A 57,671-nucleotide genomic window follows, 5' to 3' on the forward strand; every position below is an offset into this window, starting at 1 on the left:
GCATATTACAAAGATACAATGACTAAACATTCCCCCCAACTTTTGAGACTGATCCCTTATATATCATCAACAATAAAAACAATGCTGTTTTAATAAATAGTATTACTATTATAATTGTAGTATTTTATACAATGGTATAAGTTTTGCTTATTTTCATTATAGTTTTATATTTGTATTCATAATAATTACTACAATGGAATTTCAGTTAAAATTTAAAGTCAACGAAAATCTTTATCTTAAAGATCCTGAAAATAGCGAAATAGGTAAAGCTATTGTAAAAAATGCTATTGAGCTGATTTATGAAACAGGGTTTGAGAGCTTCACATTTAAAAAACTGGCACAGAAAATCAATTCTACAGAAGCTACCGTTTATCGTTATTTTTCATCAAAGCATAAACTTCTTACCTACATTCTCAACTGGTATTGGTCTTACCTGGAGCTGATATCCAAGTTTCGCTTGCTAGAAATAAAAGATCCTAAAGAAAAAATAGATAAACTGTTAAACATTATTACACATCAGGATCACGCCAATACAATGATAGAAGATTATGACTTGGTAAAACTGCATACAATAGTCATTGCAGAAAGCAGCAAAGCTTATTTGGTAAAAGAAGTAGATGAAATTAATAAAGAAATGGTTTTCAGTCCTTTGAAAAGTCTTTGTGCTTTTTTTGGAGAAGTCATTTCTGAAGCCAAACCGGATTTTCCTTACCCCAAATCATTTGCAAGTACACTTTTGGAAACAGCGCACGATCAGCATTTTTTTAGTGAACATCTTCCAAAGCTTACAGATAATCATACCCAAAAAAAGGATCATAAAAATTTTGTGCTGGATTATCTGCGTTTCATAACCACCAATCTTTTAAAATAAACCGATCGATGGACAATTCTCCAAAAAAATACAGCAGACAACTGTTTCAGTATATTACCAAGGACAAAAAAGATGTTACCAATATCTACTTTTACGCTATCCTCAATGGTTTGGTGATGCTGAGCATACCTTTGGGTATACAATCTATTGTCAGTTTTGTGATGGGAGCAACGATGGCAACTTCTATCTATATTCTGATCGCTTTTGTAGTTTTAGGAACTTGGCTGAGTGGTTTTTTCCGGCTGAAAGTAATGCAGATCATTGAGAAGATACAGCAGAAAATTTTTGTTGAATTTTCTCTTGCCTTTGCTGAAAAACTTCCTAAAGTAGATTTATCACAAACGAGAAAATATTATTTACCAGAACTTGTGAACCGTTTTTTTGATACCCAGAATCTACAGAAAGGAATTTCAAAAATCTTACTGGAAATTCCTACAGCTCTGATCCAGATTTTATTTGGAATTCTGCTTCTTTCCTTTTACCATCCCTGGTTTTTGGTTTTTGGGGCTTTAGTGGTGATCTGCGTGGTCATTATTTTCAGATTTACAATGGAAAGCGGGATTAAATCCAGTATTGAAGAAAGTGATAAAAAATATGAAGTGGCTTCCTGGATTGAAGATATTGCTGCATCTGTAAAAACATTCAAATTCAATTCTAAGAAACAGATTCATCTTGCAGAAACTGATAATAGAGTAGTACAGTATCTGGATCATCGTACGGAACATTTCAAGGTTTTGGTTTTTCAATATAAAACGATCATTGCATTTAAAGTAATCATTACATTGGTAATGCTGGTGATTGGAACTTATCTTTTAGTAAACCAGCAATTGAACATTGGTGCATTCATTGCCACCGAAATTGTAGTGTTAAGTATTATGACAGCTGTGGAAAAACTGATCAAAAGTCTTGAAAGTTATTATGATGTAATTGCTGCGTTGGCAAAACTGAATAAAATTACCAATCTGCCCGAAGAAAAATTAGGCACTATAGATTTTGAATCTCAAAAAGGAGGTTTTGAAATAGAATGCAAAGAAGTACATTTTTCTTTTAACGATTATCAGAAAATTTTTGAAAATGTCAATTTTAAAATTAAAAAAAATTCGCTTACAGTCATTTCAGGTAAGTTGGGAGCAGGAAAATCTATGCTCCTGAATATGATCAGCGGTTTTTATGAACCCACTTCAGGGAGTATTTTTTTTGATAAAATACCGCTTAAAAATATCGATAAATCTTCACTCAGAAACCTGATTGGTTTGTATCTAAAAGATATGACGATAATAAAAGAAACCGTTTATGAAAATATTGTTCTGGGTCACAATGAAACTACAGTTGAGCAAATTCTGAAATTATCTGAAGAAATAGGGGTTGAAGACCTTTCCAGCCAGTTCAGCAACGGTTTTTTAACCCGGATTAGCGAAACGGATACTGAAGTATCCTTTAGCATCAAAAAGAAAATATTGCTGCTCAGAACATTAGTGGGCGCCAAAAAATTATTGATACTGGAAGACCCTTTTGAAGGAATGGATGATACTTTTAAAACTAAAATGAAAGAGTATCTTATAAAACTGAAACAGGTTTCTACAATCATTGTAGTATCAGAAAATGAAAACCTAATCAACGATGCAGATCAAAGGCTGCTGGTAGAAGATGGAACAGTGAAAACTTTATTTAACAAAAACTAAAAAAGATGGAATTGCAGTCAGTCAATAAAATATATCACATCCACAAAAAATCAAGGGTTAAAATATGGTTTCTTTTCATATTGATTGGAGGCATCATTGTACTGTTTTTGCCGTGGACCCAAAACATCAAGGTAATGGGAAATGTGAGTACGCTTTATCAGGAACAGCGTCCGCAGCAACTCAATTCACCAATTCCGGGCAGAATCATCAAATGGTATGTGAAAAACGGTGATTATGTAAAAAAAGGCGACACTCTTCTTCAGCTTTCTGAAGTAAAAGAAGATTACCTGGATCCGCTTTTGGTAAAAAGAACCGAAATGCAGGTGGAAGCCAAAAAGGGCGTGAGAGATTATTACGAAGCCAAAGTTGGAACCACCAACAGCCAGATCCGGGCTATGAATTCCGCAAGAGATTTAAAACTGAATCAGCTTACAGTAAAAATCAGTCAGCTCAACAATAAATTAGCAGGAGAAGAAGCAGAACTGGAAGCTGCTAAAAACGAACTGAGAATGACTTCCGACCAATACGAAAGACAGAAGAAAATGTATGATGAAGGTTTGGTTTCGCTAACCCAATTTCAGCAGAGAAGTGTTTCTTACCAAAATGCTTTGGCTAAAAAAACAGCAGCCGAAAATAAATTAGCCCAAACCAGACAGGAAATTGTGAATGTAAGCATCGAACAGAATGCAGTTATTCAGGATTATAATGAAAAACTGAGCAAAACCGAGGGCGACCGTTTCCAGAGTATGGGACAGATTGAAGGAAGTGACGGCGATATTGCCAAACTCGAAAATCAGGTTGCCAATTACAAAGCAAGACAAGGTTTGTATTTCGTGATTGCTTCTCAGGACGGACAGGTTGTACAGATCAATAAAGCCGGAATTGGAGAAATTCTGAAAGATGGTGAAAGTATCGGAATCATTGTTCCTGAGAAAGTAGATTACGCCGTAGAAGTTTACATTAAACCTGTCGATTTGCCTTTGGTAAAAGAAGGACAGCGGGTGATGTGTATTTTCGATGGTTTTCCGGCGATTGTTTTTTCAGGTTGGCCGAATTCCAGCTACGGAACTTTTGCAGGAAAAGTGATTGCGGTAGAAAACAACATCAGTGCAAACGGAATGTTCAAAGCATTGGTGATTCAGGATAAAAATGAAAAACAATGGCCTCCGAAGATCAAAATGGGAACCGGAGTTCAGGGTATTGCCATTCTTAATGATGTTCCTATCTGGTACGAATTGTGGCGAAATATCAACGGATTCCCACCGGATTATTATGAAGTAAAAACCGAAAAATCTTCAAAAGATGAAAAGTCTAAAAAATAAATTTTCAGCGCTTCTCGTTCTGGTTTGTATTCAGTTTTCTTTTGCGCAGGATTCTCTGAAACTCTCTCATCAGGAATTTCTGAATATTGTGAAAAATTATCATCCGCTGGCTTTCAGATATCAGCTTCAGAATAAAATTGCCAATGCTGAAATTACCAAAGCAAAAGGAAATTTTGATCCGGTGATTGCAGGAAAACTGGGAGAAAAAAATATTGACGGAACAAAATATTACGAACAGAAAAATGTAGAACTCGGAATTCCTACTTGGTACGGAATCGACATTACCGGAAGTTACAATTATCTGGATGGAGAAAAACTGAACAGCAGCGAAACAAAAGGAGGTTTGTATCAGTTTGGGGTTACGGTGCCTTTGGCAAAAAATCTTTTGTATGATAAAAGAAGAGCAATGCTTGATCAGGCAAAATTCGGATTGAAAATGACGGAAGCAGAGCAGACCGTTCTTACCAACGAGCTTCTTCTTGATGCAGAAAATACGTATTGGGAATGGGTGAAAACCTATGAAATCTACAAATTACAGAAATCGGCTGTAGAAATTAACAGAGAACGCCTTGAGCTTACAAAAAAAACATATCAGTACGGTGAAAGACCAGCAATTGATACGGTGGAAGCTGCTTCTCAATTACAAAGTTTTGAGCTTCAGGAAAGGGATGCTTATCTTGGTTTTGTAAAGAGTACTCAGGAGCTTCAGATGTATCTTTGGAAAGAAAATCAGGATTTTTATGAAATTTCAACGCTTATTTTTCCGTCTTCCAATCTCGATCAGCATTCCGGATATACCGATTATGATTTTCTGGTACAGAATTTAGAATCAAAACAGCTTCAGAATCATGCTTCACTGGAATATTATTTTCAAAAACAGAATATTCTGGAAAGTGAAAAAAGACTGAAATGGCAGAGTTTTCTTCCAAAACTGGATTTTACCTATAATTTCTTCAATAAAGAAAATTACAAATCTGAATTTCTGCCTTTATTTGATAATAATTTCCAGTACGGACTGAAACTGGAGATTCCCATTTTCATGAGACAGGCAAGAGCAGATTATGAAATCGCCAAGCTGAAGATTTCTCAAAACCAGCTGGATTCTCAGCTTAAAACCCGTGAACTGGAAACCAAAATTGAAACCTATAAAAACGAAGTGAGTAATTATTTTATGCAGATTGATATTTCCACCAGGAATCTGAATAATTACCGCCGGCTTCTGAATGCTGAGGAAACAAGGTTCAGCAATGGGGAAAGTTCTTTATTCCTGATTAATTCCAGAGAAAATAAATTACTGGATGCCCGAGAAAAAAACATTGAACTGAAGGCCAAATTCCTGAAAAGCTATAACAAACTGAAATGGCTGAATGAGAATTTTTTGAGGTAAATAGTCTTACGGATATTTCTGGGAATTAAATGCAGGTAAGCTTGAGATTTTCTGGATGAGTTTATACTGAAGAAGTTCCCAGAAGCCGTTAAAAACTATTGGGCAGGGAAAATGTAAAAATAACGGATTCTCAGGAGGTTAATACTCTATTTCATTTCCGTAATAAAAATCCTATAATTTATATTATGTTAAATTGAATATTATTTTGGATTCAAAGATCTACACCACATGTTGAATTTTATTATTTTACCCTCTTGATTGAGGTATCAGATTTTCAAGTAATATTCAACTCCATCTAAGTTGTTCTAATAGCTTCTAAGTATATCAATCTCATCTGCATGCAAATTATTTTAGAAATGGCGGATTAAGGAATTTCTACTAAGTCCTAAATCCGCCATTTTGTAAACTGCTTGTGATCAGAAGTTTTTTTATTGATTTAATTCTTCTTATTTAATTTTTCTAATTCAGGTAAATCTTTTTTGTACTTTTCAACGTCCCAAGCTAAATTCCAGTTTTTAACGTAGTCAGAGATTGAACCCAAGCCAACTTCTGTTCTTCTTTTATCTACATTATCCGGATCTAGTAAAGGTAAAACATAGTAAGTATTATTACTTTGATTGATTCCTATCTGGCTTCCGTATATTTGTTTTCTGCCTTCCCGGATTTCTATTCTGTCAATTAACAACGCTAAAGAACCGGCACTTGCATTTCCTTTTGTGACAGCTTCTTTCATCATCGGTAGATATTTTTTCTGCGTTTCCAGATCTGAATGCTGAATCACAAGAAATAAGGCACTATTGGCCTGTGCGCCTACTTTGTCTTTACCCACCCAGCCTTTTTCATCTAATATTTTTTTTACTTTTAACAGGTTAAGCGAGTCTTTCTGCATTGTTTTTTTCCAAAGGTCATTCATTTCCTTAGATTGCGGACCAAATTTTTTTTGCGTTTCATCCATTTGCATTCTATATTTTTGATCTTCCTCAAGAATTGCCAATAATTCTGCCTGCAATGGTTTGTCATAATTGGCTTCTATCGCTGCTATTTTTTTTTCTAACTTTTCAATGGTTTCCCCCCACTCTTTTTTTGAATGTAGATTATCCAAATCGGTATCAGATTTTAAGTGCTTCAGATTGGTCCAGCCTTTATCTATGGATAGGTTTAGCCATTTGAATGCTTGTTTTGTATTTCCTGCCAAGGAAGATGAGCATGCCCCATTATATAAGTGACTTGGATTTTCATTTTCGATTTTAAAAGCCTTACCATATACATCAGTAGACATTTTATAATCTTTTGACCTGTATAATTGATCAGCTTCAATTATTAATTTTGAGTATTCCTGAGCATTAGCGCCTGTGAATAAAAATAATAACAACAAAGCATAAATAGTGTTTCTCATTTTTTCTGTATTTAATTCTTAAATTTTAGATGGTTACGTTTTGTTTTCAGGCTCAATTTAATTGATATAATTTTTACAAAGCCATTTATGCTACGAATATAAAATTTATTTTGATGATGGGATTGTTAAGAAATCACAAAAAAAATCATCCTAAGTTTTGGATGATTTGATGAATCTTTTGTTTTTAGATAAAATGTCAGAATTTTTTAAATTGAACATCATCTTAAAAATATTTTTAAAAATTTAAATGAGTTATTTTAGCTTGCTTCTCTCTTCTTCCCAGAATCTGTCCATAATTGCCTTAGATTCTCCCTGGCTTTTCAGCATTTTATGTCCCCATTGTCATCAATTCTATAATGTCCTTTAAAAGCATCCGGCATGGTCTCGTATTGTATGTTTACTTTTTCTAAAATTTCTTTAAATCCTTCAATAATGGATAATTAAAATCATATAGCAATTTCAATATTTTATTGCGAATATCTAATTGTTTTGCTGAGTTGTATATAGTAATCAGATGTTCTACATTGTCATTGCTGATAATGCTTTTGTCTAAATTAAATAGTGCATTTCGAAATTCAGGCTTCTTTTCATTATCTTTTTTATTCGTTAAAATATCCGGAAAGTTGCTCACCATACTATCAATATAAGTGTAATTCTTAGTTATTATTGTTAATAATCGGAGCAAGTTCTTTTTTCAATTCTTCAAACTTCTCCTTGCTCATCATATCAATTTCCACGAGTTCTTTTGCTTCTTTTAATTTTGCAATCGCTTCTTCCCTGGTCACTTTTCTATTTTTTAAAAGAATTTCACCAGACTCAATCCCTAACTCCGTATCCATCACGCTTAAATATTTATTGATTCCAAAAGCTCTGTCATTTATTTCTCCCAAAACCATAACTACATACAGAGGCTTATTTTTGCTGCCTCTGTGATAAGTCTTTATTTCTCTGACAATCACTTTAGTATTTTTTAAGCTGATATCTGCCATATTCTGTGCTTCACCACCCATAGCAGACATAATACTTCCAAATCCAGCCGGCCTTCCCATTTGTACAAATTCATAAGTCTTTTTGGAAGTACTTCTTGATTGTGAAATCCCACCTCTTGCTTTGTTCCCGTAACTTCCTGAATAAGTCCTTGTATTCAGTTCTTCAGAGGTTGGAGATCCTAATATTAAAGTATCACCTACCTTCACACTATTTTTACTCGTTGTTATATATTCCTTAACCTGGGCACCGTTTTTAATAGTGTTGAAGAAATTAATATCCTGTGTGTTTTCGTAGGTCAATAAATCAATATTTTCCTGAGCCTGAATATTCACTATCGATAAGAGAATAGTAAAAAAAGTAATTGTTTTTTTCATAATTGTTATTTTGTATATTGGAATTCAATTCTTAGTTTGCAGTTGGTTATTCTATTTTACACAAATATAATACAGTTATTTATATATAAAATGAGGAAAACCATAAAGCTCCAAAGTACTAAGACTTTGGAGCTGAGTTTAAATAGCTAACCTTTCAGCTGTTCTACTATTGCTTGGTGATTTTATTGAAAAAAGTATCTCCTTTAAAGATATAGTCTCCTGAAGGATATTCAGTCAGATCGATGGTATTTTTCCCTTTTCTAAACAATATATTTTTAATGAGGTTACCGTTATTATCATATAAATAAACATTTTCATCTGCTGACGATTCCACGTTGATCACTCCTGTCGTTGGATTAGGATAAGCGGAAGTTTTTGTTTTTGGAGAAGCCTCTCTTGTTGACAGAAAGCAACCGGAAATATAGGAATCTCCAATAATATTAAACCCTTTACTGATCAGCTGTGCTCTGGCCAGCATCGCTTGCGGTGTAGAATAAACCAATCCTGTTGCATCTATAGTTCCGGACGTTATTGTTGAGTTCGCCCAGGTAGGATTATTATTCAGAGCGATGAGAAAATTGCTGTAATTCGTACATGATAAGCCTGCATTTTTAAATCCGAAATAGATTGTATTCCAGCTGAAGTTTTGAAGCTTGATATTCCACGAAGAAATATCCTGGTCAAAATGTGAAGCACCTGCCAACATATTAAATCCGGCGAAATAATCAGCCTTACTTACATCCCAGTTTCCGATGGGCTGATTGAACGATACTGCATTTTCAAACATATGCTCAAAATCTGTCACTTTACCTGTATTCCAGTTATCAAGAGGCTGATTAAATGCTCCCGCATTATAGAATGTATAGCGGAAATTAGTCGCATTTTCTGTATTCCATGAATTTAATGGCTGGTTAAAAGCTGTGGCATCTGCAAACATGGAGGAGAAATCAGTTCCGGATATCGTATTCCAGGCAGAAATATCCTGATTGAAGGAAGAAGCAGAAGAAAACATGCTGCTGAAATTGGTTACTTTTGCTGTATCCCAGTTTCCGATATTCTGATTAAACAGCGTCGCTCCGCTGAACATACCGCTCATGTCCGTAATACGGAATGGATTCCAGTAAGAAAATGAAGTATGGCCTGTCAAAGATGAACAGTTAAGGAACATTTGTGATAAACTGGTTATCTGTGTCAAATCAGGAGTATCTGCAGCCGTTACGTTAAGATTGGGACAGTTGGCGAATGCTCTGTCGAATTGCTGAAGCCATGTCGTATTTCCCCACTGGCTGAGTTCTATGAGTTCCTGATTTCCACCAGGAGGCATGATCTCGGCATTGGCCCTGAACCCGTAAAATAATCCGTTACCGCTGGATACTTTTAATTCGTAAGTGGCCTGCAGAGGATCTGGATGGAATGATGGCCCAAAATATATGAGTAAAGGCTCATTGCTGCTAGAGGTTACATAATCAAACATCCCGTTATGCTCAGGATATCCTACTTCTTGCCAGTAAATGGTGTAATCGGTTCCTGTGCCGCCGAATCTTATTGAATGATCAATAATGCCGTTTGCATTGGGTTTCCAGATGGTAGTAAATTCATTTTGCGCATAGGAAATGCAAAATAAAAGAAGAAAAATGATTATTAGTTGTTTTTTACACATAATTTAAAAAAGTTGTTTTAAGGTTAAAATTGGTTTGGGTAAGACAATTAATTTCCCGGGATTCTTTATCTTATCTCTGATACAAAGGTACTGGCGCACAGCGACAAAACTCGTCGTATTATAATTTAATAGCCTTTTTTTTAGTTTTTTTTGATGAAAATTATACGATAAAAACATTGGTGAAATCAGACCAACAGAATAGCTATAACAATTAATAACCATGTAAAAAAAGCAGCTGTCATTTGAAATAACAGCTGCAGAAAAATAGGGTTTTTATATGGTTATTTTCACACCGGCGGAAATACTAATTCCGGGAAGCGGACTGAGAAATTTTAACTGAGAGTTCTGAAGTCTGGCCTCAGCATTCAGCAGATTGTTTCCTATGATATAATATTCGAGATCACCTAAACCCAGACTGCTGTCCTTACAGGAAATACGGGCATTCAGCAGTGAAAATGCAGGCATCGGAAGTTCAGGATTAATATTTTTACCCGGTTTCCGCTTAAACTTCTGATAACCGGAGATCCGGAATTCGAGTAGAGAAAAAAATATACAAACTCTAAAAAAAACCTGGAAGGAAGCACTCCTGATGATGTACTGAGAGCTGAAATATTAAAAGTTATAAAAAATAAGGTTTTCTTAAAACTGAGTTCTCATTTTTCTGATGAAATAATGGAATGTGAAATGGTTAAGATAAAAATAATCACGAAATTGTAAGCATTCCGGATTTTGTCTCTATATTTAAAATTTTCTCATAAAAAAGAGACTACCTTAAAAAGGCAGTCTCGTGATTTTAATGTCAATGCTTACTTATTAGCAAGTAGAACCGCATTCAAGTAATTTGATGTGAACTACACCATTTACAACACATTGTGTCTGGCATAAAGCATTAGTTACAACAGTGCTTACACCGCCAACTACTCCACCTACTGTAGAACCAACGCCGGTAACTACTCCACCAACGATAGTACCTACACCGCCAACTACACCGCCAACTACTCCTCCTAGTCCACCTAGAAGACCGCCGATTGGATCTAGTAATCCATTACCTGAAATAGCTTTTAATTCGTTTCTGTCTAATTTTTTTAAGTTTTTCATAACTATAATTTTTATATGATTATTACATCACGAATATATGAATAATTAATCCTTAATTGCAAATTATTTTCAATAAATTAATTATACGTTATTATTGTTTAATATTTTATTAATATTAATATGTTTTTATTAAAATATTAATTTTGCTTATATGTAATTGATTTTCTAAAAGTTAAAATTAATAATTCAATTTGTGGAATTTTGAGTTATTATTTTTGTACTAAATATCATTTATCGCTATCTATTTTTTAATATGTCTGAAATTTTATATATTTATTTGTAGCTAGACCTTCAGTAAGATAAAAACTGATCTTTGAAGCATTTAAATTGATTCATTTTGGAAAAAAGATAAGAGTAGAATAAAATTTATGTTCTTCTTGTAGTAAAAACCGTTCTGTTTATTGATAACGGAATCAAATTTTGTATTTTTGCTGACATACTTATATCAATGTCAGTTTTTTCAAATAATATACGCTTTTTAAGAGCCAGGAGAAAGCTCTCCCAACAAAATGTGGCCGATGAATTATTGATTTCAAGAGTTCGGTATTCAAAATATGAAAACGGAATTTCTGAACCTCCTATCGAACTGTTGATAAAAATCTCAAAATATTTCCATGTAAGTATTGATCTTATGCTGTCTGTAGATATTGAGAAACATCCGATAGATGAAATGCTAAAGCTTCCGGATAACAGAATTGTTCTTCCGGTAGCCGTAGATAATCATGGAAATGATACCATAGAAATTATTCCCCAGAAGGCTTCAATGGGTTATCTGGAAGGTTATAGCGATATCGAATATATCGAAAGTCTTCAGCGTATTGCTCTTCCTTTTCTTACCAATGGAAAATACAGAGCTTTTCCTGCGGATGGCGATTCTATGCCTCCGTTCAGAAACGGATCTTATATTGTCGGAAAATACGTAGAGGGAATCAATGAACTGAAAGAAGGTAAAACCTATGTTTTTGTCACCTTAAATGACGGGATTACCTACAAGCGTTTTAAAGAAAGAAAAGAAAATGCGATCTGCGTAAGTGCTGACAATTCATTTTATGAACCTTATGATATTCCTTTTGAAGAAGTAGTGGAAATCTGGCAGTATGCTTCAGGAATTTTCCCTGAAGATTTTGAGCCGGGTGATTATGAAAGCTACAATTTTAAAGAGATGTTCCGTGAACTGAGACAGGACATCAGGGATCTTGATAAAAAGGTTTCAGGCCGTCGCCGCAAGCAATCTTAATATTTAAAATACTTATTATATAATATACTCCTGGTTTTTACACCGGGAGTATTTTTAAACTCTCTGGTTTTAAGGGATTCAATAGCGTCCTTCTGTTTCAGGCCAGGATTACTTCGTTTCCTTCTTTTAGTAATTTGTGTTCAATCGTTTTAGAATTAGTTTGTCGTCTTCGGCGATTAGAATCAGCATAATTTCAGATTTTTAAATAATTGTAATCCTGTTGTTATTTCCCGGATCACTTCTTTTTCCATGATACCAAAGTCCATGTTGGGCTCTGCTTTATTTTCCCAGCTGGCAGTAAGTTCTGTAAGTCTTACCAATCCTGCTGTTCCTGCTGTTCCTTTAAGCTTGTGAAGGATCAATTTCAGATTGGTGCTGTCTTTTTCAGCAGTGCTTTTTTTTATGTCTTCTTCAGCCTGAGTAAGTTGTTCTATTACAAGATCTAAAAATACTTTTCTGAAATCTTCATCGTCATCGCCTATTTGTTTATTCAGAAGATTTATATCCAGATAATTTTCTTTATTTGAGGGAAGATTATTTTCATTAGGAATGTATTTCTTCAGCATTTCCAGCAGATCATTTTGTCTTAAAGGTTTAGGAAGGAAGTCATTCATCCCGGAATCCAGACATTTTTCTTTTTCACCCAGTACATTTCCAGCAGTAACGCCAATAATCGGAACATGGGAATATTGCGGGAGTAAACGGATTTTTTTGGTTGCTTCAATACCATCCATTACCGGCATCTGAACATCCATTAAAATAATATTGAATATTTTTTCTTTACACTGCCGAACTGCCTGCAGCCCATCCGTGGCTTCTGTAAGCAGAGCATCGGGAATAAGTGAGCGCATCATTTTATGATTAAGAACCATGTTCACCGGGTTGTCATCTACGAGTAAGACCTGTGGCGACTGCATCAGTATGGAGGTTGCGGCTTCCGGCTGTGTGCTGTTGGTTATTTCTTTTTCAGTATTCTTTACAGCACGTCTCAATGTTTTGTAAAGCTCTTCGGACTTGATAGGCTTCAGCAGGAAGTAAGAATTGTTTTCCTGACGGAAAGAATTGATAACATCGTGTTCCTCAGAAGACGTATGGAGAATAATCAGAGGAGATGATTCATTCTGTTCCTCAAATAGTTCTTTGATTTTTTCTATGGTTTCCAGCCCGGAAATAACAGGCATATGATAATCCATCAGAATAACATCAAAACGTTCTCCTGCCAGCAGTATCTGAAGTGCTTCCATTCCGTTGGCAGCAAGCTTGGAATCTATATTTTTATACGCAAGCATGTGCTGAATAATAATCCTGTTGGTTTCATTATCATCTACAATAAGGACCTTGTTTATATTCAGCTCTTCATCTTCATGGCTGTAGCACATTTCATAGGGAACCTCTATATCAAAATAGAAAACAGAACCTTCCTGAAGTTCGCTCACCAGTGATAGGCTGCTTCCCATGTATTTCAGAATATTATTGGAAATGGTAAGTCCGAGACCTGTTCCTCCATACCTTTTGCTGATAGAGCTGTTTTCCTGGGTAAAGGCATTGAAAATATGCTGTTGTTTTTCTTTAGGAATACCAATTCCGGTATCTCTTACTGAAAATCTGAGTGTGATATTTTTGTTGTCTAAATTCAGTTTTTCTACTTTAAGTTCTATTTCTCCCTTTTCCGTAAATTTCACGGCATTGCCAAGAAGGTTGATCAGAATTTGCTTCAGCCTTGATTCATCCAGCCAGATGGTTTCAGGAAGTCCCTGCTCTATATTCAGCAGTAATTCTATATTTTTTTTCTGTGACTGGTAAAGGATAACATTAATTACCTGACCTACCATGTCATAAATATTGGACTTTTCAACGATGAGATCCATTTTTCCGGATTCTACCTTGGAAAAATCAAGGATATCGTTGATGATATTCAATAAATTTTCTCCTGATTCATTGATATAATTAAGATATTGAGTCTGTATTTCGTTTAACGGAGTTTTTAAAAGGAGGTCGGAAAAACCGATCACACCGTTCAGTGGAGTTCGGATTTCATGGCTCATATTGGCCAGGAATTCAGATTTTGCTTTGCTGGCAATATCTGCCATTTTCTTGGCATTTTTCAGTTCTCTGTTGATTTTTACAGATCCTGTAATATTTTGTGCAGAAACAATAATTCCCCCGATAACATTATTGGAAAGATACCATGGGGTGACTTCTACGCTGTAATGCTGAATAATTCCCTTACCTGGAACTTCTATTGCCATGTCTTCATTCTTGTAAGCCTTTCCCGCCAGTGCATCCTGATATATTTTTAATCTTTCATCTGGTACATTGGGAGAGATTTTAAACATGTTTTCGCCAATAAGCCTGATGTCGTTCAGCTGGAACTCATCTTTCCAGCTTCTGCTTACAGAAACATAATTAAGATCTTTGTCAAACATCGCTACTGTAGAAGGTACATACGTAACAAAAGACTGCAGCATAGCCTCTTTTTTGGCCAGCTCAAGGTAGATTTTTTTGAATGTATCAATATTCTGAATGATTCCGTAGACTCTGGTGCATACTCCGTCTTCAAATTCAGGTATACCTTTTACTCTTACCCAGATCATCACACCGCCATTCTGTACAAGCTGTAATTCTTCATCGTAGGGTACGCCTTCTTTTATAGCTCTTTCCAATAAGAATTCCAGTCTTTCCCGGCTTCTTTCACTGTAAAAGCCCAGTGCATTTTCAAAATCCGGCTTAAAATTTTTATCTATTTTATGGATTTCTCTTGTAGACTGTGACCAGATTACGGTATTATTTTTCAGATTCACTTCCCATCCTCCCACCTGAGCAACAGCACTTGTCTGTTCCAGCATCTTTTTGGTATGCACCAGATCTTTTTCCAAAGTCACTCTTTCAGTAACATTCAGTGCGGTGCTTATAACGTAGGGATTTCCTTCTTTATTGATTTCAACAAGATTGTGGTACATCCAGATCATTTCTTCACCTCCTTTGGTTTTCAGGATCATGGTTCCGAAATCTTCATGATTTTTGTTGATCCGTTCGAGATATTGCTCAAGAAGAGGCCAGTTTTTTTGGGGAACAAGATCTTTTAAATTCAATCCTTCTACTTCTTCGGCAGAATATTGCAGGATTTCTCTCCCTTTTTCGTTGACAGCAATGATATTCCCTTCCATATCATGCATACTCATCAATCCTATGGCATTTTCAAAGAAGCTTCTGAAGCGGCGCTCAGAGCTTTCCAGTTTAAGTTTTTCTTCGATGCGTTGGGTGATATTGATTCCGAAACAAAAAATCTCTGAATGGTTTTGATTGAGCTTTAAATACCATTCAATAATGATAGTTTGATTACCATTTACATTGGTTGAAGTAGTAAATGTTACTTCTTCATCCGTATTGGGTAGGTTTTCCGAAAGCAATTGGAGTTGAGAATTATGATTTCCTATCAGGTCCAGGAAATTCTGATTGAGAATCTGACCTTTATCTCTTTGAAAAGTATTTTCAAAAGCCGGGTTAGCCTCTTTCAGTAAGAAGTCTTTATTCAGAACACAGATCAGGTTATTGGAAATAGTAAAGGTCTGTTGAAAATACTCCGCCTGGATGTTTTTTCTTTTTCCCATAAGGACTTTTGTAATGGCCTCTGCTATTTTTTTCAGCGTTGAAACCTGATCGTCTGTAATTGTTTTAGGTTTATAATCGATCACACAGATTGTCCCTAATACGAATCCTTCATCATCAATCAAAGGTACTCCTGCATAAAACCGGATTTCGCCTTCAAGAATAATTGGATTATCAAAAGATCTTTCATCTGACAAAGTATCATTGATGACTACTATGTCCCCACTTGCAATAGAATACTGGCATAAGGTGCTTTTCCTGTCTACAAGATCCAGAGCAATTCCCACACAGCTTTGAATGTTCTGGGTTTCGCTTTCCATCATGGAAATAAGCGCTGCAGGACAGCCTGTCACCAGGCATGCTGTTTCTGCAAAAATGTCTAACTGGGGATCTTTTTCAAGATTTAAAAGATCAAAATACTCCAGTTTCTTCATTCTCTCTTCTTCATTCGCAGGAATTGGATACTTCTTCATATGTTATATCAACAATTAGAGATTTTTCTTTTTTCATTATTAAAAAATGATAATCAAGACCTTAAAGTTAATATTTTAAATATTTTAAGGCTATTCAAATTATTATTTTAATAGGTAAACCAAAGTACGAAATAATTTTGTATTCTATTGCAGTAAATATGTTAATAAAGCTATATGTATATTTATTTCAGATTAATTGAGGTAAATGTTACGTTCTGAAAGAAATAACACGCATTATGAAAATGAAAAGTACTATATGTGAAGTATGGTACTTAATGGATGAACCGGGATCAATATAAGTATTGATTATGTATTTTCTTAAGGTCTGACGATTGGTGGTTTAGAAAAAGTCCATTCCCGAAAATTCGGAAATGGACTCACCACTTATCATCATCCAAATCACAACTAAACTATGAACAGTGAAGCAATAGTTTGTGCATCGCTGCCACTTAAGATTTCGTCATAAGCTGCAGAACCTGCTGCAGCACCAAAAAGAGCGCCTGTATTATAACCAGCCTGATTGGTATTGTCTTCTCCGGCATAAACAGGATTGGTGGCTGAAGGCATATTTCCTCCGTTTGCAAGCTCAATCCATCCTTTGTTGGCTCTCATTCTTCTTACCTGTGAGGCATGCCTTGCTTCAACGGAGTGAATCTGTAATGCTGCCTGAAGTACCACTTTGTTGGACATCACATTTCCGGCCTGTCCTTTATAAGCCCTTACTCCGGTATCTTCAAAGGCCTGAGCAAGGATAAGAAATTGGTTATAATCTGTAAAAGGCATGAAATTTCCGCCGGCTGTAAAATCAAAAGTAGGTTTATTTCCGGGAGTTGTTCCTAAAGAAGTCAGCGTGCTTTTCAGAAAGCTTACGTGAGCGGATTCATGTTTTGAAATCTGCATGAAAACGGTTCTGTCTCCATTGGGGATCAGTCCGGGGGTTGACAATCCTATGCTGTAGTATTCATTTTCGAGATATTCCAGTACCAATGCCAGTTGTAAAGCATCTGTAAGGGTACTTTTTAAAGCAGTACCTGTTAATGCCGTTTTTGTAGTTTCTGCTTTGGCAGGAGTAGCCATCATCGCCCCCAATCCAAGAGGTATTGCTGCTGTAGCTGCTTTTTTTCCGAATAAAGAAATATTCGTAATGGTTTCCAGTCTTGAAGCTTCTGTAGTGAAAAATTTATCATCAGAAAGCTTATCCAGTAATCTAAGAATATTCATAATGTGAGTTTTAAGGTGAATGATTAGTTGATTCCTCTTTCTTTCCAGGTAAAAGGTGTTTTGATAAATGCTCCGGCAGCCATTACAATATCTTTAGGCTCCTTGGCAAGGTCAAGTCCATTGGCATCTATCACATCATCTCCTGAAAAATCTGCTGATCCGGGATTAATTAGATTTCGGATGGCAGAGGCATGTCTGGCTTCTACGGAAACTATCTTACCGGCAATCACAAGGTAAGCAGGATTGGAAATATATTTCCCTGCTCCATTGTAAGCTGCAACACCGGTATCTTCTAATGCTTTGGCTGTTGCTAGTACTGAATTCCGATCATTAAAATTCACATTCGGATACTGGAATTCAAGTTTAGGAAGCACATGATCTGTGGCACCGCTGATTGCAACTTTGAAGAAATCACGGTGAATAACTTCGTGGTGATAAAGATCTGTAAAAACTTCTTTTTCAATACTGGAAATTCCCGTATAAAAATTGTTGACCACTTTCGTATAAAAATCTGCTTCCAACTGTTCCAAAGCATAGGCATAATTAAGTACACCTACATCTCCTGTTCCAAGATCGTACTTGGATTCTTCTATAATCTGGAAGTCATCATCATCATTACATCCAATGATGGTAAGACCTGCGATGGCTAATCCTACTCCACCTAATTTTAAAAAGTTTCTTCTACTGGTATCAAGGGTAGCGCCCTGATTAGAAACCTGAATTGTTTTTTTCATATTATTAATTTTTAGTGTTGGACACATAAGAGGAAGAAAAACAGCATAATGGATATGCTGTTTGAAATCTTAGAATTTATTATGGCATCAATACCGTGTCTATTACATGAATTACCCCATTAGATTGGTTCACATCGGCAATCGTTACTTTTGCGCTGTTTCCTTTTGCATCTTTTATGTAAAGATCTTTACCTTTTGTCCAGAATGTAAGGTCTTCACCCTGCACTGTTTTCATCATGCTTTTTCCGTTTCCTGATTTTACGGCTGCCCAAATTTCTTTGGCACTGTATCTTCCTGGAAGAACATGATAGGTTAAAATAGAAGTAAGCATTGCGTTGTTTTCAGGCTTTACAAGGTTTTCTACTGTTCCTTTCGGAAGCTTTGCAAAGGCAGCATCTGTGGGAGCCAATACCGTAAAAGGCCCTTCACCTTGTAATGTTTCTACCAGGCCGGCAGCTTTTACCGCAGCTACAAGGGTTTTGTGATCCTTGGAGTTGACAGCGTTTTCAATAATGTTTTTGGAAGGATACATAGGAGCTCCTCCTACCATTACTGTTTTTTCTTTCATCGTTTGTGCAGTTACCTTTCCGCTGAAAGCAAATGATAATGCTACCATTGCTAAAACTGTGATTTTTGAATGTGTGTTCATTGTGTTGATTTTTTAATTAATTATATTTAATTGTGCTTTTAATGTCATTTACGAGGTAGGTTTTATTTTAGATTTAAAAAAAATAAAATTTATTTTAACTAATTGATTTGTAGTGTTTTATTTTTTATCCGGAACAAATTCAAGACAGATCGAATTCATGCAGAAACGTTTTCCTGTAGGTTTTGGACCGTCATCAAAAACATGACCAAGGTGAGAATCACATCTTCCACATCGTACTTCAGTACGCTCCATATGATAAGAGGTGTCTTTTCTGTACTTCACACTGTTTTTATGGATGGGCTGATAAAAAGAAGGCCAGCCACAGGTGGTGGCAAACTTAGAGGTTGAAATAAAAAGAGAATTTCCACATACTGCACAATAATAAGTGCCTTTTTCATCAAATTCATAATATTTCCCTGTAAAAGCAGTTTCTGTGGCACCTTCTCTTGCAACCTGATAAAGCTCTGGCTTTAAAATCTTTTTCCATTCGCTATTGCTTACTTTCAGAATGTTTTCTGAGGTGTGAGAATAATAGGGATTTTTAGCTTTGAAAAGTGTGCTTTGTGCTTTATAACCTTCTAAACATAAGGCAAAGCAAAAAGCAAGTATTGTTTTTGAAACGAATGTTTTCATATTGATTTTTTTTAATTATTTTCTTAAAATCATTTACGAAATAAAAGTTTACTGAGATTTTGTTGGGAATTTATTTTATTTTATTACATTTGGATAGAAAAATAAAAGCTATTAAAACAACCTATTCTGAAGAGCAACTTATCGTTTTACTAAAAGAAAAAAACGAAAATGGTTTTCATTATCTATACGAGCACTATTCCGGTGCGCTGTATGGGATTATTCTTCGAATCGTTCAGTCTAAAGAATATACCGAAGAAGTTATTCAGGATGTTTTTGTTAAAATATGGAACTCTATCCATCAGTATGATACTTCCAAAGGCAGATTTTACACTTGGATGATCAATATAGCACGGAATACCGCTATCGATTATTTAAAATCGAAAGCTTTCCAAAATGAACTTAAAAACCAATCACTTCCGGATTTCGTATATAATACTGCAGAGCTTTCAACCACTAATAATTCTTCCGATTATATTGGATTTAATAATGTGCTTGAAGGTCTGGAAGCAGACAAGCAGGAGCTTATAGACCTTGCTTATTATCAGGGATATACCCAAAACGAAATATCCGAGAAACTGAAGATACCGCTGGGAACGGTAAAAACAAAAATGAGAAATGCACTGATGAAATTAAAAGATTTGCTAAAAGATTATCAATAAATTGAACACTAAAGAATACATATCATCCGGAATTATAGAATCTTATATTCTAGGCCATGCTTCTCCTGAAGAAGCAGGGATTTTGGAGTGTGTGATGAAGAATAATGCTGAAGTAAAAACAGCTTTTGAAGAAGCACAAAAAACTTTGGAAGATCTGGCGACAGCTCAGGCTGTAACACCTCCAAGTGATTTGAAATCAAAGATCTGGAATAAGATTCAGCAGGAACAGACTGTTGAAGAAGTATCTCCTTCCCTTCCTGCAGATCTCCCTGAAGTAAAAGGACGGACAGAAAATAATACAGACATAAAGGAGTATCAGAAAAATACGCCCTGGAAAACATATGCTATAGCGGCATCAGTATTATTCCTGGTAAGTGTTGGAGGAAATCTATTCTGGATGAATACTCAATCTGCCAATCAAAAAGAAATGGCTTTAATGATAGCGGATAAAAAGCAGCAGGATCAGGCTATGGAAAAAATGAACCGGAAGATTGATATGTTTTCCAATCCAGATATGCAGATGGTTATGCTGAAAGGGGTAGAAAAACATGCAGAGGCCAAAGCAATGGTTTTCTGGGATAAAAAAACAAAAGAAGTTTATCTGAATGCGGAAAAACTTCCTAAAGCCCCTGAAGGAATGCAGTATCAGCTTTGGGCAATAGAGGATGGGAAACCGGTGAATGCAGGAATGTACACCGAAGATAAAGACAGCAGGACTGCTTTGGCCAGTATTCCTAATGCGCAGGCTTTTGCCATTACACTTGAAAAAGCAGGTGGAAGTAATGTTCCTACTATGGAAAATATGTTTGTAATGGGGAAAATTTAGCCCCGTTTACACAAAAAAACAAGGCGGACACAATCAATCCGCCTCGTATCTCCCAAATAATTGAATATGAAAAAATATGAATGTCTATACCAGACAGGCCTTCAGCATCAGATCGTGAAGGTCTGTATTTTTAATAAACGGCTGTAAAAGTTCGTTTCCTGGACCATACGCAGCTACTTCCACATAATCTCCGGAATGATCCATGCTGATCCATCCTACAGAATTCCTGCTTTTCTGAATTTCTGAATATAATTTAAAAGGCAGTTTCTTATAATTATACAGTCCTTCTTCTTTTTCAAGACCATTGTAGAAGCTTAGCATATGCCTGGCCTCATCGTCATTCAGAGTAATCCTGTTGCTCTCATAGATCCAGTCTTTAATATCTTTTACCGAATAATCTTTGTGAATCCTGTTCAGAATGTATTCATTGGTGTATTTGTAATCGGAAATGCTGTTAAATTGCCTGGTTGCATCCGCTCCGTAAATAGTGCCCGGATTAGCATTCCCATGGTCTGTTGTGATAATCACTAGAGTATTTCCGTCTTTTTCAGCGAAATCCATAACTGTTTTTACTGCTTCATCAAATGCCAGCTGATCATGGATGAGCGCTGCCACATCATTGGCATGAGCAGACCAGTCTACTTTTCCGGCTTCTACCTGAAGGACAAAACCTTCGGGATGATCTTTCATCTGATTGATGGCTGTGTGGGTCATTTCAGCAAGAGTTGGCGTATTTTTATACTCCTGAAGATTCGCTCTGTCAACACTATATGGTAATGCTCCTGTACTGAAAATGCCTAATAATTTCTCTCCTTTTTTGATTTCTTTCAGATCATTTTGTGTTTTCAGAATCCGGTATCCTTTTTTGCTGTAAACAGAATAGAGATCTTTTTTATCGTCTCTTTTTGCAGGGTTGAAAAATTCGTCTCCACCTCCTAACAGTACATCGAGTTCAAGCCCGGCATACATTTCTGCAATTTGGGGTTCAGCATTTCTTTGGGAAGAATTTACACAAAATCCTGCGGGAGTAGCATGAGTAATGGTTACAGTAGTTACACAACCGGCTTTCTTTCCTGCTTTTTTATATTTTTGCCATATGGGAAGGTGTTTCTCTCCGTTAGCTCCCATATTCAACGTCCCGTTTTTTACTCTGATTCCGCCTCCAAAAGCTGAACTTGCCGCTGCAGAATCTGTAACAATAGAACTTGCTGAAGCGGTGTCCATCAAAGCACGGGTTACTTTTTGGTCATGATACAGATTAAGCCAGTTACTCCCTTTTCCTAAAATATTCCGTGAATACAGGTCTGCCATTGAAAGTGTTCCGAGGCTCATCCCATCACTTACCATAAAGATGATATTCTTCGCTTTTCCTTTATGGCGAAGTTCGGTATTCTTCCCGAAGCTCCAGAGATCAGATGGTGATAAGGTCAATAACCCTGAAAGCAGTGCAGATCCTTTTAGAAATTTTCTTCTGTCCATATTGTTTTTGAAATAATGCTGAAAGGTATTGTATTTAATTTTTTATCGTAACGTTGTTGCATTAATTAAAGGTTAATTTTAAATATGCTTTGGAAACGGATCCTCAAAGCTTAGTTTCTTATCGAATTGTTCCTTTTCTCTTTCATTAACAAGACATAGCTGAAGGTCTGCCAGCATTTGATCTTTATCCAGATTCTGCCCGATAAACACCAGTTCATTGATTCTGTCGCCCCAGTTTTTATCCCATCTGCTTTCTATAAACTTTTGGTTGTCTACAAATGAAGAATACTGCACCCTGTGATTCATAGGCATACTACTCCACCAAACTCCTGCTTTTTCAAGTCTGAAAGAACCTCCTGCCTGAGAAAAATTTAAAGCATCGTCAGGTCTTGAGGCCAGCCAGAACAAACCTTTAGCTCTGATGGCTCCTTCAGGATAATGATGATTCAGATATTCCCAAAGTCTCAAAGGATGGAAAGGCTTTTTATCTCTGAAAACCAATGAGCTTATCCCATACTCTTCAGTTTCCGGTGTGTGATGATCGGATTGTAATTCTTTTTGCCAGCCTGCTGAAGACTGTGCTTTGTCAAAATCAAAAAGCTTTGTATTTAAGATCTTTTGAGGATCAATTTTTCCAAATTCTGAATGGAGAAGAACAGCCTCCGGATTCAGTTTCTTTATGGCTGCTGTTAAAAAACCAAGGGTTTCAGTATTGATAAGATCTGTTTTGTTTAAGATAATCACGTTGGCAAATTCAATCTGGTCGGTCAGAAGATTGACAATCGTTCTGTAATCGCCTTCCATATCGGTAAGATCGCGATCCAGCAACATTTCATCAGAGCCAAAATCATTCATGAAATTGAAACAATCAACCACTGTCACCATTGTATCCACATAACTGAAACGGGACAGATCTATTCCACTTTCTTCATCAATATAAGTGAATGTTTGGGCAACAGGAATAGGTTCGCTGATTCCCGTACTTTCTATAAGGAGATAATCAAAACGGTTTTCATTCGCCAAACGTTCTACTTCTACCATAAGATCTTCACGAAGTGTACAGCAGATGCATCCGTTACTCATTTCAACAAGCTTTTCTTCTGTTCTGGAGAGGGTATTTTGATTTTCAATAAGTCTTGCATCAATATTAATTTCGCTCATATCATTCACTATGACCGCTACTTTTAAGCCTTGTTTATTGTGAAGAATATGATTCAGTAATGTTGTCTTTCCAGCTCCCAGAAAGCCGCTGAGTACCGTTACAGGAAGTTTCCTAGTCATGATTTTAATGTTTATGATTTTTAAAATTGATAAGATGGCCTGTAATCAAACCGGCAGCTCCCATATAGATCAGAGGAAGATGTACTTCAAACAGAAAATCTGCCAGTATAGAAATAAAAATAAGAGCCAGTGATACCCAGAATAGAAACTTCAGCCATTGCTTTTCTATTTTCTTCGTTATTCTGAATACTACAACAGCTCCAATGAAAAGGAAAACCAGATCAATATAAGGGTTATGGGATATTCCCAAGGGAACAATCAGTAATAATGGAAAGACGATACAATGAATCAGGCATAAAACAGCAGCGGAGATTCCTACAGCATCAAGAATTTTTGATTTCATAATAGTATGGATTAATTTTCTTATCGTAACTTTGTTGCAAAAGTAAAGATAAAAATTTAAATACCGCAACTTTGTTGCATTAAAAAATGAAACAAGTCAGAAATACTCACGCCAAAACTGAAATTTTAAACCTGATTAATGGTTCAGAGGTAGCCCTTACCCACTCTGATATTCAGAAGAAACTTGGAGATCTGTGCAATAGAGTAACCATTTACAGAGTTCTGGAAAGGCTTGAAAACGAAGGTGCTATACACAAGATCGTCAATATTGACGGTGTGGTGAATTTTGCAAAATGCAGTGGGAAATGTACCCATGAACAACATTTTCACAATCATGTTCATTTTAACTGTAAAGAATGTCATTCCGTTACGTGTATTGAAAACGCTATTCCGGAAATCAGTTTGCCGGAACATTTTATCGCACAGGAATATAATTTTATTATCAGCGGGATATGTCCTAAATGTGCTGATGCTTAAAAGTAAAAAGGCAGAAAAGCGAATATGCTGATCTGCCTTTTTTATGGAAATAGAAATTCTTTTATAAAGAAGAAATATAGACTTCTATTTTGGTTCCATCATAATTGAAGGTTCCGTCAGAATTCATTTTACCCAATACCCATTTCATATCCACAGGTACTGTCCATGCAGATCCTAATGAAAATCCATTAACAGATCTGATTTCGTTTCCGTTTCCCGTGGTAATCGCTGAATGAAAGAATGTCTTATCAATAAGTCTGTAAAAACCAATAGCTTTTCCTGCCGGAATGGGTGTATATCCATCCCATTTTTCTCCCGCCGGATAATTGAATAAGGTTAACCATTTCTGTCCTGCCGATTCTGCAAGCTGGGTAGGGCTTATCCTGGCACCACGCATATACAATGCATAGGCTACCACATCATGACATACTCCACTGTTGTATTTCGAAATGTTCTCTTCCCCTGAGAGAACCGCATGAGCAACAGGTGTTCTTTCAGATAGGGATAACTGAGCCTTCCTAGCTCCTTCCGGTGTTATAAATGACATATTATACTATTTTGTTTGGTGAAGTAAAGGTACGGCTTTAAAATTTAATCACTCCTGTTGGAAAATTGGTCTTTATTTTTTTATATTTTAAGTTTCGGCTGAAGCCATTCACAGGGTAAAATAATAAATAAGCGGTTTTTTAACTAGTCGTGGCCGGTAGTATTTCCGGCCACGACTAGGCCTGAGCCTATTTTAATAAAGATGTCTAACAATAATACATGCATTCATAGCTGAAAAGTTTCCCATCTTTAAAAGTAAAAATAAAAATCCCTGCATCTCCATTCTGAATATGATATTCGTGAGGAGAAGAAATCCAGCGTGTTGAAAGCAGATCACCAAAATGGTTAACAAAATCCTTTTCATTATAGTTGGAATCCATATGTTCATTTCCCAAAACTACAGCTTCACCGTTGTTGAAGGACATTTTGTATATACTTCCGGAGACTTTTCCTTTATATTCCTCAAAGGCTACAATCATATCAGATGTTCTGTAAAAATATTGAGGCTCCCAGCCGCATTCAGGGGTATCCGGAATGTCTTTAACCTTCTGCATCTCCAGCTTTTTCATCTGTGTCTCTGTGATTTTCCCATCAAAAAGTTCAGAATTCTTCCATAAGAAATGCATATTCAGGTCTTTTAGCTTTTTCTCATAAGCTTCTGTTCCGGTTTTTTTTGCAAATTGATCTGCCAGAAGAAGTTCAAAATCAATATCTATTTTTGTATTTTCTATCCCTGAATGAGATTCTTTCCAGTAGAGCAATGCCTGTTTAAGGTTTTTATCTTCAAGCCATGCAATTTCACGTAACCTTCCCACCTGAGCCAGTTCTTTTTCCTTATTTTTACCTTTCACTGCAAGATAATCTTTCAGAATTTTGTCGTAGGTAAGTTCATTACCCAGATATTTCATTTGAATATATTCAGGATTTTCATGAAAATGGTCACCAATATAGATCCATCCATCCTCATATAAAGGAACATAATCTATACAGACAAGTTCATTTAAAGCAGCTCTTCTTACCGGGACGCTTTCTGTAGTAGGGCCTTTTCGTACACGCAGTTCAGATACCTGTATATAAAAATGCGGACATTGATATCCTTCTGTTCCTCTATAAAAATACTGAGCAGGTTCACCAGCTGACTTTTTCCCATGCATGCTTTTTTGTAATGGCTGGCGGTCAATAAAACCAATATCACCGTTGCTTACCTGTACTTTGTATTGCGTTTGGGTAGAATCCAGAACGTAAACCGGAGCTTCAGTAGAAAATATTCCTAAAAGATCTTTATTTTTTCCACTTTCACGAAAGAGATGTCCCCATTCAGAAGTGTAAACAGGGCGTTGGCCGGGGCTTTGTGCCATGGTATTGTAAAAGCAGCACTGAATCATGCCGGCTGCCAGTAGTATCTTATTCAACATATTGTAATTGATATCCGTAAAAGCTTTAATGTCTTTTGCAGATAGGTTTATAATGACTTCTATGATTATTCCTTCAAAAATAATGAAAATTGAGGGTTTGTCCTAAAGTTGTTGTTATTCAGAATGGGTATAAATTCCATCCTATTCATCTGTTTTCATTGGGTAGCGTAAATAAAAATACTATTTTTATCGCCCAAAAAAGTAAAGATTAATTATGCCGACTGATGCTTCTCTCAAGCTGATTCCGATGACAACTTTCGTGCTGGAGTATTATTCACATGAAGGATATGCCGATCTTCAGATTTTGAATCTGATGAATAATTATGCCAATTTCTTAAAGAAGCGTTTGACTCTTGGAATGTTTGTCCCTGTAGACCGTAAAGGAAATATCCTGAAAGAACCTAAAAATTATACGGCATGGAAATCTCTTGACCATAATGATGGGAAAAGAACGGATGTTGCAGGTTTTGAAGAATATGCTGAATACCAGAAGGCTGAACAGAATTGTATGTTTGAAGGCTTTAAGGTAGATTATAATGGATATTCAAAAGTAAGAATCATTGCTTCATACGACCCTTCTATTGAATTGTCTTTTAATAAAAATGACCTGCTTCCTACAGGATTCAATGATGTAGAATCACTGACTGTTTTTGATGATATCTTTTTAACATCCAGTGCTTTAAAAGCGATTGGAATAAAATGGTAAAATATTATATAATGAAAACCACTTATCAGCGCTGATAAAGTTTTTTTTAAAATGTTATTGATTTTTTAATATATTTTCAAGTTCTGTTATAAAACCTTTCTGTGCAGCATTGATCCGTTTTTGTGCTTCTTCTGAAGAAAACCATTCCCATTGATCTACTTCCGGAACTTCTATTATTTTACCCGATTTGGGTGGCCATTCTAATGAAAAGGTATTGCTGTAAAGGTCAGAAGTCTCAATATCTCTTTTAAAGCCCAGGCATAAACGGTTTTTCCGCCTTTTTGTTGAACAGGTGATAATCCGATGAATTTTCCTTCTATTGTTTTACCCGTTTCTTCCTTAAATTCCTTCAATGCATGCTCCAACGGATCTTCATCAGGAAGAAACTCTCCTTTAGGAATAGACCATACCCCAAGATCTTTATTTCGCCAGAAAGGACCGCCGGGATGAACCAGAAAGTAATACAGACTGTATTTTTCTTTTTTAAACAGCAAAATCCCGGCACTCGTTTTCATAAGCTTAAAGGTTTCATTATTAAAGGTATGAAAATATATAAACCCGATGATCAATACGATAAACCTTTCTTTTTAAACTCAGAAGGTGACGTTTGCTTGTACGCTTTGAATATTTTATTGAAGTGGCTGGCATCATTGAAACCCAGCCTGTCAGCAATTTCACTGATGTTATAATGGCTTTGCAGTAAAAGCTTTTCAGCAGTTTTTATTTTATGCTGTATAATATGCTGTTGTATAGAGAAACCTGTCTGTTTTTTTATATAAATGCTGATGTAATTGGGAGAAAGCATAAATTCTTCAGCCAGGTTCTCAATTTTCATTTTATCAGCATCCAGAGCATTGACATTGATATAATACAGGATTCTCTCAATTCTGCTCACATTATGAGTGATCCAGCTCTTTGTAGTAGCATTTTGTATTGTATTTCGGATAAGAATAGTAATAATACTGCAAAAGAGGTCAGTAGTAATCTCTTTGGTATAGGTGTTTTTGTGACTGAACTCATACAGTAGAATCCTGGCAAGTTGTAACAGATGAATCCTATCTGTTTTACCTTTAATCACCGATTCATACACAAAAGAATGATCTTCCATGAGGAGCTGTACAACTTTCTGAAGTTCATTCTTTTTAGCAGACAGCAGGTTTTCCCAGATATACTGTTCTGTAAATTTTATATAAATGAATTTTGTTTTGCTTTTAATTGAAAATTCATGGCCATCACTTGGTCTGAGAAGAAAGACATCTCCCTTTTTATAAGAAAAAGTAATGTTATTGAGGTGATGAAATCCTTTTCCACTTTCTATAATGATCAGTTCATAAAAATTATGATTGTGATATTCAACGTCCCAGCTTTCCTTTTCAATGCTGAAAACATTAAAAGAGTTGAAATTAACGATTCGTTTCATAGCAGAATGGATTTTTACAAATTTACCATTAATTTTTACAATATATACTGATGGATTATTGATGAATTTTGCCTTATCAATACATTCAAAATGAAACATATAAAACAATCAGTATTGCTGCTTGCATCCACAATTGTTCTGATGTCCTTTTCTGATCATCATGATAGGGACACAACAGAAAAAAAGGAACAGCATGAAAAACAGACTCTGGCAAAAAAATACTGGCCGAATGAGGCTCAATTGGTTATTTCCATTTCTATGCAGTTTGAAACCGGCGGACAGCCGGAAGGCGCAGAAAGCCCTTTTAGTGGAACACCGTTACCAAAAGGACAGCCGGATCTTCCTGCAGAAAGCTGGTACCGTTACGGAGGAAATGAAGGCATTTACCGGATGCTGGATTTATGGAAAAAATATGACATTAAAGTTACTTCTCATGTGGTAGGAACTGCTGCTGAAAAGTATCCTGAAGTTGCTAAAGCTATTGCCAACGGAGGTCATGAGATTGCAGCTCATGGCTTTACCTGGGATAATCAGTGGAATAAGAGCTATGCTGATGAACTGAATTTTGTAAAACAAGGCGTAGAGGTCGTTGAAAAAATTACAGGGCAGAAAGCTGTTGGCTATAACGCTAACTGGCTGAGAAGAAGCCCGAATACTCTTAAAGTATTACAGGATCTTGGTTTTCTGTATCATATTGATGATTTAAGCCATGATGAACCTTTCATTACCAAAGTAAAAGGAAAAAACTTTGTAGTCATTCCTTATACGCTTCGCAACAATGATATTGTCAATATTGAAGGCAAACACTGGAGTCCCGATCAGTTTTTGGCCCAGCTGAAATTTGAATTTGACCGTCTGTATGAAGAAGGAGCTTCAAAGAGAAGAATGATGAGTATCAGTTTTCATGACAGAATAGGCGGAACCCCTGCAATGGTGCATGCCATGGAGGAATTTATTCAATATACCCAACAAAAACAGGGAGTCGTTTTTATGAGAAAAGATGACATCGCTAAAATGGTGATGAACGATCCCGGTACTCCGGTTGACAACAGCGAAGAAAAGTTTAATAAGTAAGGAGGCTGGAGGCTGGAAGAAGGAGGTTATTGAAGTCTGCAAAGTATTTTTACGACCAATATAACTTCCCTCCTCCAGCTTCCCTCTTCCAACTAAAAAATTACCTTTATGAATAATACAAAAACAGCCTATTTTTTCCTTCGTGTATCGATGGGAATCAACTTTTTGGGACACGGATTGGTTCGTCTCGTAAAACTACAGGATTTTGCATCAGGAATGATGAAAGGTTTTGAAACAAGCTGGCTTCCACAGCCATTGGTTCATCTTTTTGGTGTCGTTCTCCCCTTTCTCGAATTTACAATCGGTCTTCTGTTGATAATGGGTTTTAAAACCCGTATTGCCGCCATTGCCGGAGCTTCTCTGATTATTTTGTTACTTTTTGGAAGCAGTACCGTTGAAAACTGGGAAGCAATGGGTATTCAGATGATCTATGCAGGTTTGTTCTATATTCTGATCAGCAGAATTGATGATAATTACCTGGCTTCGGACAGGAAATGGTAAAAAGAAAATGGCTTATAAAGCTCGGAAAATAAGGAAGTAAAAGAATAAAGAGGACATAAATGATTCGGAAACTTTTGCCTTTACTTTACTGAGTACAGTGACCACTGATTTTTTATCTGACTGGAGGATATGGAGCGATGTACAGTTTCCCTGATAATATTACCTTACAGACTATAAACATCTTATATAAAAACATTCAAATAAAAAACGCAAAGTTTTAATGGTTTCAGATTTTTACTAAAAATGAGTAATGATAGTGTCAATACACTGCATCATTAATATCTCCCCAGATGCCTCAAAATAAAGTAAAACATTAAAATCTTTGCGTTAAAAAAAACACGTTTTTTACGAAGCTTGATTATAATCGGTTTATTATGATAAAATTGATTTTATTATGGTAATAAGGCTCATCAGGATCACTACTATTCCTACCACAACAAACATTTTCTTTGTTGGAAGTTTTGCCGTAAGCATGGCAGAAAACGGAGCGGTAAAAACACCACCCAGCAAAAGCCCCAAAACAATATTCCAGTGATGGATTCCTATTGTGAAGATGAATGTAATGGCACTGGTTACCGTCAATAAAAACTTGGCAACGGTAGAACTTCCTACTACATAACGGGGAATTCTTCCCTCTTTGATCAGTGTACCGGTTACCAATGGTCCCCATCCGCCACCTGCAAAAGAATCTATAAAACCACCTGTCAGTCCCAATACTCTGAGATTGGTTCTTTTTTTGGATTTACCCTGTGCTGACTTTTTATCTTTGAATGCGTTTCTTAAAATATTAATACCAAGATACAAGGTGTAGCAGGCAATAACAGGTTTTACAATATGAGCATAATGTTCGCCGTAATGAGACAGTGTTAAAGCACCTATGACAGAGCCTACAATAGCCAGCGGGAACAGCACCCATACCATTTTCTTATTGACATTTCCCAGTTTGTAATGACTGAAGCTTCCGGCGGCAGTAGTAAAAGACTCTGCAGAGTGAATACTGGCACTCACAACAGGAGGTGGAACATTCAATAATAAAAGTATTGTAGTACATATCACTCCATAACCCATTCCCATGGATCCGGCGACAATTTCTGCCATAAAACCGGCAAACAGCATCCAGTAAAAAATATGGCCGTCCTTATTCAGAAAATACTGAATATCATCTGCAAGATCAAATTGGTACACCAAAAGTCCAAATAACCCCAAAAGAAGTAAAACTCCAATAATGGCAAGATAAATATTAGCTTTTCTCTGGGCTGTTTTGGTAATATTGATCAGTTTTTCTATTTCCATATCAGGTTTTGAAGAAACCTTTCCATCAGACAGGTATTCTGTAGTAATTTTGTTGAGTTCTTTCACCTTATAATTGAAATCTCCGGTGAGCTGATTGCGGATATGCTGCATATTGTCCAACACATGATCCATTTCATCAGGAATAACTTCTGTAAAGGTTTCCCTTAATCTTTTAGCAATAGTCGGGGATTTTCCATTGGTGGAAATGGCTATTTTAAGGCTTCCTTTTTTAACAATGGATCCTAAATAAAAGTCACAAAGATCAGGTTTATCAGCAACATTCACCAATATACTTTTTTTCTGGGCTTTTTCTCTGATTTCCCCAGCCAGTTCAATATCATTTACCGCAATAATGGCAAGATCTGTATCATTGAAATCATCATCATCATAGGCTCTTTCATGAAGGGTTATATTGGAAAACTGATTTTGTAAGGTTCTGACCTCAGGGATAATCTCTTTCGCTACCAGTTTGATAGAAGTTTCCGGTGAATTACCCAAAACAGATTCCAGTTTTTCAAGGGCAACCTTGCCACCGCCAATGATCAGCAGTGAAAGGTTTTCAAGTTTTAAAAATATGGGATATAAAGAATTGCTCATCCTGATTACAGTTTTAAGTCATAAGTAAAAGCGAGATAATACAGTCCTCCGATTTCAGGACCTGCGGCATACTGGAAATAACGGCGGTTTAATAGATTCGTTGCTCCAATCTTAATATTCGCATGAATTTCAGGTAGTTTCCATGTTGCCTGGGCATCAATGGTGTAATAGGCAGGGATTTCTCCCGATGCCAAAGGACTTTCCCACATAAAACTGCTCTGCCATCTTGCTACAAGGGTAAATCCTATATTTTTAACAATCTCTCTGTTTCCTACACTTACATTCACCATCCATTTCGGGGTGTTGAAAGCGGTGATAAAAAGATCTGAAGTATTGCTGGAAGCAAGATCATTATAGGAAACATTGGTATTGATATTATAATTTCCTGTAATATTATAACGAATCCCTAAAGATGTTCCATAGCTTTTGTAGGTACTGTTGCTGTTCGTATAAACCCTATATCTGTCCTGCTTGCTTCTGTCGAGCATCGCAAGAACAGCGGTATTGCTTCCTACCTGACTGTTTTTTGGAACTGCCACTTCTACCTGACCAAGGAATCCTTCATAAATATTGTAATAGAAATCCCAGTCCAGCACCAGTTTATTATTAAAAAAAGTAGACTTATACCCTATTTCAAATGAATTGATCTTTTCCGGCTGTAACTTCTGCAGATTGGCTACGGTTAAAAGCTGTTTATTATCCTGAGCCGCCTGAACCTGTGTTTTTCCTGCATCTACATCTGCATTTACTGCTGAGGTGAATTTATCAATGGAAGCCAGCGTATAGGAATTTTCCAGATAACCTAATCCGTCATTTACTTTTGAAAGACCTCCCACTCTTCTTACATTTCCGTTGTTGACGAATGAAAGAGCTTCAAATAACGAAGGAAAACGATATCCGTTTTGAAAAGAAGCTCTGAAGTTATGCTGCTTTACAGGAGAATAGACCACACTTATTCTTGGATTCAGTTTAGCTTCAAATTCCGGGTTTCTGTCGATCCGTAAAGCGGCATTGATTTTTAATTTATCATCAAAGAAAAGTCTGGTAATCTGTGCAAAAGCTCCATATTTCTGATAAATAACATCTTTCCCGAAGGTGCCGTTGGCTAAAGGGATATTTCTTTCATTGACCGGACGATTGAAATCAACAAAATTATTTCCATCCGGAGTAATGCTGTACAAACGGTAGTCTACACCAGCGAGAAGGTTGAAAATCTTCACAAACCTGCTGAAATCGTAGGTAAGTTCCCCCTGATAAAAACGGGATTTCTGTTCAAGTTTTGCTCCTCCTGTTGCCGGAGCTCCTGCTACTCCTCCATTGGCTGAATCCCAGTTATTAATTCCGATAATGGTATTTTTTAATTGCTCAAAGGCTGCCGTTCCCGGTACAACTCTGTTTTTATCTGCTTGCTGACGAGCCAGGATAAATGCATCGTTAAGATTGGCTCCTCCATTTAAATTGTTCTGAAGTGCGGTCTGAAATATATTTTTCCAGTTGGTATTGGAAAGGTTCGTCAGATCAAGATTATCTGCCAAAGGTTTTAGATTATAAGAATCTCCTGTATTTTCTATGGATACATAAGCTCTGAAGGTCAGTTCTTTTCCTGTCAATTCTACTTTATGGTTCTGAACCGTGGCATTTTGCAAACGGATTTTATTTCCTCTCTGGAAAGTTCCATCCAGTAAGCCATAGCGGTACACGTAAGAAGTTCTCCACTGATCTCCGAAACGGTAATATAATCCTGCATCAAACTTGATATTTTTCACATCAGGACTCACCAGATCTTTCTCCAGATATCCTGTCCTCGAAACGTTGAATGTAGTAGGTTTCCCATTGTAATCTACTTTTACGGCTACACGATTATTTCTTTCATCACCGTATTTATTCCAAAGGTCTTCCGCCGGATTATTGACGAGTGTAAAATTGGGATTGGCTGTAACTAGTGATCCCGGATTCTGATCGGTCAGGTTATTAGAGATCCAGTCTGTTCCGCTGAAATAGGAAGCATTCACCTTAACGGCAAAGTTTTTATTGATCACTTTTGCAAAGCGGATCGCACTTTCTCCCAGAGCACTTATTTTATGATTAACGTTGTCTACATGATTCACTCCGCCACGGAAATAAACACTTATTCCCTCAGACGTAAACGGATCTTTGGTCTGTAAGCTTGCCAGTCCGTTGATGGCATTCATTCCGTACAACGCTGAAGCCGCTCCCGGAGTGACTTCCATCGACTGGATATCCAGTTCCGTAGGTCCTATGGCGTTTCCCAATGGTACACCCAACGTTGCCGACTGTACATCTACCCCGTCCACCAGCTGCATAAACCTGAAATTATTAGGCGAATTGAAACCTCTCGAATTAGGAATCTTTAAAGTAAGACTTGAGGTTAAAAGCTGTAACCCCTTTACATTTTCCAATGTTTCATAGAATGAAGCTGCCGGACTTTCCCTGATGGTTTTGATATCAATTTTTTCAATGGCTATCGGTGATCTTAATATCTTTTCCGGAACTCTGGATGCAGAGATCACTACGTCATCAATAATGGTATTCTGAGGGTTAAGTCCTACTGTTATTTTATTGGAAGGTGAAAGTATTTCAACGGTTTGACCTGTGAATCCATCTTTCTGAATTACCACCCGGAACGGAATGGTAACTCTTGTTCTGAGCTTAAAGTTACCTGCCTGATCCGTTAATGCGGTATCCTGCGTGTTTTCGATCTGTACTTTTACAGAATCGAGACCTTTGTATGTACCTGTATTTTTGATGCTTCCGCTAAGCTCTATGAGTTGCTGCTGTGCTTCCGCCAGGTTAAAAAATAGAAATGTAAATGCGATAATGCCTGCTTTAGGTAGAAAATTTCCCTGCTTTTTGTTTTTCATTTTTTCTTCATTTTTTAGGTTGAGAATGAAGCTGTCTGAATTTTTACTTCTATGATGAAAGTCTTATATGCTGTATAATATTATCATTGAAGGGCTTAGAATTCCCCTCCTTTGGAGGGGTGGTGAAAATTCAAAGAATTTTTGACGGGGTGGTTTAAGCCATTAATATTATTGCTGAGGTTGTTTCACCTTCGGTTCGCAATGACAGTCTGGTAAAGTTTCATAATAATTCAAAAAACTTCAAACAGCTTAGATTGTATTGTTATTTAAGAATCAACAACACATACACATTCGTCTCCCTAAATGAAGAGGTTGAGTTTTTTTGTTTTTTTTCAGATCATAATGAAAAGTAGCCATATAATTAATTTAAAGTGTGTAAGTAACGGTATGAAAAATCGCCAAATGTTTCTTCTGCCAGCCTTTTCTGTACATAAATCCCGAAAAGCTCATCCAGCGTGGAAAGAATTTCTTCTTCACCAATATTTTCTTTAAATTTTGTATTCAATCGCATTCCCAGACGGTCTCCTCCGATGTGAAGGTTATATTTTCCATAAGCTGTCCCCACAAATCCGATTTCAGCATTGGGAGATCTTCCGCAGCCATTAGGACAGCCGGTCATACGGATGGTAATATCTTCTTCCAACAGACCATATTTTTCAAGAATAGGTTCTATTTTCGTGACCAGAGAAGGCAGATAACGCTGAGCTTCCGCTAAAGCCAGTGAACAGGTATTCAGGGCAACACATGCAACAGAATTTTTACGTAAGGCACTTGCGTTGTTGGTATGTTCTGAAATTCCGTGTTCTTCTAAAATGTTTTCAATTTCGGGTTTATCTTTTTCATCAATGTCAGCCAGGATAAGATTCTGGTTACAGGTAAAACGGAAATTGGCTTTACCCGTCTGTGCGATTTTTAACAACCCTGATTTTAAAGGGTATTCCGCTGTATTAAGGATTCTTCCGTGCTCTACAAATACGGTATAAAACCATTTTCCTTCATGATTCTGAATCCAGCCGTAGCGGTCTTTTCTTTGTGTAAAATTAAATTCTCTGGCAGGTTCAAAGCTGAAGCCTGTTCTTTTTTCTACTTCAGCCCTATACTGGTCGATACCCAATTTATCAATTGTGTATTTTAATCTTGATAATTTTCGGTCGCTTCTGTTTCCAAAATCCCTTTGTACTGTGATGATTTCATAGACAGCTTTCAATACTTTTTCTTCGGTATCTACAAATCCAAGGATGGATGCAAGACGTGCGTAGGTAGCTTCATTTCCGTGAGTTGCTCCTAATCCTCCTCCGGCAGCGATATTGTACCCTACAATTCTATCATTTTCGATAATCGTAATTAAGGCAATATCATTGATGAATACATCCACATCATTATTGGGCGGAACAGCAATTCCTATTTTCAGTTTTCTAGGAAGATATCTGTCCTGATACAGAGGATCTTCCTCTGCTTTACGGTCTACCAGAAGTTCATCATCAATCCAGATGTCATAATAAGATTTCGTTTTAGGAAGGCACATTTCACTGATTTTTCCTGCCAGTTCATAAGCTTCCTTGTGCAAAGGTGATTCAGAAGGGTTAGCAGTACAGGTTACATTCCTGTTGACATCCCCACAAGCCGCAATTGAATCCAGATGCTGAAGATTGAAGCTCTGAATGGTAGGTCTTAAATGAGATTTTAAAATACCATGAAGCTGAATGGTTTGTCTTGTCGTTACTTTTATAGTTCCGGTAGAATGATCTTCAGCGGTTTCATTCAATCCTACCCATTGTTCCGGAGTTAAAAAACCACCGGGAAGCCTAAGCCTGATCATGTAAGAATACAGCCATTCCAGCTTTTTGGAGACACGCTCTTCCCTGCGGTCTCTGTCGTCCTGCTGGTACATTCCATGAAATTTGATCAGCGTCTGGTCATCTTCCCTTATGGCTCCGGTAAATTGATCAGCAAGGCTTTCTTTTAAAGTTCCTCTGAGTCCGTTACTGCCGGTTTTAATTTTTTCTACCGGTGAAAGGTTCTCTTTATTGTTGTTCATAATTGTTTCCTTTAATTTTTTACGGGTACTTATTTTTAATACACATCTTTAGCATATCTGCCGCTCAGTTCCATTTCTTCCAGATAGTTAACGGCCTCTTCTTTGCTGCGTTTTCCTTCATTTTGAATAATGGTAAGAAGCGTTTGTTCTACATCGTAGGCCATTGGCTCTTTAGCACCACATACATACACAGATGCTCCGCCTTCCAGCCAGTAAAAAACTTCCTGAGCTTTTTGTTCCAGTCTGTGCTGAACGTACACTTTTTCATTGGTATCTCTGGAAAAAGCAAGATCTAAATGGGTTAAGCTGCCTGTTTTAAGAAAATCCTGCAGTTCTGCCTGGTAAAGAAAATCGGATACAAAATTCCTGTCTCCGAAAAACAGCCAGTTTCTTCCTTGTGCTCCTGTAGCATCACGCTCCCAAAGGAATGATCTGAAAGGCGCAATCCCTGTTCCCGGACCAATCATAATGATATCTTTATCCGCTTCCGGCAGTTTGAAATGTCCTGCTTCCTGAATATAAAATTCCACTTCTTCTCCTTCTTTGAATTCACTCAGAAAACCGCTGCATAACCCGTTATGTTTCCGATGGTCAATAAAGAACTCCGATTTGGCAACCGTAATATGAATTTCTGTGTCACCATGAGCTTCCGGAGAAGAAGAAACTGAGTAAAGACGTGGTGCCTGAGCGGTTAATATCTGTATGATTTCTTCAAACTCATCGGCATTTTTCACCGGATAAATCCTAAGCAGATCAAGAAGGCTTAATCTAACTTCTGGAATAGAATGTCCCGTTATTTTTGCATATTGAGCTACTACGGATTTAAGCAAATGGCTGATGTTAAGATTTTTATTTAACAATTCTTCAACTGAAGCTGTAACCTTAGATGTTTGTATCTGTTTCTGAGGATCAATTCCTGTCAGCGTAATAATTTCGTCCACTATTTCTTTAGAATTGAATGGAATCACTCCTAAAGCTGCACCAGGTTGATATGTAAGAGCTTCTTCTGTTTCAATTTCAATATGATAGGTTTCTTTTGCAGACGTAATATCATTGAGATTGATGATGGCTGAAACTTTTCCCTGATATTTCTTTCTTCCGGTCGAAACTTTTTGAGCTGAAACATTTTTTGTACTCTGACCTACATTTTTATTAACCGTTTCAAATATATGTTCTATCCAGTGGGAAGCTTCCTGCTCATAATCAATATCACATTTCTTTAACGGAATGAGACGCTGAGCTCCCAATATTTCAAAACGCGAATCTACATCTTCTCCGGTTTGGCAGAACAAAGGATAACTGCTGTCTCCCAAGGCCAGAACTCCGTATTTAAGTCCGCAGAGATTAATTTCATTCTCATGAATATAATCGTAGAACTTTTTGGCCAGCGCTGGCGGCTCTCCTTCTCCCTGAGTGCTGATGACTACGAAAAAGAACTCTTCTTTTGCCAGATCTTTGGGTTTATATTGTGAAAGATCAGCCAGCTTTACCTGCAATCCTTTTTTCTTAACGATACCAGCAAGGGCTGTAGCTAACTTTTTACTGTTTCCGGTTTCCGTACCATAAGCCAGCGTTATTTTTTTTGCAGCATTCTGTGCAATACTGTTCGTTTGCTGTGGTGGCAGTACCGCGGTCAATGAAACACCTCCGGCAATACCCGCAAGATATCCGCTTGCCCAGATGGCTTCTTCTCTGGAGAGGTCTCCGGAGATTTGTTTTAATACATTTAATTTAGTTTCAGACAGCATATTCAAAGAAATTTTGAGTTGTTGGTTTTAAACTTCCGTTTTCCACTGATTTAAAATAAAGGCCTTCCTGCTCGGCATTTTCAAGCCATGAAAATTCTTCATGCAGATTGACAATTTTGCCAACCACAACCAAAGAAGGAGATGCAAAGGTTTTATCTCCGAATTTTTCGTTAAAATCATCAAATGATGAAGTGTATACCTTTTGGAAAGGTGTTGTAGCCTGTTCAATGACTGCAATTTTTTTATCACCAGAAATCTGAAGTGCTTTCAGCTTTTCCACAAGAGGAGTAAGATTTCCTTTAGACATATAGAAAACAAGGGTATCATTGGTGAGAGCAAGTTCTTTCCAATACTCTTCAGTTACAATCTCTGATTTATAATAGGTCAGAAAACGTACGGATGTAGAATATCCTCTTGCCGTTAAGGGCATTCCTGCAAAGGCTGCTGCTCCTAAAGCCGCTGTAATTCCCGGAATAATTTCGTAAGGAATATGATTTTGTTTTAAAGCCTGCAGTTCATCAAGAATATTGGAGAATATGGAAACATCTCCCCCTTTGAGTCTTACAATGGTTTTATTCTGAAGGGCATATTCCACCATCAAAGTATTGATATGAGATTGAGGGGTAGAAGCATTTTTACTGCATTCTTTACCTACATAGATAATTTCTGTGTCTTTATTAACGTAGGTTTCCAGAATCTCGGGGCTTACAAGGCGGTCACATAAAACGACATCAGCTTCTGCGATTGCTTTTACTGCTTTTACAGTGATCAGTTCAGGGTTGCCGGGCCCTGCACCGATAAGGTAAACCTTTGGTGATTTTATATTTGTTTTCATTGAAGTAGGTGTTAGTTAGGGAGTTAGAAGAGTCCTTCTACAGACAGGTATCTTTCTCCGGTATCGTAATTGATGGTAAGGATTTTAGCGTTAGGTGGTATTTGCGGTAAATGTTTGGCGATGGCTGCTAAAGAGGCTCCAGTAGAAACTCCGACAAAAAGGCCTTCTTTTTTAGCTGCCTTAAGCGCGTATTCATAAGCTTCTTCCTTTCCTACTGTGATCACTCCATCTAAAAGGGTAATATCCAGGATAGAAGGTACAAAGCCTGCTCCCAATCCCTGTAATGGATGTGGCGCGGGGCTTCCTCCGCTTAAAACAGGGGATAATTCCGGTTCTACGGCGAAAACTTTTACGTTTGGATATTTTTCTTTAACCACTTTTGCAATTCCGGTGATATGTCCTCCGGTTCCTACTCCGGTAATGATATAATCCAAGCCGTCCGGGAAGTCTTTTAGAATTTCCTGAGCGGTGGTTTCTACATGTACTTTTACATTGGCAGGATTGTCAAACTGTCTTGGAATCCATGAATTGGGTGTTTCTTCAGCCAGTTCATTAGCTTTTTCAATAGCACCTTTCATCCCTTTTTCTCTTGGAGTTAATACGAATTCTGCACCGTAAGCTTCCATGATTTTGCGGCGTTCTATACTCATGCTTTCCGGCATGACAAGAATGAGTTTGTATCCTTTTACGGCAGCTACCAAAGCAAGACCTATTCCCGTATTTCCGCTTGTAGGTTCTATAATGACGCTGTCCTTATTTAATAATCCTTTGGCTTCTGCATCTTCAATCATTGCTAGTCCAATTCTGTCTTTAATGCTTCCGCCCGGATTGCTTTTTTCAAGTTTGATCCAGATTTCATGATCTGAACTGAAGAGTTTATTAATTTTCACGACGGGTGTATTTCCAATCGTTTCTAATGCATTCTGAAACTTCATATCTATCTATTTTTATTTTTTAAATTACAAAGGTTAAAGATTCCGGTAAAGAACTATTATCCTTTATTTTTATTTCACTTTTATGGTAGACCAGAGAATTGGCGGGAACATCCTGTGTTACCCAGACATTTCCTCCTATGATACTTTCTCTGCCTATGGTGGTTTCGCCTCCCAGAATGGTAGCTCCCGAATAGATAATCACATCATCTTCAATATTGGGATGTCTTTTCTGATGGGCTTTTTCTTTGGAAACATTCAATGCTCCGAGGGTTACTCCCTGATAGATTTTGACATTGTTCCCGATTATTGTAGTTTCTCCGATCACAATTCCTGTTCCGTGATCAATGAAAAAAGACTTTCCAATGGTGGCTCCCGGATGTATATCAATTCCGGTTTTACTGTGGGCATATTCTGAAATAACCCGTGGTAAAATTTTCACTTCCTGAATCCAGAGCTGATGCGAAATACGGTAGACATAAGTCGCAAAAAAGCCGGGATATGCCAGGTATACTTCTTCCATAGAATCGGCGGCAGGATCAAATTCCAGAATAGATTTTGCATCCAGCACCAGCTGGTCATACAGTTCCGGCAAAGCTTCATAAAACTTACCTACCTGTTTTTCAGTAAGGATTTTATCTCCTGTTACGATATTAATCAGATCATAAAGTGTTTTCTGAATGGCTTCAAAATTTTTTTTCAGCTGATCTTCAGTATTGTCACTCTGAGGAAGGAAAAGTGTTTCATACAAATCCTTTACCCATTTTTTTGTCTTTATTTTATCAAAGAATCCATGAATATTATTTTGTTTGGTCTGATGAATTCTTTGAATTAATTGATCGGAAATTGCCATTTTTTCTATTGGATTATACAGGCTGCTACCGTTGAATTGGACGTTTCATCCACCAAAATGGCAGAGCCTGTTGTTTTATTATTAGTAAAACTGTCATAGACCAAAGGCTGTGCCGTTCGGAGGGTAACTTTCACAATTTCATTCAGTTTAATTTCGCCATCGGCCTGTTCCCGGACAAGAGTATTGACATTGATCTTGTAATCTACCTCTTTTACAACTGCTTTTACAAGTCTGCTGTTCTGCTGCAAAAGGTATTTATTCCCCGGCTGCAGAGGTTTCTGATCCAGCCAGCATAAAAGAATTTCAAGGTCTTTTTCTACTGCGGGAACATGTTCTTCCGTAGTAAAAATATCTCCGCGGCTGACATCTACATCATGAGCGAGATGGATAACGGCAGGCTGACCTTCAAAAGCTTCTTCTTTTTCAATCCCATTGATCTCAATTTTGGTGATTTCAGTGGTCAGATCTGCAGGAAGAATATGAATTTTGTCTCCTTTTGTGAACTTTCCGCTTAAAATTTGTCCGGCATAGCCTCTGTAATCATGGAGTTCTTCAGTCTGAGGACGAATTACATACTGAACCTGGAAACGGCTTCCGTTATTTTTTTCTTCGTGCAGCTTTACTTCTTCAAGATATTCGAGAAGGGAATTTCCTTCATACCAGTCTGTTCTGGAAGATTTTGAAACAATATTGTCTCCTTTCAATGCTGATATCGGGAAGTAGCTTACCTCATTTAATCCCAGATTTTCTGCAATTTTTGCATATTCTGATTTTATATTTTCAAAAACTTCTTCGGAATAGTCTACCATATCCATTTTGTTGATGGCTACAGCTACTTTTTTCAGTTGTAATAAAGAGGCGATGATAGAGTGTCTTCTGGTCTGCTCAATCACACCTTTTCTTGCGTCAATCAGAATAACCATCAAATCAGAGTTGGATGCTCCGGTGATCATATTACGGGTATATTGCACGTGTCCTGGAGCATCTGCAATGATAAATTTTCTTTTTGCGGTTGAAAAATAGCGGTAAGCAACATCAATCGTAATTCCCTGTTCTCTTTCAGCACGAAGACCATCCGTTAAAAGGGCGAGGTCTACTCCGTCTTCATTTTTATTTTTGGAATGTTTTTCAAGGACTTCCAACTGGTCCTGCAAAATACTTTTGCTATCGTAAAGCAGTCTTCCGATAAGGGTACTTTTACCGTCATCTACGCTTCCTGCTGTTATAAATCTTAATATATCCATACGATTTTTGTTATAAATAATGAGTAATGGGCAATGAGTAATATTTTGCTGTCTGGTAAGTTATAATTGTCTTTTTCTATTACTTATAACTCATTGCTGATTGCTTATTTAGAAATAGCCTCCTTTTTTTCGGTCTTCCATGGCGGCTTCTGTTACCCTGTCATCAATTCTGGTTTCACCACGTTCTGAAATTCTGGTGGCTACAATTTCTTCGATAACAGCATCTATTGTTACAGCATTGGATTCTACAGCCGCAGTGCACGTCATATCTCCTACGGTACGGTAACGGATTTTCTTTGTGGTGATGATATCCTCTGGCTCTAGCACAACGTGGGAAGAATTGGCCAGCCACTGCCCGTTAAAGTCGATCACTTCTCTTTCATGCGAAAAATAGATGGAAGGCAGTGCAATTTTTTCTCTTCGGATATAGTTCCAGATGTCAAGCTCTGTCCAGTTGCTGATTGGGAAAACTCTCACATTTTCTCCTTTATGAATCTTTCCGTTGAAAATATTCCAAAGCTCAGGACGCTGAAGTTTAGGATCCCACTGTCCGAATTCATCACGAACGGAGAAGATTCTTTCTTTAGCTCTTGCCTTTTCCTCATCTCTTCTGGCTCCTCCTATACAGGCATCAAATTCGAATTCTTCAATCGTATCAAGAAGTGTGTAGGTTTGCAGCCAGTTTCTGCTTGGAAATTTCCCTTTAGCTTCAGTCAGTTTTTTACTTTTTATGGTGTCTTCCACTTTTCTGATTACCAGATTTACATCTAACTGTTTTACCAGCTGATCACGAAAATCCAATACCTCCTGAAAGTTATGCCCGGTGTCTACATGAACAAATGTAAAAGGGATTTTCCCGTGGAAGAAAGCCTTTCTTGCCAGATGAGCCAGTACAATGCTGTCTTTTCCTCCGCTGAATAGTAAAGCAGGACGTTCAAACTGACCCGCAACTTCTCTTAATATATAAATAGATTCGGCTTCTAACTGATCTAAATAGTTTAAATGATGTATTGACATTTTTTTCTTTTTTTATTGATGAATATGCAGACCGCATTCTTTTTTGTTGGCATCTTCCCACCACCAACGGCCTGCTCTGAAGTCTTCTCCTTCTTTGACTGCTCTGGTACAGGGTTCACATCCTATGCTTACAAATCCTTTCTTGTGAAGGTGATTGTAAGGTAAGTGATGATCTTTTACGTATGCTGTTACCTGTTCTGTGGTCCAGTGAAGGATAGGATGAAATTTAATGATCTTATTATCCGGATCCCATTCCAGCTGCGGCATGTTCTTTCGGTTGGGAGAATGCTCAGATCTGAGACCTGTAATCCATACTTTATAGCCTTCCAGCGCTTTTTTTAAAGGGTGAACTTTTCGGATAGTACAGCATGCTTTCCTCTTTTCTACAGATTGGTAGAACGAATCAGGGCCATTTTCTGTAACAAATTCTCTGAGCTCTTCCGTATCCGGATAATAGGCTTTGATGTTCTTTTTAAAGAAAGCCTTCGTAGATGTCCAGGTTTCATAGGTCTGCTCAAAAAGTCTTCCCGTATCCAAAGTGAAGATTTCAATATTTAAATCTTTTATCAGATGAGTGATGACCTGATCTTCATAACTGAAACTGGTTGAAAAGATCACTTTTCCCGGGAATCTTTCAGTCAGTATTTGCAGCCCATTAGTTTGAAAAGAAGCTTCAGAAGCCTCTTTCACAAGATTTTCGAATTCATTTTTCAGACTGTTTTCCATTTTGAATTGAGATTTAAGTTTTGCAAATATATATAAAATTCTATAACTCCTATCAAAATAGTAGAATTTAAATATAAAAAATTTTATTTTTCATTGATAAACTTTGTCAGAGTAGCTTCCATCATACTTTTTCTGGTTTTTTCACGAACGATGATTAATTCTTTTCTCAGATAGCAGACTGCTTCATCTACACAATCATCGCATGCTTCGTAAAAATTTAAAGATACACAAGGCGTAAGTGCAATGGGTCCGTCAAAAATACGGTAAATATCTGCTAATGAGACTTCATCTGGGGATTTTAGAAGATAATACCCTCCTACTTTCCCTTGCTTACTGTTCACAAGTTTGGCTCTTTTAAGTTCAAGAAGGATTTGTTCCAGAAATTTCTTGGGAATGTTTTCGTCCTGTGCAATAATGGAAGTTGGCAGAAAGCCCTGGTTATAATTCCTTGCTAATCTGACCATTGCTTTAAGCGCATATTTGCAACGTTTCGACATCATAATTTCTGCAAGTTATGATAAATTATTGTATAAATGAAATGTTTTTATAGCTGAAGACTTTGCATTTAACCACAGAAGACACAAAAATAAAAACACTTAAGTTTATTCTAAATTACAAATAAGCTGCTGAGAAGTTCACTTAAGCTTAAAAAAAATCGTTGGTTTTTTATTGCCTGAGATTATTTTAGTCTAAAAATATGAACAAGCATCTGTGCAATTCTGTGGAAAAAAGATACTCAGTAAGCTGCCCGTTTCAATCTTTCCTTGAGTTTATCCTTTGTGCAATATAAAGTAAGCCAGCTCCCTATCCTTCCGTTTCAGATTTTCAACCCTGTTGAAACCACTTTTCAGAAGTACTTTTTGAGATCCTATATTGTCAAGATCAGTTACTGCTACAATATCTTTCTCAAGATTTAATGAAGAGCAATAGGCAACAAGTGCTTTACATACTTCTGTCCCGAATCCTTTACCCCAGTAATTTTCGCCTAAGGTATATCCTATTTCTATCTGTTCTGGGTTGTCTAGGAAGATTCTTGCCAGGCACATTCCCACGAAATCATTGTTATCGGCATTAAATATTCCCCATCTGCTGAATGGACTTTCCTTGTAATCGGCCAATGCTTTGTCAAACATTTCTTTATACTCCTCAGGAGTTTTGTAAGGAAGATACCGGGTTACATTTTCATTTTCAAAAAGAGTAGAGAATAAAGGAAATTCTTCGGGCGTAAATTCACGAATAATAATTGTGTCATTTTTATATTTCATAGAAGTGAATAGAATGTAAATGTTTAGTAAACGAATAAAATTAGGTAAATAAATCTGAAATTATTACTGAATACCCATTAATATAAAAAATGGGCTTAAAATTAAACCCATCATTGCTGAGAATTTGAAAAAATAATACATCCATTATAGGATTTTCTCAAATCAACCCTATCAATGACATAACAAATTGTCATACAAGATGTTTTTTTAGGAATGTGAAATAAAGAAGATGAGCTCAATGAGCCCATCTTACTCCTTTACCATCCCAAAATAGAGACAGTTAAAATAAAACCTTTTACTAACAATTATATTGTAGCAATATGCCGTTTGATCCTATTTTTTAATGAATTTCTGAGAAAATTTCCCTAACGAGGTTTCAATATCAATTAAATAAGTTCCGCTTAGGAAGTGTTTAACGTCAACCTTATCACCAATAACTTTAGCATTCATTTTTCGTCCAAACATATCATAAACAGAAATTGATTTAATTTCCCCTTTTGTTTTAATTGTCAATACATCAGAAACCGGATTTGGATAGATAGATGTTTCTGAGTTTGTTGTATCAACTTCTGCAGTGGATAATAGTGTACAAGGTGTTGTAATACTTCCATATGGTTGTGTATTATATCCAAATGCAGTTACAGAATAATTTGAACCATTTGCCCCCACAATCAGTTTGAAATAACCGTTAATGTTGTAGCCTTCGAATTGGTTTCTAAAACCAACATAGGCTGTTTTACCAGACCAGGTAGTATATGTAGGAGTGTACACGTCAAGTTGTCCGGGAGTACCAATTGGGTAACCTATATTATTTGCATTAGTTATAGTGGTGCAGGCTGGAATTAAACTGATATTTCTTGTTCCTGTTTCACATACTAATCCTTTCCAATAAGTTTCCAATTTTAATTGATTTGCGCCATAGTACCAAGCACCATATCCTGCATCATCACTAAGCTCCGGGTTAATGATAAAATATTTCCAGGGAGCTCCGGAGTTGGTTGTTACTGTTGTTGGTGTCGGGTTGGCATAACTTTCCAGAGGAGTCCCTGTAACTATTTTATAAGGATCTTTATAAGAAAAAGTTAATGCTAATGCTGTCGTTGACCCTAGTGAAGTTGTGCCTCCTGTTATAGCCGGATTCAGGAATGTAATTGATGAATTCAGGACCTGACTTTTAGGATGACTGGTTGCAGCACCATTTATGGTAAGTGTAGCAGTTGTTGGGCTTGTAACTACTATTGCTGCTGTTAGTCCTGCTGGTAATGAAGACGTGAAATGTGTTCCTGCTGTAAGAGTTGTTCCATTGGGTACGGCAAATGTTGCTGAATTTAGTGTAATTGTTGATTTAGGAGCAGAGGCTACTGTTCCATCTAATGACACGGCTCCATTATTGTTTAAGTTCTCTGTAAATGTACTGTTGCTAAGCGTTAGCCTAGGTGGAGTATTGGCAACTCCGGTTGCTGCTAAGTTGGCAGGCTTCCATAAATTTATTCTTGAAGGATGGTTTAATGCTGCCAGCATTCTGTTAACCTGTCCATTGGTAAACATTTTATAACAACCGGAAGAACCATTGTATCCCATATAGTTTTCAACGTTCACTTTTTGTCCAAGACAATTGTTACCCGCTGTACATCCTAATCCTGAAGACATATTTTCTACAGGAGTGTCTGCAACTCCATCCCCATCATTACCTGGATTTGCAGTTGAACAAAGAACATTGAACGTGTGTTGAAGATTGAGCCAATGCCCAAATTCGTGAGTGAATGTATCAGAAAACTCGTTTGAAGCTACTGTTCCAGCAGCATTAAATATATAACGTCCATTATAAACAACTCTGGCTGTATTTACTGAAGTCATGTATGAATCCGGATACCAGGCAACTCCTGATTGATATAAATCCTTATTAGCATATAGGTCATTTTGGATATACACATTCATATACTTTGTATTATCCCAGGCATCTGTACCAACTTGTGCATCATATCCGCCACCGTTGCCATAACCACCTTTGAAAGGATGAAAAATCACTCCGCTTGTTGCTTTTCCGGTTGGATCAATTTTAGCCAATCGAAACTCAATGCTTAAAGCTCCTCTGACAGATTGGAAGTCAGGATCTACAGTGTTTGAATCAGTGTTAATTCCATTGAAATTTAAGTTGATTTGTTCCAGTAAGTCAACTACTTTTTGGTAATTTACTTTTACATTACTTTGAGATTCTCCATATACATGGAAAACCACAGGGATAATGTAGGTTGGATTATTGATTGACTTATTCAATGATTTTTTGTCTGATCCCATTTTTTTTACGAAATCTTTGGTATATTTCTCAAAGTTTTCATATTCAACCTTAGATTCAGGGTGCAGTTCAAAATGTTTTTTCATCATTTCATCTGCTTTACACTCATGAGGTCTATTTTCTTGAGCAAAACCTATTATTGGAAATAGGGACATAATTAATAATGATTTAAATTTCATGGTTTTTTGGATTTGTGTGTTAATATATTATTTGAATAATCAAATTGTTTTGGGCTTAAAAATGTTTTGATTGCCTCTATATAATCTTAGTTTTTAAACGTTATATCATTAATAAGATGTTTTGTAAGAAACATTTCTAATTTTTTAGCGCTTTCAGATACAGCTTTGGAATTTGTTTGGGATGGCTCCAATGGTTCTAATTTTTTGCTTTCACAGGGATAGCAAAATAAGAACCCGATAAAAAATGCAATCTTCATAATAGGATGCATTGCAAGAGTTCGTGTTTTCATAAATAATAATTTTGTGTGTTATGTGATGTTTTTTAACTAAATCGTTCCGGATTAAAAATTCTGATATCAGCAGTTGGTTTTTCTTCATTGGCAAGCTCTGAAACTGTTTTCCCGAAAATAGGCCCGAGACTTAACCCCATCATTCCACCGCCTCCCGCAATAATCAGATTGTTCAATTTGGAAGATTGACCTAAATAAGGAAGCCCGTCCGGAGCACAGGGTCTGTATCCAAACCAGATTTCAGATTCTTTGGGTATTTTAACCTGGAAATCCGGCAAATAGCCAGGAATAGACCTAACAATTCCTTCTACTCTTCTCATATTAATTTTATCCTGGTGGGATGCCAGTTCCATCGTTCCGCCAAAGCGGATATGCCCGTTCATAGGGGTAACTGCAACTCTCGCTTCAAGTAATAAGGCAGCATGTTCCAATGTATTGAGTGGGTTTTCTGGCTTGTGCATGAATGAATATCCTTTCCCAGGCATTAATTGAATTTTAATACCTGCTTTTTGAGCAAGTTCAGGTAAGAATGAACCTCCCGTCATGATAAACCTGTCTGCGGTAAACTGCTTATCATTGGCAATGACAGCCTTAATATGGTTTCCAAAAGTTTCAAAACCTGTTACTTTGTGATGGGGATGAAAAATTACGCCATTATTTTTAAGATAAGAGATCATTTGTTTCATCAGTTTCATGGGATTCATATGCCCGTCACATTTATAATTGACGCCTCCGATAACATCCAATCGGGTATTGGGTTCGAGCTTCTGAATTCCCTTTTTATCCAGAATATCAACGGGTAAACCCATCTTAATTGCTTTATGAGCCAATTCTGTCTCCTCTTCTGCAACTTTCTCTGTTTTATAAAGCATTAAAATGCCATTTTGATGAAGTTCAAAATCAAATTCATCTTTTTGTGCAATCTCATTATAAAGTCTGCTGCTTGCCAGGTTAAGATCCCTGATGGCAGCTGCAGAATGATCAACATGTTTCTGGTTGGAATGTTTCAGAAACTTCAATCCCCAGGATATCAGGTTGGAATTGAGTGAGGGCTTTACATAAAACGGACTTTTACTATCAAACATCCATCGTATTCCCTGTGCAACAACTCCCGGAGCTGCCAATGGTGTAAAATGGCTGGGTACAATCATTCCTGCATTGCCATAAGAACAGTTGTCGGTAAGGTCATTCTGTTCAAGAATCTCCACCTGCCAGCCTTTTTGTAAAAGATAATAAGCTGAACTTAATCCTGCTATTCCTGCACCGATAATAAGTGCTTTTCCTTTATTTTGTGTCATATATTTATTTACATAACCTGAAATCCCTGCCAATAAGGATCTTCATCATCAATGATAATATGATTGTACCCCGTAATTCTTGCCCAGCCTTCTACTGACGGAACAATCGCGGCTCTTCCATCAATAGTTGTGGCTTCTTCAATTCTCCCGATAAACTGAGAACCGATATAGCTTTCATGAATAAATTCTTCCCCTTCCTTCAGTTTTCCCTTAGCATACCACTGAGCCATTCTTGCAGATGTTCCTGTACCACATGGTGAACGGTCTAAGGCATTTTCGCCTACCAACACCGCATTTCTTCCGCTGGCTTTAGGATCAGTAGGTTTACCTGTCCACTGAATATGACTTAATCCGGTAATATGTTCTATTTCAGGATGGATGAACTGATATTTTTCATTGAGTAATTTTCTGATAAGTTTTCCATAATGGATGAGCTGGCTGGCCGTAAAATCAGAAATATCTCTGAAGTTTTCCTGAGGATCTATAATGGCATAGAAGTTCCCGCCATAAGCTACATCGGCTCTTATTACTCCAAGATCCGGACATTCAACTTCCAGGTTTTCAGCATATAGGAAAGATTTTACATTGGTCAGTTTTACAGACTTTACTTTTTTTCCTTCCTGTACATAATCTATAAGGATAAGCCCTGCAGGCGTTTCCAGTCGTAATTTTCCAGGAATTTTGGGAACAACAAGACCTTCTTCAATGGCAATGGTAACCGTTCCGATGGTTCCGTGTCCGCACATGGGAAGACATCCGCTGGTTTCAATATATAAAACCCCGATATCGTTATTTTCATCTACAGGAGGATACAGAATACTTCCGCTCATCATGTCATGACCGCGGGGTTCAAACATTAATCCTTTTCTAATCCAGTCGTATTCTTGCATGAAATGTAGCCTGCGTTCCATCATGGAATTCCCTTTTAAAATGGGTGCACCTCCCGCAACAAGACGTACAGGACATCCACAGGTGTGTGAATCTATACAAAAAAATGTTCTGTTCATGTGGTCTGTAAATTTAATGATTCTGAATTCATTACTCCATCCACCATTCTGCTGATTTGTAATGGGTTGCTGTTTTTTAATTCTTCGGGTAGAAATTCATCCGGCCAGTTCTGGAAAGAAATTGGACGAACAAAGCGTTTGACGGCATCCGGTCCTACGGAGGTAAAACGTGAATCGGTAGTAGAAGGAAACGGCCCTCCATGCTGCATGCCATACACAACTTCTACTCCTGTAGGCATTCCGTTGAATAATAATCTTCCGCATTTATCTTTAAGAAGATTGATCAGTTTACTATTATCACGTACGTCTTCATTGGTAGCTGCAATAGTAATAGTTAATTGTCCTTTTAACTGTTGAGCAATTTTCCTAAGCTCTTCGTCAGTTTCACATGCTACAACAATACCAAACGGACCAAAGACTTCTTCACTTAATACCGGATTATTCATGAAGTTACTGGCACTGGTTGTTATCACTGAAGCTCTTCCATACGAGCCTTCTGTTTCTGTATGTGCTGATGCAATTAACTCAACATCTGGTTGTGCTATCGCTGTATTTTTATTTCTCTCGAAGCTTTCAAATATACCTTTATGAAGCATATTGGCAGGAGCAACATTTTGAATTTCCTCTTTTAATGCCCCGATAAAACGGTCAAGCGGCTTCCCTTTCAATGCAATAAATACTCCCGGATTGGTACAAAATTGCCCTACTCCCAGCGTTAAAGAAGCAATATATTCCTTCGCTAATGCTTCTGCTTTGGTTTCAAGCAAGTATTGCAGGGCAAATACAGGATTAATACTTCCCATTTCTGCAAATACCGGAATAGGATTATCACGGCGGTTGGCAATATCAAACAAAGCTTTTCCACCATTGAAAGAGCCGGTAAATGCAACAGCCCGGATATCCGGATGCTGGGTCAGATAAGTGCCAATCTCGTAAGATGTTCCGGTAATATGGCTAAAAATTCCTTCGGGCCATCCGAAAGCTTTAACAGTTGCAGTTATAACATCAGCCATTATCTGTGAAGTCTGTGGATGTGCCGGATGTGCTTTTATAATGACAGGACAGCCTGCCCCAATTGCACTCGCAGTATCACCACCCGCTGTAGAAAATGCAAAAGGAAAATTACTGGCTCCGAAAACGACTACAGGTCCAATGCCTACATTGTATTTCCGGAGATCTCCTTTTTGCTTTTCAGGCTGAGGAAGATCAATTCTGGCTTCTGTATAGATTCCGGCAGATACTGCTTTTGCATAGCTTCTCCATTGTCCCGCAGTTCTGGCCTTTTCACCGGTAAGTCTGGCTAATGGTAATGACGTTTCGGAATGAGCGACTGTTAAAAGCTCATCTCCCAAAGCTTCAATCTGATCCGCAACAGCATTCATAAATTCAGCCCGTTCATTGATGGTGGTATTCTTCAGGAACTGAAAGGCTTCAACAGCCATTTGAATTCTTCTGTCAATATTTTGTGTTGATGCTTCTTCAATCATAATTGTTTTTCCGGAGTTAATAGTAACGGACGTTTAGCTATACCTTCTTCAATAATTTTTTGAATCTTTTCCGCTTCTTTTCCATGAAGTTCAAGACGTGGAGCTCTCACATAAGGACTGCTTATTCCTTCTGCTGTTGCTGCCAGCTTAATATACTGAATTAGTTTAGGGTGAATGTCAAGTTCCAGCAACGGCATAAACCATCTGTAGATGGCTACAGCTTTGTCATATTCGCCTGTTTTAACATAGTTGTACATGGCCATAGTTTCGTTAGGAAAAGCATCTACAAGACCTGCCACAAGACCGTCTGCTCCAAGCATCAGGGTTTCCAGACAAATCGTATCTACCCCTCCTAGAATTTTGATTCTTTTTCCAAAGCGGTTAATCATTCTGGTTACATTCGCCAGATCTCTTGTCGATTCTTTAACGGCCTGAATGGTTGGAAATTCAATAAGTTCCTCAAACATTTCAAGGGTAACATATATTCCATAATCTACGGGATTGTTATAGATAAGAATAGGAAGATCTGTAGCAGAAGCGACTGCTTTGAAATATTCAACAACTTCATGGCTGTCTGCTTTATAGCGCATCGGAGGAAGAAGCATCAGTCCGTCTGCACCCAATTCTTTGGCTTTCTGGGCAAAGTTAACTGCATTTTTAGTTGTATTTTCAGAAAGGTTAAGAATAACAGGAATTCTACCCTGTGTTATCTTTTTTGCATATTTCAGCAGTTCAAATTTTTCTTCTGTTTCCAAAGCGCTGGCTTCTCCCAATGTGCCAGCGAGGATAATTCCATGAACGCCAGCTTTAATCTGTGCTTCCGTATTGATGGCAAACATTTCAAAGTCTATCTCACCTTCTTTTGTAAAAGGCGTTAATACAGCGGGATAAATACCTTCCCAGTTTAGTTTTGTACTCATATAAAATAATATTTATCCAAAACTAGCAGAATTTCAAAACGGTAAATGTTAATATTTTAATATGTTCTAACCGTATTTTAACATATTGTTTTTTATTGCTCTATTGTAGCCTCTTTATAATGCTTCAGGTATTCTTTAGGCGAATATTTCATAATGGACTTGAAAACCCTGTTAAAATTGGTAAGGCTATTGAATCCACTATTGAAAGCAACAGAAGAAATGCTATACATGCTGCTGGCTGTCAGAAGTTTGCAGGCTCTTTGCACACGAAGTTCATTGAGATATTCAATATAAGTAATGCGGGTACGTTTTTTAAAAGAGCGGCAAAAAGCCTGAGGAGTCATACAGGCTTCTTTCGCAATAAGGTCGAGGGTAAGTTTATTCTGCGCGAAATTTTTCTTAATAAAATTCTGGGCATCTATAATTCTTTGGTCTGTATCGGAAATATGATTAGGCAGCTTCTTTTCTGAAGATAACGGAATATGCAAATGTCTGTTTTGCATAAGATGATTTAGAATTCTGATAAAATCTATGATCTGATCTACTCCTTTAGTCTTTTGTAATGCAGCAATATTTTCTCCGATGCTTTTTGTGAGTTTGGAAGCCACCTGGAAACCTGTTTCTGAATGACTGATGAAGTTTTTAAGTTCCTCAAATTCCGGTAAGACGAAAAAGGCGGAAATCTTCTTATGAGGATCAAAGAAAATAGAGATGGAATGAACCTTCTGCTTTTCATCTTTTTCAAAATTACCCCGGAAAACATGGGATTGATTGGCGCCCAGATAAAAAATGTCACCTGCTTCAAAATTAAAAAGATTCTGCTCTATAGCCAATGTTCCATGCCCTTTAAGAATCCACATAATCTGTGTTTCTGTATGACGATGGAAATAAGGATAGAAATTAGGCATAATATCTTCCTGGATGCGGATACTTTTGTTAGTATCGGCAGGAACAGAAAACTGGAGACTCTTCATAATATCAGTACTTTATTGGAATACTCTACTCGTTAGGTTAAAATATTGCTGAAGTTAAACAAAATATGAACATTGAATATCATATTAAAATCCAAATTTTACAGAATCTTAATTTTTAATGAATAAAGAGTTATAAATAGTACAAAATCGTAACTTTAAACTTTTAAAATAAAAAGTATTCATAATATATGTTTTCAGCACAAACTTACCAAGACAGACGAGCAATATTAGAGAAAAGTGTATCTAACGGAATCTTATTATTTCTGGGAAATATTGAAAATCCTGTGAACTTTGAACATAATCCTTATTATTTCCGTCAGGACAGTACCTATTTATACTATTTCGGAATCCAGGAACCTCGTATTGCTGCCATTATCGATATTGATGAAAATAAGACCATCGTTTTCGGAGATGAACTGAGTATTGATGACATCGTGTGGATGGGCAGACAGGAAACACTGAAAGAGAAAAGTTTGAAATCCGGTGTACAGGAAACACAGCCATATGCAGAACTTGCCCAATATATAGTAAAAGCACAGACTTCCGGCAGAAAAGTTCATTACCTTCCTCCTTATCAGTCTTCCAATAAAATTTTACTGGGAGATCTTCTTGGGATTAAAATAGGAGAATTACAACCTTCTGTAGAAATGATCAGAGCGATTGTAAAACAGCGTTCCATTAAAGAACCTCAGGAAATTGTACAGATAGAAGAGGCCGTAAATGTATCCAATGAAATGCATTTGCTGGCAATGCGCCTCACTCAACCCGGGATGAAAGAATATGAAATTGCCAATGCCATCCAATACCTTGCTGCTAATAAAGAATGTCAGATGTCTTATCCTCCTATTGTGACGATCAACGGAGGTATTCTGCATAATCATTATCGTCTTAATACAATGAAAGATGGAGATCTTTTCCTGAATGATTCAGGAGCAGAAACAGCAATGGGATATGCAGGTGATCTTACCAGAACATTTCCTGTAGGCAAAACTTTTACAACGAAGCAAAAAGATATGTACGAAGTGGTTCTGAATGCTTTTAATCAAGCTCAGAATCTTTTGAAACCGGGAGTACGATTTAAAGATATTCATCTGAAAGCAGCACAGTATCTGGTAGAAGGTCTTATTGATCTTGGACTGATGAAAGGAAATCCTGAAGATGCTGTAAAAAACCATGCTCATACGCTGTTCTTTCAGTGCGGACTGGGTCATATGATGGGGCTTGATGTACATGATATGGAAGATCTTGGAGAACAATATATTGGCTATACCGAGGAAGAGCCAAAAGATACCAAAACATTCGGATTGAAATCTTTACGTTTAGGAAAAGCTTTGGAATCCGGTTTTGTAGTTACGGTTGAACCTGGTATCTATATGATTCCGGAGCTGATTGACATCTGGCAGACTGAAAAAAGGAATGCAGACTTTATTAATTATGATAAAGTAAATGAATACAGGAATTTCGGAGGAATCCGTGTGGAAGATGATTTCCTGATTACAGATGACAATTACAGACTTTTGGGCAACGGATTGATTAAGTCGGTTGAAGACATTGAAAATTACAGAGCTGAGCATTTAGCTTAATTCAAATACTATTTATGAAGAACATAAAAAAACTAACAGCTATTGCATTGTATTTCCTGTGTTTGTCACCTTTGGCGGCACAGAAAACACAATGGACTTCTGATGGCAATGCTTATTATTCATTTACTAAAAAAGGGGTTGAAATTGTTGATGTATTGCATCCCGGAAAAGATCAGACACTTTTAAGCAGTAGCGAACTGATTCCTGCCGGAAGCTCTGAAGCATTACAGGTACAAAGTTTTCAGGTTTCTCCTGACGGGAATAGTTTATTACTTTTTGCCAATACCAGGAAAGTATGGAGAGATAATACCCGTGGAGATTACTGGATTTTTGATAAAAATACTAAAAAGCTTACCCAACTGGGAAAAGGATTACCCACTTCTTCACTGATGTTTGCAAAATATTCTCCGGATGGAAAAAAAGTTGCTTACGTGTCTAAGCATAACCTGTATGTTGAAGATCTTGCCGGCAATCAGCAGACTAAGATTACCACAGATGGTACAGATGGAATGATTAATGGTACTTTTGACTGGGTATATGAAGAGGAATTTGGTGCTCAGGATGGTTTCCGATGGTCTCCTGACGGAAGTAAAATTGCCTACTGGAAACTGGATGCACGTGGTACGAAAAATTTCCTGATGATCAATAATACAGATAGTCTTTATTCATTCACCATTCCCGTAGAATATCCGAAAGCCGGTGAAAACCCTTCAGGATGCAGTATCTGGTTTTATGATCTTGCTTCTCAATCTTCAAAAAAAGCTAATATTCAAGGAGATGAAGTACAAAACTATATTCCTAGAATGGAATGGGTTCTGGATTCTAAATCCATCATCCTGCAGCAACTGAACAGAAAGCAGAATCAAAGTAAAATTATCATTGCAGATGCTAATTCCGGAAGCAGTAAAACCATTCATACGGAAACAGATGCCGCATGGATTGATATAAAATCCCGCTGGAACGACAATGATCCAAGTGGCTGGGATTGGATTGAAAATGGTAAGGAATTCTTGTGGCTCTCTGAGAAAGACGGATGGAGACATATTTACAAAATAGATATGAACGGTAAAGAAACATTGATTACAAAAGATGCTTTCGATGTTATAAAACCGGAATTTTTTGATGTTCAGAACAAGCAAATTTATTTTTTGGCTTCACCGAATAATGCAACTCAAAAATATCTGTATAAAGTAAGCATGAAAGGAGGAAAAGCACAGAAAGTAACTCCTGAGTCCTATGCTGGGTCGAATGAATATACGATATCACCTAATGGAAAAATCGCTATGTTTATGAATAACAGTGTGAATTCATTTTCTACAGGTAGGGTAATATCACTTCCTGAGCATAAAGAGCTTGTAGCTGCCAAAAGATCGGTAAAAGCAGATCCTGCAAAATCTAAAGCTGAATTTTTCCAGGTGACTACAGAGGATGGAATTACCTTAGATGGCTGGGTGGTAAAACCTAAAAACTTTGATCCAAATAAAAAATATCCCATTGTTTTCACAGTCTATGGAGAGCCTGCAATGCAAACCGTTATAGACGGTTTCTATACAGGCTGGAATTATTTATATACAGGTGATATGGCGGAAGACGGCTATTTATACGTGTCCCTTGAAAACCGTGGAACACCGGCACCAAAAGGGCGCGAATGGAGAAAATCCATCTACCGTAAAATAGGCAGGCTGAACATTCGTGACCAGGCAATGGGAGCCAAAGCTTTATTCGCAAAATGGCCTTATATTGATACTTCAAGAGTGGCTGTATGGGGCTGGAGCGGTGGAGGTTCTTCTACCCTCAACCTTTTGGGGCAGTATCCTGATATTTACCAGACAGGAATTGCTATTGCACCCGTTGCCAATCAGCTATTCTATGACAATATTTATCAGGAACGTTATATGGGGCTTCCACAGGAAAACAGAGAAGACTTTGTGAATGGTTCTCCACTGGCTTATGCTAAAAATTTAAAGGGGAATCTTCTGTTGGTTCATGGAACAGGTGATGACAATGTACATTATCAAAATACGGAAGTGTACATCAACGAACTGGTAAAATACAACAAACAGTTCCAGCTGATGTCTTATCCTAACCGTACCCACTCTATTGATGAAGGTGAAGGAACATCGCTGCATCTGGCAACAATGTTTA

General features: G+C 37.1%; 48 protein-coding genes (1 of these 48 running past the window's edge). 13 read left to right on the forward strand and 35 right to left on the reverse strand.

Going from position 1 to position 57,671, the window contains the following annotated elements:
- Positions 1-193 precede the first annotated feature (193 nt).
- The 4 genes from ACODR7_RS17110 to ACODR7_RS17125 are packed head-to-tail and all read left to right on the forward strand — an operon-like array spanning position 194 to position 5,262.
- Entirely contained in the window at positions 194-871 is a 678-nt protein-coding gene (locus ACODR7_RS17110; protein WP_488840887.1) for a TetR/AcrR family transcriptional regulator, read from the forward strand.
- 8 nt (positions 872-879) lie between these two features.
- Positions 880-2,553, forward strand: a complete 1,674-nt coding sequence (locus ACODR7_RS17115) for a peptidase domain-containing ABC transporter (protein WP_488840889.1) — start codon at positions 880-882, stop codon at positions 2,551-2,553.
- A 5-nt stretch (positions 2,554-2,558) separates the two neighbouring features.
- Positions 2,559-3,875, forward strand: coding sequence for an HlyD family secretion protein (locus tag ACODR7_RS17120; protein WP_488840891.1), 1,317 nt, complete (start codon positions 2,559-2,561; stop codon positions 3,873-3,875).
- Positions 3,856-5,262 carry a TolC family protein gene (locus tag ACODR7_RS17125; RefSeq protein ID WP_488840893.1) on the forward strand — a complete coding sequence of 469 codons (1,407 nt, stop codon included), beginning with the start codon at positions 3,856-3,858 and terminating at the stop codon, positions 5,260-5,262. Before ACODR7_RS17120 ends, ACODR7_RS17125 begins: the two co-directional genes overlap by 20 nt.
- Before the next feature lie 436 nt (positions 5,263-5,698).
- Here the strand turns inward: ACODR7_RS17125 and ACODR7_RS17130 are convergent, their stop codons facing one another.
- The 5 genes from ACODR7_RS17130 to ACODR7_RS17150 form a co-directional block, all read right to left on the reverse strand.
- Positions 5,699-6,658, reverse strand: a complete 960-nt coding sequence (locus ACODR7_RS17130) for a DUF6624 domain-containing protein (protein ID WP_488840894.1) — start codon at positions 6,656-6,658, stop codon at positions 5,699-5,701.
- A 656-nt stretch (positions 6,659-7,314) separates the two neighbouring features.
- Positions 7,315-8,022 (reverse strand): hypothetical protein, encoded by a 708-nt coding sequence (locus ACODR7_RS17135; protein WP_488840896.1) that lies wholly within the window; start codon positions 8,020-8,022, stop codon positions 7,315-7,317.
- A gap of 166 nt (positions 8,023-8,188) precedes the next feature.
- A complete protein-coding gene (locus tag ACODR7_RS17140) occupies positions 8,189-9,682 on the reverse strand; it encodes a BspA family leucine-rich repeat surface protein (protein ID WP_488840898.1) in 1,494 nt (497 codons plus the stop codon).
- 273 nt (positions 9,683-9,955) lie between these two features.
- A complete protein-coding gene (locus ACODR7_RS17145) occupies positions 9,956-10,147 on the reverse strand; it encodes a hypothetical protein (protein WP_488840900.1) in 192 nt (63 codons plus the stop codon).
- 348 nt (positions 10,148-10,495) lie between these two features.
- Positions 10,496-10,780 carry a bacteriocin-like protein gene (locus ACODR7_RS17150; RefSeq protein ID WP_488840902.1) on the reverse strand — a complete coding sequence of 95 codons (285 nt, stop codon included), beginning with the start codon at positions 10,778-10,780 and terminating at the stop codon, positions 10,496-10,498.
- Positions 10,781-11,228: 448 nt separating this feature from the next.
- Here ACODR7_RS17150 and ACODR7_RS17155 point away from each other — a divergent pair, with 448 nt between their 5' ends.
- Complete coding sequence (locus tag ACODR7_RS17155; protein ID WP_488840904.1) at positions 11,229-12,017, forward strand: XRE family transcriptional regulator; 789 nt, start codon at positions 11,229-11,231, stop codon at positions 12,015-12,017.
- Between the two features lie 182 nt (positions 12,018-12,199).
- Here ACODR7_RS17155 and ACODR7_RS17160 read toward each other — a convergent pair whose 3' ends face one another.
- The 5 genes from ACODR7_RS17160 to msrB all read right to left on the reverse strand — a co-directional run bounded on the left by ACODR7_RS17160 (position 12,200) and on the right by msrB (position 19,336).
- Positions 12,200-16,099: a response regulator gene (locus ACODR7_RS17160; protein ID WP_488840906.1), complete on the reverse strand. Its 3,900-nt coding sequence runs from the start codon at positions 16,097-16,099 to the stop codon at positions 12,200-12,202.
- Positions 16,100-16,504: 405 nt separating this feature from the next.
- Positions 16,505-17,320, reverse strand: coding sequence for a ferritin-like domain-containing protein (locus ACODR7_RS17165; protein WP_488840908.1), 816 nt, complete (start codon positions 17,318-17,320; stop codon positions 16,505-16,507).
- Between the two features lie 23 nt (positions 17,321-17,343).
- Positions 17,344-18,054 (reverse strand): ferritin-like domain-containing protein, encoded by a 711-nt coding sequence (locus ACODR7_RS17170; protein WP_110366192.1) that lies wholly within the window; start codon positions 18,052-18,054, stop codon positions 17,344-17,346.
- 79 nt (positions 18,055-18,133) lie between these two features.
- The gene (locus ACODR7_RS17175) at positions 18,134-18,703 is read right to left on the reverse strand and encodes a fasciclin domain-containing protein (protein WP_488840910.1); all 570 of its coding nucleotides are present in this window, start codon (positions 18,701-18,703) and stop codon (positions 18,134-18,136) included.
- Between the two features lie 117 nt (positions 18,704-18,820).
- Positions 18,821-19,336: a peptide-methionine (R)-S-oxide reductase MsrB gene (gene msrB, locus ACODR7_RS17180; protein ID WP_488840912.1), complete on the reverse strand. Its 516-nt coding sequence runs from the start codon at positions 19,334-19,336 to the stop codon at positions 18,821-18,823.
- A gap of 89 nt (positions 19,337-19,425) precedes the next feature.
- Between msrB and ACODR7_RS17185 the strand changes: the two genes are divergently transcribed.
- Together ACODR7_RS17185 and ACODR7_RS17190 are read left to right on the forward strand one after the other, a co-directional pair.
- Positions 19,426-19,995: an RNA polymerase sigma factor gene (locus ACODR7_RS17185; RefSeq protein ID WP_488840914.1), complete on the forward strand. Its 570-nt coding sequence runs from the start codon at positions 19,426-19,428 to the stop codon at positions 19,993-19,995.
- 1 nt (position 19,996) lies between these two features.
- Positions 19,997-20,821: an anti-sigma factor gene (locus ACODR7_RS17190; protein WP_488840915.1), complete on the forward strand. Its 825-nt coding sequence runs from the start codon at positions 19,997-19,999 to the stop codon at positions 20,819-20,821.
- Positions 20,822-20,905: 84 nt separating this feature from the next.
- Here the strand turns inward: ACODR7_RS17190 and ACODR7_RS17195 are convergent, their stop codons facing one another.
- From ACODR7_RS17195 to ACODR7_RS17205, 3 genes are all read right to left on the reverse strand, one after another.
- Complete coding sequence (locus tag ACODR7_RS17195; RefSeq protein ID WP_488840917.1) at positions 20,906-22,300, reverse strand: alkaline phosphatase; 1,395 nt, start codon at positions 22,298-22,300, stop codon at positions 20,906-20,908.
- 78 nt (positions 22,301-22,378) lie between these two features.
- Entirely contained in the window at positions 22,379-23,581 is a 1,203-nt protein-coding gene (locus tag ACODR7_RS17200; RefSeq protein ID WP_488840919.1) for a GTP-binding protein, read from the reverse strand.
- A 4-nt stretch (positions 23,582-23,585) separates the two neighbouring features.
- Positions 23,586-23,924 carry a MerC domain-containing protein gene (locus tag ACODR7_RS17205; RefSeq protein ID WP_076594704.1) on the reverse strand — a complete coding sequence of 113 codons (339 nt, stop codon included), beginning with the start codon at positions 23,922-23,924 and terminating at the stop codon, positions 23,586-23,588.
- Positions 23,925-24,010: 86 nt separating this feature from the next.
- On the opposite strand from ACODR7_RS17205, the gene ACODR7_RS17210 reads away from it, so the two are divergent.
- The gene (locus ACODR7_RS17210) at positions 24,011-24,400 is read left to right on the forward strand and encodes a Fur family transcriptional regulator (protein WP_488840922.1); all 390 of its coding nucleotides are present in this window, start codon (positions 24,011-24,013) and stop codon (positions 24,398-24,400) included.
- A gap of 61 nt (positions 24,401-24,461) precedes the next feature.
- On the opposite strand, the gene ACODR7_RS17215 is transcribed toward ACODR7_RS17210, so the two are convergent.
- Both ACODR7_RS17215 and ACODR7_RS17220 read right to left on the reverse strand, forming a co-directional pair.
- Complete coding sequence (locus tag ACODR7_RS17215; RefSeq protein ID WP_488840924.1) at positions 24,462-24,947, reverse strand: hypothetical protein; 486 nt, start codon at positions 24,945-24,947, stop codon at positions 24,462-24,464.
- A 205-nt stretch (positions 24,948-25,152) separates the two neighbouring features.
- Positions 25,153-26,361 carry a hypothetical protein gene (locus ACODR7_RS17220; protein ID WP_488840926.1) on the reverse strand — a complete coding sequence of 403 codons (1,209 nt, stop codon included), beginning with the start codon at positions 26,359-26,361 and terminating at the stop codon, positions 25,153-25,155.
- Positions 26,362-26,575: 214 nt separating this feature from the next.
- Here ACODR7_RS17220 and ACODR7_RS17225 point away from each other — a divergent pair, with 214 nt between their 5' ends.
- Positions 26,576-27,067 carry a hypothetical protein gene (locus tag ACODR7_RS17225; protein WP_488840928.1) on the forward strand — a complete coding sequence of 164 codons (492 nt, stop codon included), beginning with the start codon at positions 26,576-26,578 and terminating at the stop codon, positions 27,065-27,067.
- A gap of 200 nt (positions 27,068-27,267) precedes the next feature.
- On the opposite strand, the gene ACODR7_RS17230 is transcribed toward ACODR7_RS17225, so the two are convergent.
- Positions 27,268-27,582 (reverse strand): NUDIX domain-containing protein, encoded by a 315-nt coding sequence (locus tag ACODR7_RS17230; protein ID WP_488840930.1) that lies wholly within the window; start codon positions 27,580-27,582, stop codon positions 27,268-27,270.
- 50 nt (positions 27,583-27,632) lie between these two features.
- Entirely contained in the window at positions 27,633-28,487 is an 855-nt protein-coding gene (locus tag ACODR7_RS17235) for an AraC family transcriptional regulator (protein ID WP_488840932.1), read from the reverse strand.
- Positions 28,488-28,577: 90 nt separating this feature from the next.
- On the opposite strand from ACODR7_RS17235, the gene ACODR7_RS17240 reads away from it, so the two are divergent.
- Both ACODR7_RS17240 and ACODR7_RS17245 read left to right on the forward strand, forming a co-directional pair.
- The gene (locus ACODR7_RS17240) at positions 28,578-29,561 is read left to right on the forward strand and encodes a polysaccharide deacetylase family protein (protein WP_488840934.1); all 984 of its coding nucleotides are present in this window, start codon (positions 28,578-28,580) and stop codon (positions 29,559-29,561) included.
- Positions 29,562-29,669: 108 nt separating this feature from the next.
- The gene (locus ACODR7_RS17245; protein WP_488840936.1) at positions 29,670-30,062 is read left to right on the forward strand and encodes a DoxX family protein; all 393 of its coding nucleotides are present in this window, start codon (positions 29,670-29,672) and stop codon (positions 30,060-30,062) included.
- A gap of 372 nt (positions 30,063-30,434) precedes the next feature.
- Here ACODR7_RS17245 and ACODR7_RS17250 read toward each other — a convergent pair whose 3' ends face one another.
- From ACODR7_RS17250 to ACODR7_RS17335, 18 genes are all read right to left on the reverse strand, one after another.
- The gene (locus ACODR7_RS17250) at positions 30,435-31,952 is read right to left on the reverse strand and encodes a TSUP family transporter (protein WP_488840938.1); all 1,518 of its coding nucleotides are present in this window, start codon (positions 31,950-31,952) and stop codon (positions 30,435-30,437) included.
- 5 nt (positions 31,953-31,957) lie between these two features.
- Positions 31,958-34,834 carry a TonB-dependent receptor gene (locus ACODR7_RS17255; RefSeq protein ID WP_488840940.1) on the reverse strand — a complete coding sequence of 959 codons (2,877 nt, stop codon included), beginning with the start codon at positions 34,832-34,834 and terminating at the stop codon, positions 31,958-31,960.
- 361 nt (positions 34,835-35,195) lie between these two features.
- Positions 35,196-36,872: an NADPH-dependent assimilatory sulfite reductase hemoprotein subunit gene (locus ACODR7_RS17260; RefSeq protein ID WP_488840942.1), complete on the reverse strand. Its 1,677-nt coding sequence runs from the start codon at positions 36,870-36,872 to the stop codon at positions 35,196-35,198.
- 35 nt (positions 36,873-36,907) lie between these two features.
- Complete coding sequence (locus ACODR7_RS17265; protein WP_488840944.1) at positions 36,908-38,620, reverse strand: diflavin oxidoreductase; 1,713 nt, start codon at positions 38,618-38,620, stop codon at positions 36,908-36,910.
- Positions 38,610-39,455 carry a uroporphyrinogen-III C-methyltransferase gene (gene cobA, locus ACODR7_RS17270; protein ID WP_488840946.1) on the reverse strand — a complete coding sequence of 282 codons (846 nt, stop codon included), beginning with the start codon at positions 39,453-39,455 and terminating at the stop codon, positions 38,610-38,612. Before cobA ends, ACODR7_RS17265 begins: the two co-directional genes overlap by 11 nt.
- Before the next feature lie 23 nt (positions 39,456-39,478).
- Complete coding sequence (gene cysK / locus ACODR7_RS17275; protein ID WP_076594721.1) at positions 39,479-40,390, reverse strand: cysteine synthase A; 912 nt, start codon at positions 40,388-40,390, stop codon at positions 39,479-39,481.
- 19 nt (positions 40,391-40,409) lie between these two features.
- Entirely contained in the window at positions 40,410-41,240 is an 831-nt protein-coding gene (epsC, locus tag ACODR7_RS17280; protein ID WP_488840948.1) for a serine O-acetyltransferase EpsC, read from the reverse strand.
- A gap of 5 nt (positions 41,241-41,245) precedes the next feature.
- Positions 41,246-42,484: a sulfate adenylyltransferase subunit 1 gene (locus ACODR7_RS17285; protein WP_488840950.1), complete on the reverse strand. Its 1,239-nt coding sequence runs from the start codon at positions 42,482-42,484 to the stop codon at positions 41,246-41,248.
- A 108-nt stretch (positions 42,485-42,592) separates the two neighbouring features.
- Positions 42,593-43,501, reverse strand: a complete 909-nt coding sequence (cysD, locus tag ACODR7_RS17290) for a sulfate adenylyltransferase subunit CysD (protein WP_488840952.1) — start codon at positions 43,499-43,501, stop codon at positions 42,593-42,595.
- A gap of 12 nt (positions 43,502-43,513) precedes the next feature.
- The gene (locus ACODR7_RS17295; RefSeq protein WP_488840954.1) at positions 43,514-44,227 is read right to left on the reverse strand and encodes a phosphoadenylyl-sulfate reductase; all 714 of its coding nucleotides are present in this window, start codon (positions 44,225-44,227) and stop codon (positions 43,514-43,516) included.
- 83 nt (positions 44,228-44,310) lie between these two features.
- Positions 44,311-44,727 (reverse strand): RrF2 family transcriptional regulator, encoded by a 417-nt coding sequence (locus tag ACODR7_RS17300; protein WP_488840956.1) that lies wholly within the window; start codon positions 44,725-44,727, stop codon positions 44,311-44,313.
- A 270-nt stretch (positions 44,728-44,997) separates the two neighbouring features.
- The gene (locus ACODR7_RS17305) at positions 44,998-45,492 is read right to left on the reverse strand and encodes a GNAT family N-acetyltransferase (protein WP_488840958.1); all 495 of its coding nucleotides are present in this window, start codon (positions 45,490-45,492) and stop codon (positions 44,998-45,000) included.
- A gap of 333 nt (positions 45,493-45,825) precedes the next feature.
- A complete protein-coding gene (locus ACODR7_RS17310; RefSeq protein ID WP_488840960.1) occupies positions 45,826-47,877 on the reverse strand; it encodes a M43 family zinc metalloprotease in 2,052 nt (683 codons plus the stop codon).
- 412 nt (positions 47,878-48,289) lie between these two features.
- Positions 48,290-49,555 (reverse strand): NAD(P)/FAD-dependent oxidoreductase, encoded by a 1,266-nt coding sequence (locus ACODR7_RS17315; protein ID WP_488840962.1) that lies wholly within the window; start codon positions 49,553-49,555, stop codon positions 48,290-48,292.
- Positions 49,556-49,563: 8 nt separating this feature from the next.
- Entirely contained in the window at positions 49,564-50,562 is a 999-nt protein-coding gene (locus ACODR7_RS17320; protein WP_488840964.1) for a 4-hydroxyproline epimerase, read from the reverse strand.
- On the reverse strand, positions 50,559-52,049 hold the full coding sequence (locus ACODR7_RS17325; RefSeq protein WP_488840966.1) for an aldehyde dehydrogenase (NADP(+)): 1,491 nt from the start codon (positions 52,047-52,049) through the stop codon (positions 50,559-50,561). Before ACODR7_RS17325 ends, ACODR7_RS17320 begins: the two co-directional genes overlap by 4 nt.
- The gene (locus tag ACODR7_RS17330; RefSeq protein ID WP_488840967.1) at positions 52,046-52,969 is read right to left on the reverse strand and encodes a dihydrodipicolinate synthase family protein; all 924 of its coding nucleotides are present in this window, start codon (positions 52,967-52,969) and stop codon (positions 52,046-52,048) included. Before ACODR7_RS17330 ends, ACODR7_RS17325 begins: the two co-directional genes overlap by 4 nt.
- 92 nt (positions 52,970-53,061) lie before the next feature.
- A complete protein-coding gene (locus ACODR7_RS17335; protein WP_488840969.1) occupies positions 53,062-53,943 on the reverse strand; it encodes an AraC family transcriptional regulator in 882 nt (293 codons plus the stop codon).
- Between the two features lie 188 nt (positions 53,944-54,131).
- Between ACODR7_RS17335 and ACODR7_RS17340 the strand changes: the two genes are divergently transcribed.
- Together ACODR7_RS17340 and ACODR7_RS17345 are read left to right on the forward strand one after the other, a co-directional pair.
- On the forward strand, positions 54,132-55,526 hold the full coding sequence (locus ACODR7_RS17340; protein ID WP_488840971.1) for an aminopeptidase P family protein: 1,395 nt from the start codon (positions 54,132-54,134) through the stop codon (positions 55,524-55,526).
- Between the two features lie 14 nt (positions 55,527-55,540).
- On the forward strand, positions 55,541-57,671 hold the 5' portion of the coding sequence (locus ACODR7_RS17345; protein ID WP_488840973.1) for a S9 family peptidase. It continues 41 nt past the right edge of the window; only the first 2,131 of its 2,172 coding nucleotides appear in the window; its start codon is at positions 55,541-55,543; its stop codon lies beyond the right edge, outside the window.

Source organism: Chryseobacterium sp. FG46 (genome assembly GCF_057809135.1).

What these genes read in the sequence shown, in the direction of transcription:
- ACODR7_RS17110 (WP_488840887.1), top strand. Translation starts at nt 194, where the DNA reads ATGGAATTTCAGTTAAAATTTAAAGTCAACGAAAATCTTTATCTTAAA.
- ACODR7_RS17115 (WP_488840889.1), top strand. Translation starts at nt 880, where the DNA reads ATGGACAATTCTCCAAAAAAATACAGCAGACAACTGTTTCAGTATATT.
- ACODR7_RS17120 (WP_488840891.1), top strand. Translation starts at nt 2,559, where the DNA reads ATGGAATTGCAGTCAGTCAATAAAATATATCACATCCACAAAAAATCA.
- ACODR7_RS17125 (WP_488840893.1), top strand. Translation starts at nt 3,856, where the DNA reads ATGAAAAGTCTAAAAAATAAATTTTCAGCGCTTCTCGTTCTGGTTTGT.
- ACODR7_RS17130 (WP_488840894.1), bottom strand. Translation starts at nt 6,658, where the DNA reads ATGAGAAACACTATTTATGCTTTGTTGTTATTATTTTTATTCACAGGC.
- ACODR7_RS17135 (WP_488840896.1), bottom strand. Translation starts at nt 8,022, where the DNA reads ATGAAAAAAACAATTACTTTTTTTACTATTCTCTTATCGATAGTGAAT.
- ACODR7_RS17140 (WP_488840898.1), bottom strand. Translation starts at nt 9,682, where the DNA reads ATGTGTAAAAAACAACTAATAATCATTTTTCTTCTTTTATTTTGCATT.
- ACODR7_RS17145 (WP_488840900.1), bottom strand. Translation starts at nt 10,147, where the DNA reads ATGCCTGCATTTTCACTGCTGAATGCCCGTATTTCCTGTAAGGACAGC.
- ACODR7_RS17150 (WP_488840902.1), bottom strand. Translation starts at nt 10,780, where the DNA reads ATGAAAAACTTAAAAAAATTAGACAGAAACGAATTAAAAGCTATTTCA.
- ACODR7_RS17155 (WP_488840904.1), top strand. Translation starts at nt 11,229, where the DNA reads ATGTCAGTTTTTTCAAATAATATACGCTTTTTAAGAGCCAGGAGAAAG.
- ACODR7_RS17160 (WP_488840906.1), bottom strand. Translation starts at nt 16,099, where the DNA reads ATGAAGAAGTATCCAATTCCTGCGAATGAAGAAGAGAGAATGAAGAAA.
- ACODR7_RS17165 (WP_488840908.1), bottom strand. Translation starts at nt 17,320, where the DNA reads ATGAATATTCTTAGATTACTGGATAAGCTTTCTGATGATAAATTTTTC.
- ACODR7_RS17170 (WP_110366192.1), bottom strand. Translation starts at nt 18,054, where the DNA reads ATGAAAAAAACAATTCAGGTTTCTAATCAGGGCGCTACCCTTGATACC.
- ACODR7_RS17175 (WP_488840910.1), bottom strand. Translation starts at nt 18,703, where the DNA reads ATGAACACACATTCAAAAATCACAGTTTTAGCAATGGTAGCATTATCA.
- msrB (WP_488840912.1), bottom strand. Translation starts at nt 19,336, where the DNA reads ATGAAAACATTCGTTTCAAAAACAATACTTGCTTTTTGCTTTGCCTTA.
- ACODR7_RS17195 (WP_488840917.1), bottom strand. Translation starts at nt 22,300, where the DNA reads ATGGACAGAAGAAAATTTCTAAAAGGATCTGCACTGCTTTCAGGGTTA.
- ACODR7_RS17200 (WP_488840919.1), bottom strand. Translation starts at nt 23,581, where the DNA reads ATGACTAGGAAACTTCCTGTAACGGTACTCAGCGGCTTTCTGGGAGCT.
- ACODR7_RS17205 (WP_076594704.1), bottom strand. Translation starts at nt 23,924, where the DNA reads ATGAAATCAAAAATTCTTGATGCTGTAGGAATCTCCGCTGCTGTTTTA.
- ACODR7_RS17210 (WP_488840922.1), top strand. Translation starts at nt 24,011, where the DNA reads ATGAAACAAGTCAGAAATACTCACGCCAAAACTGAAATTTTAAACCTG.
- ACODR7_RS17215 (WP_488840924.1), bottom strand. Translation starts at nt 24,947, where the DNA reads ATGTCATTTATAACACCGGAAGGAGCTAGGAAGGCTCAGTTATCCCTA.
- ACODR7_RS17220 (WP_488840926.1), bottom strand. Translation starts at nt 26,361, where the DNA reads ATGTTGAATAAGATACTACTGGCAGCCGGCATGATTCAGTGCTGCTTT.
- ACODR7_RS17225 (WP_488840928.1), top strand. Translation starts at nt 26,576, where the DNA reads ATGCCGACTGATGCTTCTCTCAAGCTGATTCCGATGACAACTTTCGTG.
- ACODR7_RS17230 (WP_488840930.1), bottom strand. Translation starts at nt 27,582, where the DNA reads ATGAAAACGAGTGCCGGGATTTTGCTGTTTAAAAAAGAAAAATACAGT.
- ACODR7_RS17235 (WP_488840932.1), bottom strand. Translation starts at nt 28,487, where the DNA reads ATGAAACGAATCGTTAATTTCAACTCTTTTAATGTTTTCAGCATTGAA.
- ACODR7_RS17240 (WP_488840934.1), top strand. Translation starts at nt 28,578, where the DNA reads ATGAAACATATAAAACAATCAGTATTGCTGCTTGCATCCACAATTGTT.
- ACODR7_RS17245 (WP_488840936.1), top strand. Translation starts at nt 29,670, where the DNA reads ATGAATAATACAAAAACAGCCTATTTTTTCCTTCGTGTATCGATGGGA.
- ACODR7_RS17250 (WP_488840938.1), bottom strand. Translation starts at nt 31,952, where the DNA reads ATGAGCAATTCTTTATATCCCATATTTTTAAAACTTGAAAACCTTTCA.
- ACODR7_RS17255 (WP_488840940.1), bottom strand. Translation starts at nt 34,834, where the DNA reads ATGAAAAACAAAAAGCAGGGAAATTTTCTACCTAAAGCAGGCATTATC.
- ACODR7_RS17260 (WP_488840942.1), bottom strand. Translation starts at nt 36,872, where the DNA reads ATGAACAACAATAAAGAGAACCTTTCACCGGTAGAAAAAATTAAAACC.
- ACODR7_RS17265 (WP_488840944.1), bottom strand. Translation starts at nt 38,620, where the DNA reads ATGCTGTCTGAAACTAAATTAAATGTATTAAAACAAATCTCCGGAGAC.
- cobA (WP_488840946.1), bottom strand. Translation starts at nt 39,455, where the DNA reads ATGAAAACAAATATAAAATCACCAAAGGTTTACCTTATCGGTGCAGGG.
- cysK (WP_076594721.1), bottom strand. Translation starts at nt 40,390, where the DNA reads ATGAAGTTTCAGAATGCATTAGAAACGATTGGAAATACACCCGTCGTG.
- epsC (WP_488840948.1), bottom strand. Translation starts at nt 41,240, where the DNA reads ATGGCAATTTCCGATCAATTAATTCAAAGAATTCATCAGACCAAACAA.
- ACODR7_RS17285 (WP_488840950.1), bottom strand. Translation starts at nt 42,484, where the DNA reads ATGGATATATTAAGATTTATAACAGCAGGAAGCGTAGATGACGGTAAA.
- cysD (WP_488840952.1), bottom strand. Translation starts at nt 43,501, where the DNA reads ATGTCAATACATCATTTAAACTATTTAGATCAGTTAGAAGCCGAATCT.
- ACODR7_RS17295 (WP_488840954.1), bottom strand. Translation starts at nt 44,227, where the DNA reads ATGGAAAACAGTCTGAAAAATGAATTCGAAAATCTTGTGAAAGAGGCT.
- ACODR7_RS17300 (WP_488840956.1), bottom strand. Translation starts at nt 44,727, where the DNA reads ATGATGTCGAAACGTTGCAAATATGCGCTTAAAGCAATGGTCAGATTA.
- ACODR7_RS17305 (WP_488840958.1), bottom strand. Translation starts at nt 45,492, where the DNA reads ATGAAATATAAAAATGACACAATTATTATTCGTGAATTTACGCCCGAA.
- ACODR7_RS17310 (WP_488840960.1), bottom strand. Translation starts at nt 47,877, where the DNA reads ATGATGAAAAAACATTTTGAACTGCACCCTGAATCTAAGGTTGAATAT.
- ACODR7_RS17315 (WP_488840962.1), bottom strand. Translation starts at nt 49,555, where the DNA reads ATGACACAAAATAAAGGAAAAGCACTTATTATCGGTGCAGGAATAGCA.
- ACODR7_RS17320 (WP_488840964.1), bottom strand. Translation starts at nt 50,562, where the DNA reads ATGAACAGAACATTTTTTTGTATAGATTCACACACCTGTGGATGTCCT.
- ACODR7_RS17325 (WP_488840966.1), bottom strand. Translation starts at nt 52,049, where the DNA reads ATGATTGAAGAAGCATCAACACAAAATATTGACAGAAGAATTCAAATG.
- ACODR7_RS17330 (WP_488840967.1), bottom strand. Translation starts at nt 52,969, where the DNA reads ATGAGTACAAAACTAAACTGGGAAGGTATTTATCCCGCTGTATTAACG.
- ACODR7_RS17335 (WP_488840969.1), bottom strand. Translation starts at nt 53,943, where the DNA reads ATGAAGAGTCTCCAGTTTTCTGTTCCTGCCGATACTAACAAAAGTATC.
- ACODR7_RS17340 (WP_488840971.1), top strand. Translation starts at nt 54,132, where the DNA reads ATGTTTTCAGCACAAACTTACCAAGACAGACGAGCAATATTAGAGAAA.